This window comes from Dankookia rubra, from assembly GCF_004355005.1.
Classification (GTDB): domain Bacteria; phylum Pseudomonadota; class Alphaproteobacteria; order Acetobacterales; family Acetobacteraceae; genus Paracraurococcus; species Paracraurococcus ruber_A.
This window is the reverse complement of sequence record NZ_SMSJ01000008.1, coordinates 1-54,512: the sequence shown is the minus strand read 5'-3', so window position 1 is coordinate 54,512 and position 54,512 is coordinate 1. Positions and strand designations below refer to the sequence as shown.

Here is a 54,512-nt window from a genome sequence, read left to right as displayed (position 1 = left end):
GACCTCGGGCGCCGTCAGTTCCGCGATGCGATGCGTCGGGGACGCCGACGTCACGCCAGCATGTCCAGCGCGATCCGCGACAGCGCCTGCACGCCGAGACCGATGCAGCGCTCGTCCGGCTGGTAGCGGTCGTTGTGCAGGTGGTCGTGCCGGCCTGGCGCGCCGCTGCCGATCCGCAGCTGGAAGGAGGGCACCCGTTCGGCAAACTCGGCGAAATCCTCGGCGCCCATGCTCGGGCGGCCCTCGGCCACCACGTCGCCCAACTGCCGCGCCACCGCGGCGATCGCCGGGTCGAGCACGCTGTCGGCATTGATCAGCGGCGGCACGCCGCGGCGATAGGTGAGCGTCGAGCTGGTGCGGTGCGTCGCGTCCAGCCCGGCGGCGAAGCGCCGCAGCGCGGCCTCCGCCGCGTCGCGCGACTGCTTGTGCAGGGTGCGCACGGTGCCGCGCAGCTCGACGGTCTCCGGGATGATGTTCGGCGCGCTGCCGCCATGGACCATGCCGATGGTGACGACGGCCGGCAGCAGCGGGTCGATCTCCCGGCTCACCACCGTTTGGGCGCTGGCGATGAAGGCGCCGGCGGCGACGATCGGGTCGACCGCGAGCTCCGGATGCGCCGCGTGGCCGCTTTTCCCGCGGATCAACAGGTCGAAGCGGTCGGCCGCGGCCAGGGTGCTGCCGCGGACATAGCCGAAGCGGCCGACCGGCATGTCCGGCTGGTTGTGGAAGCCGAACGCCATGTCGACGCCGTCGAGCACGCCATCGGCGACCATGGCGGCGGCGCCGCCCAGCGCCTCCTCGGCCGGCTGGAACACAAGCACGACACGTCCGGCAAGTTGCGGCGCCAACCCGCGCAGCACCTCCGCCACGCCGAGCAGCGTCGTCGTGTGGATGTCATGGCCGCAGGCATGCATCTTCCCCGGCACCACGCTGGCGAATTCCTGGCCGGTCTCCTCGTGGATCGGCAGCGCGTCCATGTCGGCGCGGATGGCGATGGTCGGGCCCGGCCGGCCGCCCTCGATGGTGCCGACCACGCCGGTGCGGCCCACGCCGGTGCGGTGCGGGATCCCCATCCGCGCCAGTTCCGCGGCCACGATTCCGCTGGTCCGCACCTCCTCGAAGGCGAGTTCCGGATGCGCGTGGATGTCGCGGCGGATCGCCACCAGGCCCGGCTCGATCGCCGCCACGGCGTCGCGGATGCGCGTCTCCGGGTCATTGGAAAGGCGTTCCGAGCTGTTGATCGACATGCTGGCATCCCGCGCTGAAGCGGCCGTGAGGATCGCGGCAAGCCCCCCAACTGTCCAGCGCCCCGGCGCCGCGTCCGGGGCGGGAATTCCGCGGTGCAACAACGGGGTGGGGCGGCTTGCCCCCTCTCGGCATGCCATGCGATACGCAACCCACCTGTCTGGGGAGGAGAATGTCCGGGATCCTGCCGCGCCGAGCCCTGCTCGTCGGCAGCGCCGCTTTGGCGCTGCCCTTGGCCGCGCCTGCCCAGACCGCACCGGCCTTCCCGGGCCAGCCGATCCGCCTGGTGGTGCCCTTCGCACCCGGCGGCACCACCGACCTCGTCGCCCGGCTGCTGTCGCAAGGCCTGCAGGACCAGCTCGGCCAGCCGGTGATCATCGAGAACCGCGCCGGTGCCGGGGCGACCGTCGGCAGCCTGGCGGTGGCGCAGGCGGCGCCCGACGGCCACACGCTGCTGATGTCGAACATCGCCAGCCAGGGCGTGGCGCCCTCGCTCTACCGCAGCCTGCGCTACGACGCGCTGCGCGACTTCACCCACATCGCGCTGGTGGTGGACAACCCGCTCGCCTTCCTCGCCAACCCGCGTTTCCCGGCGACGACGCTGGCGGACGTGGTGCGATTGTCGAGGGAGGATGCGCGCGGCATCGACATCGCCTCCTCCGGCTCGGGCTCGACCAACCACCTGCTGATCCTACAGTTCGGCCAGGCGACCGGCGCGCACGTGAACCACGTGCCCTATCGCGGCGCCGGCCCGGCGATGACGGACACGATCGCCGGCGTGGTGCCGATGATGTCGGACAGCCTGCCATCGGCCGCGGCGCATATCCGTGCCGGCTCGGTACGCCCCCTTGCGCTTTCGGCCGGGACAAGGCACCCCGCCTTCCCCGCGGTGCCGACCTTCCGGGAACAGGGAGTCGACCTCGTCAGCACGTCATGGTTCGGCCTGTCCGGACCGGCCGGCCTGCCGCCGGCGGTGACGGAGCGCCTCGGTCGCGCGGCCGCCGCGGTCTTGGCGGATCCCGCGCTGCGCGCCCGTTTCGCCGAGATCGGCGGGACGGTCGGGGCGCTGGGGCCGGACGGCTATACGGAATTCGTCCGGGCGGAGATCGCTCGCTGGGCGCCGGTGGTGCAGGCCTCCGGAGCCCAGGTGGACTAGCCGGCGGTCGTCCCGGCCGAGCCCGGGGCGCGGGTCGCCGGCCCGGAAGAAAACGGACCGCTGGGGCGCAGGCCATGCCTGGTCAGGCGGCGGTCCGGCGGGGCCGCAGGGTCCGGCGGGATGTCGTTAAAAGCAAGCCTCGGGGCGAAGTCCCGGGGTGGTGGGAGCCGAGAAAGGTCGCTGCATGAAACTGAACGCGAAGGACGTCACCTCCGGCGTCATCCTCATCCTGTTTGCCGCAGTCGCCTTGTGGCTCAACCAGGATCATGCCCTCGGCTCCGCCCGGCGGATGGGGCCGGGCTACATGCCCATGCTGGTCTTCTGGGTCCTGATGGGTCTCGGCATCATCGTCCTGGGCACGGCCTTCTTCAGCGGCCCCGACCCGCTGGAAAAATGGACGGGCATCGACAGTGCATCGCTCGCGCTCGGCATCGTCGCCGGCTACGGCACCTTCCTGGCGGCGCCGCACATCAGCTCCTTCTTCGAGACCAGCTACGGCAGCCTCGGGCTCGGCATGCTGGTCGGCTTCCTGGTGATCTGCTGGTCCAAACGCTGGCGGCTGATCGGCTATATCTGCGCAAGCCTCTGCATCTTCTGCCTGCTGCTGGAGAAGGGCGGGCTGATGCTCGCCCTGACGGCCACCATCTTCATCGCCTGCCTGGCGGAGCCGGAGCACCGGCAGCGGCCGCTCGGGGTGGTGGGCGTCACGATCTTCCTGCTCGCGCTGTGCTGGTGGGTCTTCATCAAGCAGCTCGACATCCGCGTGGCCGTCTGGCCGCAGTTTTAATCCCAGCGCCAGCAGAGGGACCGACGGATAATGGATATCATAAGCAACCTGGCGTTCGGATTCGGCGTCGCGCTGAGCTTCCAGAACGTCCTCTTCGCGCTGATCGGCGCGCTGATCGGCACCGCGATCGGCGTCCTGCCGGGCATCGGGCCGGTCGCCACCATCTCCCTGCTGCTGCCGATCACCTTCGGCCAGCCGGCGACGACGGCGATCATCATGCTCGCCGGCATCTACTACGGCGCCCAGTATGGCGGCTCGACCACCGCCATCCTGCTGAACCTGCCGGGTGAGATCAGCTCGGTCGTCACCACGCTCGAAGGCTACAAGATGGCCCGCAACGGCCGTGCCGGCGCGGCGCTGGCGACCTCGGCGCTGGGCTCGTTCTTCGCGGGGTCGGTCGCCACCATCTTCGTCGCCGGCTCGGGCCCGCTGCTGACCCAGGTGGCGCTGTCCTTCGGCCCGGCCGACTATTTCTCGCTCATGCTGCTCGGCCTCATCATCTCGGCCGTGCTGGCGCAGGGCTCTGTGGTGAAGGCGATCGCCATGGTGGCGCTCGGCGTCGCGCTCGGCCTGGTCGGCACCGACGTGCAGACGGGACAGCAGCGCTTCACCTTCGGCATCCCGGAACTCTCGGACGGCATCAGCTTCGTGGCGCTGGCCATGGGCATGTTCGGCATCGCCGAGATCATCCTGAACCTCGAGCGGCCGGAATCCCGCTCGGTGCTGAAGACCAAGGTCGGCAGCCTCTGGCTGACCAAGGAGGAATGGAAGCGCGCCACCCCGTCGGTGCTCCGCGGCACGGCGCTCGGCTCCGTCCTCGGCATCCTGCCCGGCGGCGGCGCGGCGCTGTCCTCCTTCGGCTCCTACATGCTGGAGCGAAAGGTCTCGAAGGGCCGGCACCTGTTCGGCAGCGGCGCGATCGAGGGCGTGGCGGGTCCGGAGGCGGCCAACAACGCCGCGGCGCAGACCAGCTTCATCCCGCTGCTGACGCTCGGCATTCCCTCCAACGCGGTGATGGCGCTGATGGTCGGCGCGCTGATCATCCAGGGCATCCAGCCGGGGCCCCGCATGGTGGAGGCGCAGCCGGACCTCTTCTGGGGTCTCATCGCCTCCATGTGGATCGGCAATGTGATGCTGCTGGTCATCAACCTGCCGATGATCGGCATGTGGGTGAAGCTGCTGCAGGTGCCCTACAAGTTCCTCTATCCCGCCATCCTGGTCTTCTGCGCCATCGGTGCCTATTCCGTGAACAACAACGTCTTCGACGTTTATTCGACGGCGATGTTCGCGGTGATCGGCTACCTCTTCAACAAGCTGCGGCTGGAGCCGGCGCCGCTGCTGATCGGCTTCGTGCTCGGCCCGATGATGGAGGAGCACCTGCGGCGCGCCATGCTGCTGTCGCGCGGCGACCCGATGATCTTCGTGCAGCGCCCGATCAGCGCGACGATGCTGGCGATCGGCGCGGTGGCGCTGGCGGCGATGCTGCTGCCGAACCTGCGCAAGGGCAAGGACGCGGCGCTCGCCGGCTGACCGCCGCCGATCGCCCGAAGACAGGGAAGCCGCCCCGGGGAACCGGGGCGGCTTTTCTTTTGGGCATGCGCCGGCTTTCATTTTCCGGAAGCCGGACGCAGGCTGCGCCACGGGACGGAGGGCGTGCGGATGGACCTGCAACTCGCGGGCAAGGTGGCGCTGGTCACCGGCGCCTCGGCCGGCATCGGCCGCACCATCGCGCGGATGCTGGCCGCCGAGGGCTGCCGCCTCGCCATCCTCGCCCGCCGCCGGCCCTTGCTCGAAACCCTGGCAGCCGAGCTGCCGGCCGGGGCCGGGACCCTCGTCCTCGCCGAGGACCTGACCGACCCCGGATCCGCGCCGCGCATCCGCGACGCGGTGCTCGGCCATTTCGGCCGCTGCGACATCCTGATCAACAATGCCGGCGGCAGCCGCGGCCAGCCGCCCGGGGAACTCGGCGCGGAGGCGGTCTGGCAGGAGGCGATGGAACTCAACTTCCACGCCGCCCGCCGGCTGACCCATGCCCTGGTGCCGGCGATGCGGGCCGGGCGCTTCGGCCGGATCGTCAACGTCACCGGCCCGGACGAGCCCTTCAGCATCAACCCCGCGAATGCGCCGAACGGCGCCACGCATATCTGGGCCAAGGCGCTGTCGCGGGAAGTTGGCCGCGACGGCATCACGGTGAACTCCATCCCGCCCGGGCGCATCCGCTCGGAGCAGATCGACGCCCGCGTCATGCCTGACGAGGCGAGCCGCCGCGCCTGGGCGGAGAAGGAAGTCCCGGCCGGCTATATCGGCCAGCCCGAGGATCTGGCCGTGCTGGCGGTGTGGCTCGCCTCGCCGCTGGCGCGCTACATCACCGGCCAGGTGATCCATGTGGACGGCGGCACCCGCCGTTCGAGCAACTGAAAACGTGCCGATGACCCCGGCGCCAGGCGGCGCGGGGGTCTGAACCGGCCCGCCGAAGACAGGGGAGAGTGCCGATGTTCATTGCCATGAACCGCTTCAAGGTCGCGCCGGGCGCCGAGGCGGAGTTCGAGACCATGTGGAAGTCGCGCGACAGCCACCTGCACGAGGTGCCGGGCTTCGTCGAGTTCCACCTGCTGAAGGGGCCGGCGAAGGACGGGCATGTGCTCTATGCCTCGCATACCACCTGGGCCTCGAAAGCGGCCTTCGAGGCCTGGACGAAGTCGGAAGCCTTCCGCATGGCGCATCGCAATGCCGGCACGACGAAGCCGCTCTATCTCGGCCCGCCGGAATTCGAGGGCTTCGTGCCGGTGCAGACCCTGGCGAGGCAGGCGGCGGAATAGCCGGCGCGGCTTGCGCTGCGGCAAGGCGTGCGGCGCCCCGCCCGGGCAGGCTGGGGCCGGCAGGAGGGAGTGCGGCCATGTGGGCAAGGCTGGTGCTGGCGGCGGCCGGTGCGATCACCGCGGTCTTCGTCGCCCGCGACGCGCCGAATTTCGACGTGATCGAGGGCATGGTCGGCATCGCCCTGATCGCCGCGGTGGTGGTGGCCATGGTGCTGCTGGGCTGGCGGCGGAAGGGCTGAGGCCGCCCTACCCCTCCAGCCGCTCCAGCCGCCGCAGTTCCGGGAACAGCCGCATGAACAGCGCGGCGACCAGCAGCGTGCCGATGCCGCCCAGCACGGCGGCCGGCACCGCGCCGAGCAGCGCCGCGACCGACCCCGCACGGAAATCGCCGAGCTGGTTGGAGGCCCCGACGAAAAGCGAGTTCACCGCCGAGACCCGGCCGCGCATCTCGTCCGGCGTGCGCAGCTGCACGAGCGAGGACCGCACCACCACGCTGACCACGTCCGCCGCCCCCACCACTGCCAGGGCCAGGCAGGACAAAGCGAGGTTGCCCGACAGCGCGAAGACCACCGTGGCCAGGCCGAAGGCGCCGAGCGCGGCGAACATCCGCGGCCCGACCGGCGCCCGCAGCGGCCGGTTGGCCAGCCAGACCGAGGTCGCCAGCGCGCCCACGGCCGGCGCCGCCCGCAGCATCCCGAGCCCGGCCGGCCCGGTGCCGAGGATGTCGCGGGCGAAGATCGGCATCAGCGCCACCGCCCCGCCCAGCAGCACGGCAAACAGGTCGAGCGAGATGGCGCCGAGCACCAGGCGGTGCCGCAGCACGAAGCCGAAACCCTCCAGCAACCCGGCGAAGCCCGGACGCTCGGCGCCCGGCGCGCGGCGCGGCGGGCGGATGGCGAAGGCCGCCGCACCGCCGACCAGCAGCAGCATCGCCGCCGTGCCGTAGGCCGCCTGCGGCCCGAGCGCATAGAGCAGCCCGCCGAGCGCCGGGCCGAGGATCTGCGCGGTCTGGGTGGCACTCGCCGACCAGGCCGCGGCGCGGGGGAAGAGCGCGCGCGGCACCAGGCCGGGCAGCAGCGATGCCATGTTCGGCGCCTCCACCGCCCGGGCGCAGCCGATCAGGCCGATCAGCAGGAACATCGCCTCCCGCCCCAGCCATCCCCGCAGCGTGCCGACCGCCAGCAGCGCCGCCAGCACCGCGACGCTGCCCTGGCAGCAGGCGACCACCAGCCGGCGGTCGCCCCGGTCCGCCAGCCAGCCGGCCGGCAGGGTCAGGACAAGGACGGGGATGAACTGCACCAGCCCGACCAGGCCGAGGTCGAGCGCACGCCCGGTCAGCGCATAGAGTTGCCAGCCCACCGCCACGGCCAGCATCTGCATGCAAAGGGTGGAAAGGACGCGGGAGGTCCAGAACAACACGAAGGGGCGGTGCCGCAGGACCTGCGGCGCCTCCCCGGACGTCTCCGACACCAGCGATTCCCCCGGAATAGAGGGCGAGCTTACCGGCGAACCGCGCGGCGCGTCAGCCGCGCTCGGCGGACATTACGGAGGGCCGGCGCGTCAGCCGCGCTCGGCGGGCACCACGGAGAGCCGGCGCGGGTCGCCGCGGCGCAGCAGCAGCACCTCGGCCGCCTCGCCCACCCGTTCCCCGGTCAGCCAGCGCAGCAGGGCATCGACGCCGGTGACCGGCAGGCCGGCGATGGTCAGGATCAGGTCGCCCCGCTCGATCCCGGCCCGCGCCGCCGGGCCGCCGGGCTGGACGGCCGCGACCAGCAGCCCGGTCGCTTGGCTGACGCCGAGCGGGCGGGCGAAGCGGCGCGGCACCGCCTCCCGCTGCCCGGTCAAGCCGAGCGCGGCGCGCCGCACCCGCCCGAAACGCACCAGCTGGCCGAGCACGAGCCGCGCGGTATTGGCGGCGACGGCGAAGCAGAGCCCCTGCGCGCCGGCGATGATGGCGGTGTTGATGCCGATGACGCGGCCGGCGCCGTCGACCAGCGCACCGCCGGAATTGCCCGGGTTCAGCGCCGCGTCCGTTTGCACCAGGTCCTCGATCGGCCGGCCACCGCGGCCGGGCAGGCTGCGGCCGACCGCACTGACCACGCCGGCCGTCACCGTCGAGGAGAAGCCGAGCGGGTTGCCGATGGCGACCGCGAGCTGCCCGACCTTCAGCGCCGCGCTGTCGCCGAGCTCGGCGGCCGGCAGCGCTGCGGCGCTCTCGGCCCGCAGCAGGGCGAGGTCGGTGTCGAGGTCGGCGCCGAGCAGCCGCGCGGCGAAGGGGCGGCCCTCGGCGGCGGTGACCTGCACGGCATCGGCGTCGCCGACCACATGCGCGTTGGTCAGGATCAGCCCGTCCGGCGAGACCACCACGCCCGAGCCCGCGCCCTGGCGGGCCGCGACATGCACCACCGCCGGCCCGACGCGCTCCACCGCCGCGACCACGGCGCGGGAATAGGCATCGAGCAGGACCGTGTCGTCCGGGGCGTAGGGGATATCCAGCATGATGCGCCGGAGATGGGCAGCCGGCCCGGCCGGGACAAACCGGCCGTTCGGGCCATGCGGTTCGCCCAGGTGATGTGCGGGCCGGACCGATCCGCGGTAGGGACGCCGCATGGATCTCGTCGAAGCTCTCCTCGCCCTGGTCGCCGCCTGCATCGGCTTCGCCCTGCTCGCGCGGCGCCTCGCTTTGCCCTATGCGGTCATCCTGGTGCTCGGCGGCATGGCGCTGGCCTTCATCCCCCACCTGCCGGAGATCCAGCTCAACCCGGAACTGGCGCTCGCCTTCTTCCTGCCGCCGCTGCTGCAGTCCAGCGCCTGGCGGACGGACTGGCGGGCCTTCCGGCGCAACCTGCGGCCGATCCTGGCGCTCGCCCTCGGCGCCGTGCTGTTCACCGCCTTCTGCGTCGCCGGGGTCCTCCGGCTGCTGCTGCCGGGGATCCCCTGGTCGGTCGCCATCGCGCTCGGCGCCATTGTCGCGCCGCCGGATGCGGTGGCCGCCGAGGCCGTGCTTTCCCGCCTGCGGCTGCCGAAGCGCATCGTCACCGTCCTGCAGGGCGAGAGCCTGGTGAACGATGCCTCCTCGCTCGTGCTCTACAAGCTGGCGGTCGCCGCCGCGGTGGCCAGCACCAGCGTGATGCCCGCCGAGGGCGCGGTCTCCTTCCTGGCGCTCGCCGCCGGGGGCATCGCCACCGGCTGGGTGGTCGGCAGGCTCACCATCGAGGCCTTCCGCCGGCTGGACGACCCGGTGCTGGAGGTCACCACCAGCTTCCTCGCCGCCTATGCCGCCTACCTCGCGGCGGAGGCGGTCGGCGTGTCCGGCGTGCTGTCGGTGGTGACGGCCGGGTCGCTGATGGGCCGGGCGCAGCACGCGCTGCTCTCCTCCCGCAGCCGGCTCGGCGCCCAGGCGGTCTGGGGTTTCGTCGAGTTCATCCTGAACAGCCTGGTCTTCAGCCTGATCGGCCTGCAGCTCAGCCACGTGCTGGCGCGGATCGCCGGCCGCGGCACCGAGCAGCTGCTGGTTCTCGGCCTGGCGGTATCGGCCACCGTCATCCTTGCCCGCTTCCTTTGGGTCTTCCCCGCGACCTGGCTGCCGCGCCAGGTGCCGCGGATCCGGGCGCGCGACCCGCTGCCGCCCTGGGCGCACTCCGCCATCATCTCCTGGGCCGGGATGCGCGGCGTCGTCAGCCTGGCCGCGGCGCTCGCCCTGCCCTTCGAGGTGCCGGAGCGCGACCTGCTGGTCTTCCTCGCCTTCTGCGCCATCCTGGCGACGCTGGTGCTGCAGGGCACCACGCTGGAATGGCTGATCCGGCGGCTCGGCGTCGAGCTGCCGCCGCATGACGGCGGGATCGACCCGGAGGAGGCCGAGGGCCGCCGCATCATCGCCGGCGCGGCCCTCGAGGAGATCGAGCGCTGGCTGGACGACCCGCTGGAGGGCGCCATCGCCCGCGACATCCTGCCGGAATACCAGGACCGCGCCGGCCACCTGAACCGCATCGCGGCCAACCGCGGCGCCGCGGCGGCCGAGCGCTCGGCCCGGCGGCGGCTGCGGCTGGCGGCGCTCGAGGCCTCGCGCGAGCGGCTGATCGAGCATGCCGAGGCCGGGTACCTGAACGGCGAGGGGTTGCAGAAGCTGGAGCAGGAGCTGGACCTCGAGGAGCTGCGGGTCCGCGTCGTGCTGGGCGACGAGCGCAGCGCGGCGGAGAAGGCGGCGGCCCGGGCCAGGCGGCGGCCCGGCGCGGGCCGGTCTCCCCAGGCTTGAGCGGGCGCAAGGCGCGCGGCGCGCGCCGGGCATAGTCTTCCCGGACCGGCGGGCCTGGCCTGCCACCCAGCAGGAAGGGCAGTGCCATGAAGGTCCGCGACGTCATGACCCGCAAGGTCGTCTCGGTGCCGGCGGATACCCCGGCGATGGCGGTCGCCCGGCTGCTGGCCGAGCGCGGCATCTCCGCGGTGCCGGTGACAGATCGCTGGGGCATGCTGCTCGGCATCGTTTCCGAGGCCGACCTGATCCGCCGGCTGGCCAGCAGCGACCCGCCGGAACCGGGCTTCTTCCGCGCGCTCTTCTACAACCGGGAGCAGGCCGCGGCACGCTACGCCGCGGTGCATGGCGCGACGGCCGAGGACCTCATGACCCGCGCGGTGGTGACGGTGACCGAGGAGGTCACCGTCGAGCACGCCGCCAGCCTGATCGAGTCGCACAAGGTCCGCCGCCTGCCGGTGGTGCAGGACGGGGTGCTGGTCGGCATCCTGTCGCGTGCCGACCTGCTGCGGGCGCTGCTGGTGCCGCCGCCCGAGGCCTCGGACGAGACGATCCGCGCCGCGGTGGCGGCGGAGGTCGCCCGCCTTCCCTGGGCGGATGCCCCCTATGTCTTCTTCGACGTCGAGGATGCGGTGGTCACGCTGTACGGCTTCTGCCACTCCGCCGCGGTGCGGAAGGGGCTGGAGGCGATCGCCGCCGGCGTGCCGGGAGTGAGGCGGGTCGAGGACCGCATCACCGATGCGGCGCTGCGGGCGCGCGCCTGAGGCCGCGGCGCCCGGCACGGCTTGCAGGCCGCAGCGGGTTGCGTTCAGACCTGGACGCGGCATCGCCGCGGCATGGTCTCCTCATGGCAGCGTCAGGCGGCCGGTCGATCGCGCCCGGCCGCGCTCCGCCTCAGACGCCGCGCGCCATGCCCTGGCCGCCGGCGCGGCCCTCGCCGTTCTGCGCCTTCAGCTCGTCGCGGATCTCGGCCAGCAGCTTCTCGGTCGGCGTCGCCACCGGCGCGGCCTTGCCGATCTCGTTCAGCCGCAGCTTCGACAGCGCCTTCACCACCCAGAAGATGGCGAAGGAGACGATCAGGAATTTGATGATCGTGTTGAGGAAGCTGCCGATGGCCAGCACCGCCGCGCCGCCGTCCCGCGTCGCCGCGAGCGAGGCGCGGCGTTCGCCGCTCAGCACCACGAAGATGTTGGAGAAATCGACGCCGCCGATGGCAAGGCCGATCAACGGGTTGATCAGGTCCTCGACGAAGGAGGTGACGATCGTGGTGAAGGCGGCGCCGATGACCAGTCCGACCGCCAGGTCCACCACGCTGCCGCGCATGATGAAGGCCTTGAACTCGCGCAGCCAGGCCGGCTCGCGCAGGGGGATGGGTGGCTGCATGCAGGGGTAACTCCATCGGGTGCGGCCCCAACACGATGCCAGCCGCACCGTTCCGCTGCCAGCATCGTTTGCCGCGCTGCCGCTATGGGCCACCGGGCAACCAAGCCGGGGCAGGCACGTTCCGGGCAGTGCGGGCAGGCGCGGGCGCCACCCTGGCGGCGCCGGCCCTCCAACAGCATGAGGAGCGCGGGATGATTCGCACAGTGGTCGGGGCTGCGGTGCTGGCGGTGACGCTGGCGGCCTGCGGCACCAACAGCACGGACCGGACGACCGGCGGCGCCGCCGCGGGCGCGGCGACGGGGGCCGGCATCGGCGCCTTCGGCGGGCCAGTCGGCGCGCTCGCCGGCGCGGCGATCGGCGGCGGGGCCGGCGCCATCACCGGTGCCACCACCTCGCCGCAGGACGTCAACCTCGGCAAGCCGGTCTGGAGCAATCCCGAGGTGCGCACGCCGCTCGACGAGAACCGCGGCAAGCGCAGCGCCAGCCGCAGCGGCCGCACCCAGACGGCGCAGGGCCGCACCACGCCGCGCGACGAGCGGGACCGCGCCTATATGGGCGGCGGCATGGTGAGCGGCGGCAGCAACTCGGGCGGCGCGGCGACGGGCACGACCGCGACGGGTGCGAACGCCCCGCCGGTCGCGGCGGGCGGCAGCGGCGGCGCGGCCGGGACTGGCGCCAGCGGTGTCGGCAATACCGGCTCGACCGCCGGGATCGGCACGCCCTCGACCAGCGGCGGGCCGGCCACCACCGGGTCCGGCAGCACGACGCCGTCCGGCTCCTCGATGCCCTCCGCGCCGGTGCGCTGAGGGCGGCTCCCCGGCCGGGCGCCCGCGCCCGGCCTTCAACGCGACAGCAGCCAGTCCGGCAGGCCGGTGACCAGCGTCACCGGGAAGACCGTGCAGAGCACGACGGTGAGCACGAGCATCAGGAAGAAGGGCAGCGATGCCTTGGCGACCTCGGTCTGCTCCTTCCCCGTCATGGTCTGCATGACGAAGAGATTGAAGCCGACCGGCGGGGTGATCTCGGCGATCTCGACCAGCAGCACGATGAAGATGCCGAACCAGACCAGGTCGAAGCCGGCCTGCTGCACCAGCGGGATGACAATCGAGGTGGTCAGCACGATCATCGAGACGCCGTCGAGCGCCGTGCCGAGGATGACATAGACCACCGTCAGCACCGCGATCAGCCCGTAGGGGCCGAGATGCAGCGCGGCGACGCCCTCGGCGAGCGCCGCCGGGATGCCGGTCAGCGCCATCGCCTTGGTCAGGAAGGCGGCGCCGGCCAGGATGAACATGATCATGCAGGACAGCCGCGTCGCGCCCTTCAGGCTGTCGAGGAAGTTCTGCCAGGTGAGGATGCGCTCCCCCGCGGCGATGCCGAGCAGGGCGAAGAAGCCGAAGGCCGCGGCCTGGTGCGGCAGGATCAGGCCGGAAACCCAGAGCGCCGCGCCGAGCGCCAGCACGCCGAAGCCGATGCGGCGGCCGAGCGCCATGAGCAGCGACCCCAGCACGCCGAAGGCCGCCGCCTCGGTCGCCGTGGCCCAGCCGGCGAACATGGTGCCGATCACCACGACAATGAGGATGGTGCAGGGAATGAGCTGCGCGCTCTGCCGCAGCTTGGCGGCGAAGGACATGCGGGCGTCGCGCGGCGGCTGCTTGTCCGGGTTCAGCAGCGCCCAGACCACGATGTAGCCGCTGAACAGCAGCATCACGAGCAGGCCGGGGAGGCAGCCGGCGATGAAGACCCGGATGATCGAGACCTCGGCCGCCACCGCATAGACCACCATGATGATCGAGGGCGGGATCAGGATGCCGAGCGTGCCGGAGGTGGCGAGCGAGCCCACCGCCACGTCCTCGTCGTAGCCGCGGCGCTTGAGCTCGGGCAGCGCGATCTTCGAGACCGTCGCGCAGGTCGCGGCGGAGGAGCCCGAGACGCTGCCGAAGATGCCGCAGGCCAGGATGTTGACGTGCAGCAGCCCGCCCGGGATGCGCCGCACCCAGGGGGCGAGGCCATTGAACAATTCCTCGGACAGCTTGGTGCGGAACAGGATCTCGCCCATCCAGACGAACATCGGCAGCGCCGCCAGCGTCCAGGACCCGGTCGATTCCCAGAAGGCCGAGGCGAGGAAGAGCCCCGGGCTCGGATGCACGAAGGTCATCGCCACCCAGCCGACGGCGGCGAGCGACATCGAGATCCACAATCCCGCGCCGAGCAGCATGCAGAGCAGGACGAGGAGCAGCAGGGCGAAGGTGAGCAGGTCCATGGCTCAGACCTCCGCCGAGAAGTCGCCGGCCGCGGCGCGTTCCTCGGCCGCCACCACGTAGCCGGGCTTCGCGCCGCGCAGCACGGTGACGAACTCGTCGAGGATGGCGACCAGCAGCAGCCCCGCGCCGAGCGGCATGGCCAGCTTCGGGACCCACAAGGGGATGGCGACGGTGCCCTGCGCCACCTCCTCGATCTCCCAGGAGAAGAGCATGTCGGCGAAGGTCCAGCGCGTGACGTAGGCCATGACGCAGGCGGCGAGCGCCAGGACCAGCAGCTCGGCGATGCGGCGGCCGCCGGGCGAGAGCCGTTCGATCCCCATGCCGACGCGGATCAGCTCGCCGCGCTTGAAGGTGGCGGCCAAGGCGAAGAAGGTGGTGGCGACGCAGAGATAGGCGCTGATGTCGTCGGCGGCGGGCAGTTGCCGCGAGAGCTCCCGCATTACCACCTGCGCCATCATGATGACGAAGATGCTCAGCAGGGACAGCGCGGCCAGGCCGGCGCCGAGGGCGTAGAGGGCATCGAGAAGGCGGCGCATTCGGTCAGGCGCCCCGGCGGGTCGGTGGCATGCGGGGGATCCCCTTGGCGAGATTGGCTCGCCGGACGATGCGCCGCAGCCTTCCGGGGGCGCAAGGCCCCCACCCCAAGCTTCGGCGCGGATGCGGCGTCGCCTGCCGCGGCATTGGGCAGGCGATGCCGCCGGATCGGGCGACGTGGCCGGCGATCCGTGCCCCGCGCGAAGGCCTGGACGATCGCGGCTGATGCCGGAACTGGCGACCCACGCCCGGGCGCAGGCACCCGGGGCGATCGCGGCGGGAAGCGAAGCCGGCGATCCACGCCCGGGCGCAGGCACCCGGGACGATCGCGGCGGAAAGCGAAGCCGGCGATTCACGCCCCGGGCGCAGGCACCCGGGGCGATCGCGGCGGGAAGCGAAGCCGGCGATCCACGCCCCGGGCGCAGGCACCCGGGACGATCGCAGGCTCATGCGGCCCGCAGCGCGTCCACCAGCTTGCGGCCGTCCTCGCCGACCTTGGCGACCCATTCCTCGGCCATGGTGGCGCCGATCTGCTTCAGTTCCGCCATCACCGCGGGCGGCACGGTGCCGATCGTGATGCCCTTCTCCGCCAGCCGCGCCTGGGTCTGGTCCTGCGCCTCCCGCGCATAGCCCCAGCCGCGATCCTCGGCGCGCTTCGCGACCGCCACGACGGCAGCCTGGACATCCGCGGGCAACCCCTCCATCGCGCGGCGGGAAACCAGGACTGCGTTCTTGGTCATCGAAAAATTCACCGGGGTGAAGACCTTGCAGTAGTCCCAGGCGGAGGTGTCGACGCCGGTCTGCGCGCTGGTCACCATCGCGGTCGCGATGCCGGTGGCGAAGGCCTGGGCCAGTTCGGCCTGCTGCACCAGCACCGGGCTGGCCTGGATCAGCGCGGCGAAGCGGTTGGTCATCGGGCTGAAGGTGCGGAAGCGGCTGCCCTTGAAGACGTCGAGGCCGGTGATCGGCACCTGGGTGTAGAAGCCCGCCGCCGGCCAGCCGACGGTGTAGAGCAGCGAGACGCCCTGCTTCGCGAAGCGCGCCTCGATAAAGGGGCGCTGCAGGCCGGCCAGCTTGCGCGCGCCATCCAGGTCCGCGGCCAGGAAGGGCAGCGAATCGGCCTCGAAGAAGGGGTCTTCGTTCGAATAGGCGGCGAGCAGGATCTCGCCCAGCTGGACCTGGCCGGTCTGCACGCCGCGCTTGATCTGCGGCATCGGCAACAGGGAGGCATTGCTGTGGACGGTCAGCGACAGCCGCCCGCCGGTCGCCTGTTCCAGGTCGGCGGCGAATTCCTTGATGTTGCGGGTGTGGAAGTTCCCGTCCGGGTAGGGCGTGGCCATCTGCCACTTGATCTGCGCGCCCTGGGCGCGGGCGCCGGCGGCCAGCAGGAGCGCGGGCGCCGCGAGCGCGGCGCGGCGGGTGATGGTCATGGTCGGGGTCCCCGGTCGTTATCCGCCACGACAGATGCGCGGCCGGACGCGACCGGGCAAGCCCCGTGCCGCAGGCCCGGGGCGGCCAGCCCCTACAGCGGCCAGTCGCGCGCCGGGTCGATCCCGGCGCCGCTGAGGAATTTCCGCAGCGCGCCCACGTCCTCCTTCGACAGGCTGTGCTGGGTGTCGTGGAAGCCCTGGGTATGGCCGTTCAGCTTCACCAGCACCTGGCCATGGCCGCCATGGCTGACATTGGCGCCCAGTTCCTCGAGCGCCGCGAAGACATGCTTCGGGTCGATGTTGCTGCTGACGGGGTGGGCGAACAGCGCATGCAGGGTCTTGCGGTGATGGTGGTTCATGGGATGGCTCCGTATCGGGGTCGAAGCCATACGACCATGCCGGCCGGGACGCGTCCTTGCGTCAGGTCAACAGTGCGGCCGCCCGGCGCCCTCGGCGCGGTTCGGCCCGTCCCGGCGCCCGGCCGCGCTACCCGGCCGCGGTGACATAGGCCTTCAGCTCCTCGGCCTCCTGCTCCGCCTCCTCGATCCGCGCCTTCACCAGGTCGCCGATCGAGACCAGGCCGGCCAGCCGCTCGCCCTCCAGCACCGGCAGGTGCCGCACCCGCTTCTGGGTCATCAGCCCGAGCGCCTGGATCACCAGCGTCTGCGGCGTCACCGTCACCAGGTCGCGGGTCATGAACTGATCGGCCTTCAGGCCCGTGGTGCCGGGGCCATGCGCCGCCATGCCGCGGACGATGTCGCGTTCCGAGATGATGCCGAGCATCGCGCCCGCCGCGTCGCGCACCAGCGCCGCGCCGATGCGGTGCTCGCCGAGCGTGCGGGCGACGGCCAGGACTGTGTCGTCGGGCCGGACCGAGACGACCTCGGTCCCCTTCCCCTTCAGGATCGAGCCAATGATCATGCGCCATGCTCCCCGGGTCACAGGGGGCTGCCGCCCCCGCGTGACCTAACGAAGGCTGCGCCACGTGGCTGCGCGGTTGCAAGAAAAACACGTCCCGCAACTGCGTCCGCAATGGTCGCGCCCCGCCCGGGGTCGCGGCAGGGCCGGCCGGGTCACGCCTCCGGGCAGCCGCCCGCCGACGGACTGCGCTATTCCGCCGCCTTCACCGCCTGCGCCACCGGCTCGGCGGTGGTCAGCTGGGTCCGCACCAGCTCGGCGAAGCGGCCGCCCAGGCGGACCAGCTCGTCGAAGCTGCCGCGCTCGGCGATCTGGCCGGCCTCGAAGACCATGATCTCGTCGGCATCGCGCACGGTCGAGAGCCGATGGGCGATGATGAAGGTGGTGCGCCCGGCCATCAGCGCCTTCAGCGCCTTCTGCACCCGCGCCTCGGTCGCCGCGTCGAGGGCACTCGTCGCCTCGTCGAGGATGAGGATCGGCGGGTCCTTCAGCAGGGCGCGGGCGATCGCCAGCCGCTGCCGCTGGCCGCCTGACAGGCTGGCGCCGCGCTCCCCCACCATGGTGTCGTAGCCGCGCGGCTGGCGGGTGATGAAGTCGTGCGCCTCGGCCATCCGGCAGGCCCGCTCGATCTCCTCCTGCTTCGCGCCGGGGCGGCCGACCAGCAGGTTGTCCCGGATGGTGCGGTTGAACAGCATGCTTTCCTGGAAGACGACGCCGATGTTCTGCCGCAGGCTGTCGACGGTGATGTCGCGCAGGTCGTGGCCGTCGATCGTCACGCGCCCGCCGATCGGGTCCCATAGCCGCTGCAGCAGCGCCATGGCGGTGGACTTGCCGGCGCCGGTCTGGCCGACCAGCGCCAGGGTCCGGCCGGGTGCCGCGCGGAAGCTGACGTCGGACAGGATGCGCGGCCCGCCGGGATAGGCGAAGGAAACATCCTCGAAGGCGACCTCGCCCTGGACGCGGTCGAGCGGCACCGCGCCCGGCTTCTCCGGCACGCTGGTCTCGGCATCCATCACCTCGAAGAACTGGGCGATGGCGGGGGCCTGGAAGACCAGGCGGGAGACGAAGGCGACGGCCGCCTCCAGCTTGCTGATGACCAGGTTGGCGAAGCCCATGAAGCTGACGATCTCGCCGACCGAGGCCTTGCCCTCCAGGTGCAGGTAGGTGCCGAGCATGAAGATCGAGATGGTGGTGATGGTGCTGGCGGCGCGGGTCAGCACCGAGACCAGCGCCCACCAGTTCAGCACCGGGAACTGGTGGTCCAGCACCTGGCGGACGATGTCGCCGAACATCCGGGCTTCGCTGTTCAGCCGGGTGAAGGCCTGAACCACCACCACGTTCGACAGCGCGTCCTGCGCATTGCCGGCGAGCTGGGTCTGGAAACGTTCCACCTGGCCCTGCGCCGTCTCGGTCTTCTGGATGATGATCGCGGTCAGCACGGAGAAGACCGCGACCAGCACGACCAGCAGCAGGCCGAGCCGCCAGTTCATCGCCAGGGTCAGCGGCATCAGGACCAGCGCGGCGATGAAGGTCGACATGTGGTCGCGGAAGAAGCTGAGCCACATGCTGAACAGGTTGTCGGACCCCGACAGCATGACCTTCATCAGCCGGCCGGACTGCACGTCGCCGTGGAAGGACAGCGGCAGGGACAGCACGTGCTGGAAGAACCGCCCCATGGCCAGCAGCCGGTTGCGGTGCGCCATGCGGTCCGCGAGCAGCGAGACAGCGACGTTGGCGCCGATGCCGGAAAGCCCGACCGCGGCCCAGAGCGCCAGCAGCGTCAGCGCCTCGTTCCAGACCGCCTCGTGCGTCATGTAGACGGCGCGGGTCAGCACATCGACCACCCGGCCGAACAGCACGGGCTCGAGGAAGAGCAGCCCCGCCATGGCGATGTTCGCCACGGTCATGCCCACCGCCACCCAGCGGTCCCGCCGCAGCAGACCGAGGACCCGTCCATACAGTCTGAATAGTTGCATCAGGCGGCGCCCCTGTTCCCCCCGAAGAGTGTCATGCAAACCAGGCACGGCGCATCGGGGGCACGTCGCGCGCTGCGTACAGGCCGCAGGCTCCCTTGGGCAAGTCTTGCCATGCAGGGGGTCGTTGCGGCAGGAACTGCAGGTGATCGGCCGACGGGGACAGGAGTTCCGCGCGGTTGCGGGGGGAAGGCCGGCATGCCGGGATTGTCGCCAGTGGCGAGAACGTGTAGCCGTCGCAGAGTCCTGCACGCGGCCTTGGCCGGCGCCCTGCCAGGGCCCGGCGTGGCCCGGGCACAGGCCCAGTCCTGGCCCAACCGTCCGCTGCGGCTGATCGTCCCCTTCCCGCCCGGCGGCGCGACCGACCTGCTGGCCCGCGTGCTGGCCGAACGGCTGGGCGCCCGGCTCGGCCAGTCGGTGGTGGTCGAGAATCGCGGCGGCGCCGCCGGAGTCATCGCCGCCGAGCTCGCCTCCCGCGCGGAGCCGGACGGCTTTACGCTGTTCTTCGCCTCGATCGGCACCGTCTCGATCAACCCCAGCCTGCACGCGAAGCTGAGCTATCGGCCGGAGGACCTGTTGCCTGTCGCCCTGTTCGCCGACCTGCCGAACGTGATCGTGGTGCGCGGCGACAGCCCCTGGAAGTCGCTGGCCGACATGCTGGCGGAGGCGCGGGCGAGGCCCGGGGCGCTGGCCTATTCCTCCTCGGGCAGCGGCAGCAGCCTGCACCTGTCGGGGGAGATGCTGAAGGCCGATGCCGGGGTCGACATCCTGCACGTCCCCTTCCGCGGCGGCGCCGATACCGCCAACCAGCTGATGGGCGGGCGGATCGACATCGGGGTCAACAACCTGCCATCGGTCATCACCCTGCTGCGCGGCGGGCAGCTGCGGGCGCTGGCGGTGACCAGCCCGGACCGCTCCCCCGCCCTGCCCGACGTGCCGACCGTGGCCGAGAGCGGCATCCCCGCCCTGGCCAACTATGCCGCCACGGCCTGGTTCGGCCTGCAGGTGCCGCGCGGCACGCCGGGGGCGATCATCGAGAGATTGAACACGGAGGTGAACGCCGTTTGCGCCGAGCCGCAGGCGCGCGAGCGGGTGGAGCAGCTCGGCGCCCGGATGCGCGGCGGCAGCGTTGCCGAGTTCAGCGCCTATGCAGTGGCCGAAAGCGAGAAATGGGCGGCGGTGATCCGCCGCTCCGGCGCGAAGGTGGATTGAACCGCCTCGTCTGCCAATATGCCTGACACTGCCCGGGAGAAACACCAGACCATGCTGACCCGCCGCGCCATGCTTGCCGCCACCGCCGGCCTGCTCACACCTGCCGCCCTTGGCCCCGCCGCCGCCCAGACCGCGGCCTGGCCGACGCGCACCATCCGGCTGATCGTCCCCTTCACCCCGGCCGGGACCACCGACATCGTCGCCCGCATCCTGGCCCAGCGGCTGAGCGAGCGGCTCGGCCAGACGATGATCATCGAGAACCGCCCCGGCGCCGGCGGCAATGTCGGGTCCGACTACGTCGTGAAGGTGGACCCGGACGGCTACACCTTCCTGATGTGCACCATCTCCTCCGGCGCCATCAACTACAGCCTCTATGGCGCCAAGATGCCCTACAAGCCGGACGACCTGATCGATGTCGGGCTGATGACCCAGGTGCCCAACCTCATCTTCGTCACCAACGACCTGCCGGTGAAGACGCTGCAGGAGCTGGTGGCCTATGCGAAGAAGAATCCGGGCAAGCTGAACTACGGCAGCTCCGGCATCGGCACCTCGCTGCACATGACCGGCGAGCTGCTGAAGACCGAGGCCGGCATCGACCTGCTGCACGTGCCCTTCCGCGGCGCCGGGCCGATGCTGCAGGAGGTGATCGCCGGCCGGATCGAGGTGGCGGTGGACAACCTGCCCTCCGTCATCGGCCATATCCGCGACGGCCGCCTGCGGCCCCTGGCGATCACCTCCACCACCCGCAGCGCCGCCCTGCCGGAGGTGCCGACCACCGCCGAGGCCGGCTATCCCGGCGTCCAGGCCACCGCCTGGTTCGGCGTCCAGGCGCCGCTGAAGACGCCGCAGCCCATCATCGACCGGCTCGGCGCCGAGATCGACGCTGTCATGCGGGAGCCGGAGACCCGTGCCAGGGTCGCCGACCTGGGCGGCCTGCCGCCCGGCCTGACGCCCGACGGCGGCACCACCCCGGCCGCCTTCCACGCCTTCGTCCGCAGCGAGATCGCCAAGTGGGCGAAGGTGGTGAAGCAGTCCGGGGCGACCGCGGAATGAGGCTGCATCGCCGTGCCCTGCTCGGCGCGCCGCTGCTCGCGGCACCGGGCCTGGCGCGGGCGCAGGAGGCCTGGCCGGCCCGGCCGGTCCGCCTCGTCATCCCCTTCACCCCGGCCGGCACCACCGACCTGACCGGCCGGCTGGCGGCCGAGCGCCTCGGCGCCCGGCTCGGCCAGCCGGTGGTGGTGGAGAACCGGCCCGGCGCCGGCGGCAATGTCGGGGCCGAATTCGTCGCCCGCGCCGAGCCCGACGGCTACACCCTGCTGCTGACCACCATCGGCACCGGCGCCATCAACTTCGCCGTCTATGGCGATCGGATGCCCTACCGTCCCGCCGACCTCGCCGCGGTCGGGCTGCTGACCCGGGTGCCCAACGTGCTGATGGTGCCGCCCGGCTCGGCCGCGCGGACGGTGGCGGAGCTGGTGGCGCTGGCGAAGGCGCGGCCAGGCGGGATCAACTACGGCACCGCCGGCATCGGCTCCTCCCCGCATGTCTGCATGGAGCTGTTCGGGCTGGAGACGAAGGCGCCGCTGACCCATGTGCCCTATCGCGGCAGCGCGCCGATGCTGACCGAGCTGATGGCCGGGCGCGTCGATGTCGGGATGGACAACATCCCCTCCTCGCTCGCCTTCTGCCGCGACGGGCAGCTGCGGGCCCTGGCGACCACCGGCGCGAAACGCAGCGCCGTGCTGCCCGACGTCCCGACCATGCGGGAAGCCGGCATCCCCGGCTTCGAGGCGACGGCCTGGTTCGGCCTGCTCGCCCCGGCGGCGATCCCGAAGCCGGTCCTTGCCCGGCTGGGGCGGGAGGTCGATGCGGTCGCCCGCGACCCGGCCTTCCGCGACCGCATGGCGGAACTGGGCGCCGACCTGCCCGGGCTCACCCCCGACGGCGGCAGCACGCCGGAGGCCTTCGAGGCCTTCCTCGCGGCCGAGCGCGGCCGCTGGGCGGATGTCGTCCGCCGCAGCGGCGCCAAGGTGGAGTAGCCGGATGCGCCGCCGCCACCTGCTCGCCGCGCCCGCCCTGCTGCCCGGCCTGGCCCGCGCCCAGGCGCAATCACCGGCGCCCTGGCCCAGCCGGCCGATCCGCCTGGTCGCCGGCTTCCCGCCCGCCGGCACCACCGACATCGCCGCCAGGCTGATCGCCGAGCGGCTGGCGCCGCGCCTCGGCCAGCCCGTCGCGGTCGAGAACCGCCCTGGCGCCACCGGCAACATCGCCGCCGACCAGGTCGCCCGGGCCGAGCCGGACGGCTACACCCTGCACGCCACCAATGTCGGCACCGGCAGCATCAACTACACGCTGTTCGGCCCGCGCATGCCGGTGAAGCCGGAGGATTTCGTCGAGCTCGGCCTGCTGATGCGGGTGCCGAACGTGCTCTTCGTCCATCCCTCGGTCCCGGCGAGGACGCTGCTCGAGTTCATCGCCCTGGCGAAGGCGAAGCCGGGGATGCTGAACTACGGCTCGGCCGGCAGCGGCGGCAGCCCGCACATGACCATGGAGCTGTTCCGGTTTCGCACCGGCATCGCCGTCTCGCACGTGCCCTTCCGCGGCGCCGGGCCGATGCTGGTGGAAGCCGTCGCCGGCAGGCTGGAAGCGGGCTGCGACAACATCCCCTCCTGCATCGGCCATATCCGCGACGGAAGGCTGCGGGCGCTGGCGGTCACCGGCGCCGAACGATCCCCGGCCCTGCCGGAGGTGCCGACGGTGGCGGAAGGCGCGGTGCCGGGCTTCGAGGCGACTTCCTGGTTCGGTGTCCAGGGCCCGGCCCGGCTGCCGCCGCCGGTCGTCGCCCGGCTGGGCGAGGCGATCGATGCGGGGACGAAGGATCCGGCCTATCGCGCCCGGCTGGCCGAGCTCGGCGCCGATCCGCCCAACCTGACGCCGGACGGCGGCACCAGCCCGGAGGCTTTCGCGGCCTTCGTCCGGGCCGAGATCGCCAAATGGGCCGAGGTCGTGCGGGTTTCGGGGGCGACGGTGGACTGAGCCCCCGGCTTGCGGCGATGGCGGGCGGGGCGTAACCCGCCGCCCCATGAACACCACCCGACGCGCCCTGCTGGCCGCCGCCCCCCTCCTCGCCATCCCGGCCCTGGCCCGGGCGCAGCCGAATGCGCCCTGGCCCAGCCGGCCGATGCGGCTGATCGTCCCCTTCCAGGCCGGCGGCGCGACCGACGTGACTGCGCGGGTGATGGCGGAGCGGCTGGGCGAGCTGCTCGGCCAGCCCATGGTGGTGGACAACCGCGCGGGCGCGGGCGGGAACATCGGCGCCGACTTCGTCGCCAAGGCCGAGCCCGATGGCCATACCCTGCTGATGGCAACCATCGGCACCGCCAGCATCAACCAATACCTTTATGCAAGAATGCCCTTCGATCCGCAGAAGGACCTGGCGCCGGTCGCCCTGGTGAACGAGGTGGCGAACGGCGTCATCGTCGATGCCCGCGTCCCGGCGCAGACCCTCGCCGAGCTGATCGCGCTGGCCAAGGGCGACCCGGGCGGGCTGAACTACGGCACGCCGGGCAACGGCACCTCCGGCCACCTCTGCGGCGAGCTGCTGAAATACCGCGCCGGGATCGACCTGCAGCACGTCCCCTATCGCGGCACCGGCGGCGTCATCCCGGAGATCCTGGCGGGACGGCTGCAGGTCGCCATCGACAACCTGCCGGCCTACCTGCCGCACCTGAAGTCGGGCGCGCTGCGGCTGCTGGCCGTGACCTCGAAGGACCGCTGGTTCACCGCGCCCGAGGTGCCGACCGTCGCCGAGGCCGGCGCCACGCTCGGCCTGAAGGGCTTCGAGGCGGTCGCCTGGTTCGGCCTGCAGGCCCCGGCCAGGACGCCGCAGCCGGCGATCCAGGCCATCGCCCGCGCCACCCTGCAGGCGCTGTCCGAGGCCCCGGTGCAGGCGAAGCTGAAGGAGGTCGGCAGCGCCCCCCGGCCGCTGGGGCCGGAGGAGTTCGGCCGCTTCATCGCCGCCGAGAACGCGAAGTGGTCCGAGGTGGTGAAGCTCTCGGGGGCGAAGCTGGAATAGCCGCCGCCTGGTAGCAGGGGTTGGCCCGCGCGAAATCGCGCAGCCTGGCCGGCAGCGGCGCCACGTCGTCCGCCGCCGCCAGCCGCGCCCGGCCATCTTCCGACCAGCGCGCCGGGCGGATGCTGGGCGAGGCGAAGCTGCCGTAGACCCGCACCGGGATGTCGAGCGCCCAGAAATCCGTGGTGCTGCGGACGCTGCCGGCGACCAGGTCCACCTGGCGGCGGTTCAGGTCGAAGCTGGCGGTGCCGGCGACGGTGCCCTCGGCCGAGCGGATGCGGAGCGGCGCCACCTCCCCCACCCCGGCGCGCATGTCCAGCATCCCCAGCAGGCAGGACACCGGCGTGGTGCCCTGGGCGCTGCGGAACAGCAGGCGCAGGTCGATCGAGGCGGTCTCGATCACCTCCCGCGCGATGCGGCCGCCCTGCATGGCGACGACCGCCGAGACCCGCGCGCCGGAGGCGGCGGCGTTGAGCGTCGCGCCCTCCGCCGCCACCGCCACCCAGCCGTTCAGCCGGCCCGAGAGCGGCAGCTCGCGCAGCCCGAAGGCGCGGCGCATGGTGTCGAGTTCGCCGTCCTGCAGCCGCACCTCGGCCGAGACGGCGCCGCCCGTGCCGCGGCGGTCCACCTGGCCGGAGGCGATCACCCGCGCGCCGCTGGTGGTCAGGCCGAAGCTCTCCACCGCGATCCGGCCCGGCATCAGCGAGCCCTCGAAGGCGACGTCGCGCGCCTGCAGCTTCGAATAGACGAGATCCTCGACGGTGAGCTTCGCCGCCAGCAGCGGGTCGGGCTCGTCGCTGACGGCCAGCGGCAGATCGGCTTCCGCGGTACCGGCACGCCTGCCGGCCGCGAGCCGCCTGTTCAGGTCGAGCCGGCCGAAGCCGAGATCGACGGCGACGGCATCCGGCCTGCCGGTCCCGCCCTCGGTGAACTGCGCCAGGCGCACCGTCACCGCCTCCCCCGCCAGCTGGCCCTTCGCGGCCGACAGGCGCCAAACGTTCCCGCGGTGCTCGAGCCGTCCCTCGAGGTCGAGCGAGGCGTCGAGCTCGGCCTCCGACGCCCCGGCCAGCGCCAGGATCGCCTCGGGCGTCGGCGCGCGCAGCACGGCCCGCCCGTCGGCGCCGTCGACATCGAGCGGGTCCGTCATGGTGCCGTCGAAGCTCAGCGTGGTGGTGCCGGAGGCGAGGTGCAGCCTCGTCCCATAGGGCCGCGCCGCGTCGCGCAGCAGGGCGGTGGGCCCGAGCGTCGCATCGAGCGAGACGGGGACGTCGTTGTAGGTCCCGGCGGCGCGCAGCAGCAGCGGTGCCTGGTCGTCCTCGGTGCGGATCGTCGCGTGATGCAGGCGCGTGCGCAGGACATGCCCGCGGCTGGTGCGGAACAGCAGCTCGCTGTCGCGCAGCGCGGCGTCGAGCAGGGTCGGCAGGCCGGAGCGGTCCCCGGGCCCCTCCCGCGGCGGCTTCGGCGCGCCGAAGCGCCAGTTGCGGGTCCGGTCGGCGGTGCGTTCCAGCAGCACCGTGAGCCCGTCCACCGCGACGGCGCGCAGCACCGGCGGGCCCTGCAGCAGGGAGGCCAGCTCGACCTCGGCGCTGGCGCGGTTCAGTTCCACCATGTCGGACCGGGTGCCGCCCTCGACGTTGCCGATGCGCAGCCCGGTGACCTCGAGCCGCAGCCAGCGCCCGGGCGTCACGTGCAGCGACCCGATCGTCACCCTGCGGCCGAGCGCGGCCTCGGCCCGCGCGGCGGCGAAGCCCGCCAGGTCGACGCGGCCGAGCAGCAGCAGGCCGCCCCCGGCCAGCACGAGCAGCAGCACGACGGCCATGCCGAGCCCCACCGCAACCCGTCGCAGCACCGCAGTCCCCCCGCCGGCCAATCGCCGTCCGGGGTCCCGCCTACCACAACCCCGGCAGCCAGAGCGACAGCCAGGGCAGCAGGGTCAGCGGCGCGACGCGGGGGACGTCCGGGACGACGAAGCCGGCGACGCCGCGACAGGTCTCGCGCATCGGCGCGTGCCTCGCCATGGCGTTGACGACGAAGCGGTTCATGCCGAAGCGCGGCGGGATCATCCCGGCCTCGACGCTGGCCAGCACCGGGATGCCGAACCAGACCAGCACCTGCCGCGGCCCATCCCGAGGTCGGGCGAGGGCATCAGCGGCACGGGGATGGGCAGCGCCAGCAGCACCATCGCCATGCTTTCCATGCAGCGGCCGAGGATGACGGGGGTCGCGGCGGCGCCGACCGCGGCGCCCTTGGGCGCGCTGAACCAGCCGGCATGGATGCCGGTGGCGACGAGCATGAGGACCAGCAGCGCCGGCCAGGCCTCGGCGGCCGCGCGGCAGCGCTCGGCACGGGGCAGCCGCTCGGCCGGCGGCGGTCAGCCGCCGCGCAGCAGCGCCGCCAACGCCGGGTCCACCCCCACCATCTCCCGGCCGCGCGGGGCTGCGTAGCTGCCGGTTGCCGGCTTCGGCGGGTTCAGCGCCACCAGCATCTCCAGCAGCTTCACCCCGCAGGCAATGCCGTCGAGCAGCGGAACCTGCGCGTTCCGCTGCAGCCGCGGCCCCATCCCGGCCAGCGCGGCGCCGCCCAGCACCACCGCATCGGCGCCCTCCGACACCACCTCGGCGATGGCGGCATCCATCTGCAGGGCGACGGCTTCCGGGTCGCGCACCGCGTCCTGCGGGGTCAGGGCGATGCCGCGCAGCCCGGCCAGGCGCGCGGCGAGGCCGTGCTGGGCGATGCGCTCGCGGTAGACATCGACCGAGCCCATGGTCACCAGGCCGAAGCGGCCGCCGAGCAGGCAGGCGGCGAAGCAGGCGGCCTCGGTCATCCCGACCACCGGGCAGGGCAGCAGCTGCCGCGCCGCCTCGAGCGCGGTGTCGTGCGAGACCGCGAGCAGGATCCCGTCGACCTGACCGGCGTGCTCGGCCAGCAGCGACAGCAGCCCATGCGCGGCGATGGCCCCTTCCGCCCGCGTGGCGATCACCGCCGGGCCGAAGCGCGGGGTGGCGGGGACGATCTCGGTGCCCGGGCCGGCCGCCAGCCGCGCCGAGGCGGCGCAGAGTTCGGTGATCGCCTCGGTCGTATTCGCATTCGCCACCAGCAGGCGCATCCGTGTCGTCCCATCCAGGCCCGGCCCGCATGGGCCCGGCACCATGGTTGCTCCGCCGATCCATGCCCCGGGCGAAGCCGCCCGGGACGGTCGCGGGCGTGCATCCGTCGGCAATTCACGCCCCGGGCAACGCCGCCCAGCATGCCAGCAGCCTAGCCCCCGACCAATCCATGGGACGCCGCCACCCCGCCGCGCGGCGCGCCGGCCGCGGTGGTGCCGAAGACCGCGCCGAAGCTTTCCGGCAGCGCGCGCGAGCCCGGCGTCGAGAGCCAGAGCCGCAGCAGCTCGCGGGATGCCTCGTCCGCCGCCGGCGCCTCCCCCGTCACCACCTGCTTCCAGACGAGATGCGGGTTGAGGAGGAGGATGTCGCCCGCATGCAGTGCCAGGGACAGCGCCTGGCCAGGAACGGCGGCGGCCGCGTCGAGCGCCGCCAGCGCCGCCTGCTGCGCCGGCTCCAGCGCCTCCTCCCACATCGCATCGCGGTCGTAGCGGCCGACGAAGCTGCCGCTGCTGGTGCTGAAGACCGGCAGGCGCAGCGCCTCTCCGCCGCCGTTGCGGTGCGGCAGCCCGGCATGCAGCGAGGCCAGCGCGGCGCGGTCGGCCCGCAGCAGGGCATTGTGCAGGGCGGGGGCCGAGACCAGCGTGACCTGACCGCCGACGGCCGGCTGGCGCAGGCAGAGCAGCGCCACGGCATCGGCCGGGTCGGCATGGAAGCGAACCGGCGCATCCACCACCGCGCCCGGCCCGGCCAGCCGGCCGACCAGGGCGCCTTCCCTGTCCTGCGGCAAGGCGGTGCCCAGATGCACGCCGAGCACCAGCAGCGCCGCCTCGGTCTCCGGGCCGCCGATGCGCTCGAGGTCGAGGCCGCGCAGCAGCACGAAGCCGCGGCCATGCTCCAGCCGCTCCGCCGCCTCGCGCAGCACCGGCGCCAGGCGCGGCAGCGCGGCATCGCCTGGCCCCGCCGGGGCACGGCCGGCCAGCGCGATCAGCGCCGCTTCCAACTCCGCCACCGCCTCGGCGCCGATCGGCACCATCCAGTCGGCCGGGTTGAGGGCGGCACCGGTCCAGACCGACGGTCCGGCCTGGGGGACGAGGCGGGGGGATGGGTTCATGTTTGGCATCCTAGCAGTCGGTGGGTGGGCGAAGGGAAGCCGCACCTCTTGCCGCAACGGACGCTACGGGGGAGGCTTGGCCGACCGATCCCGGAGAGCCCCATGGACGCCCCCGCCCTCGACCTGCCCTTCGATGCCGAGGCGATGATCCCCGGCCTGCGCGCCTGGGTGGACTGCGAAAGCCCGACCTTCGATGCGCCGGCCGTCAACCGCATGATGGCGATCGCCGCCCGCGACCTGGCGCTGCTCGGCGCCCGGGTCGAGACCATCCCCGGCCGGATGGGCTTCGGCGACTGCGTGCGTGCGACCTTCCCGCACCCGAAGGCCCAGCTGCCCGGCATCCTGGTGATGGGGCACATGGACACCGTCCACCCGATCGGCACGCTGGAGCCCCTGCCCTTCCGCCGCGAGGGCAACCGGCTCTACGGCCCCGGGGTCTACGACATGAAGGGCGGCAACTACATCGCCATCGAGGCGATCCGCCAGTTGCTCCGCGCGGGCATCGCCACCAGCCGGCCGGTCACGGTGCTGCTGACCAGCGACGAGGAGATCGGCAGCCCCAGCACGCGCGACCTGATCGAGGCCGAGGCGGCGCGCCACGCCGTGGTGCTGGTGCCGGAGCCGGCGCGCCCCGATGGCGGCGTGGTCACCGGCCGCTACGCCATCGCCCGCTTCAACCTGCGCACCACGGGCAAGCCCAGCCATGCCGGCGCCCGCCTGGCCGACGGCCGCAGCGCGATCCGCGAGATGTGCCGTCAGGTGGTGGCGATCGAGGCGCTGACCACCGACGACGTCACCTACTCGATCGGCGTCATCCATGGCGGGCAATGGGTGAACTGCGTGGCGACCTATTGCGATGCCGAGAGCCTGTCGATGGCCAAGCGGCAGGCCGACCTCGACGCCGCGGTCGAGAAGATGCTCTCGCTGCGGCCCACCGGGAACGACGTACAGCTGACCGTGACCCGCGGCGTCACCCGCCCGGTCTGGGAGCCGGACGAGCGCAGCATGGCGCTCTACGGCACCGCGCGGCGCGTCGCGCAGGCGATCGGCTTCGACATCAACCACCAGAGCGCGGGCGGCGGCTCGGACGGCAATTTCACCGGGGCGATGGGCATCCCGACGCTCGACGGGCTCGGCGTGCAGGGCGCCGGCGGGCATACGCTGGAGGAGCACCTGCTGCTCGACAGCCTGGTGCCGCGCGCCAGGCTGATCGCCGGGCTGCTGCAGGTGGCGTGACGGCGTCCCGGCGGCCGCCGGTCACACCATGACCTCGCGCGGGTAGGCCTCGGCGGCGAAGGGGATGCGCTCCACCGCCTCCCACGGCCCGCCGCGGTAGCGCCAGAGCAGCAGCGTCTCGGCCCGCGCTTCCCGCGCCGGCAGCATGGCCGAGAGCGCCAGCAGCAGGGCCCGGGCCTGGTCGGGGGAGACCTTGTTCTGCACCGTCGCATGCGGCCGCCAGCGCTGCCGGTCCTGCGCCGTCAGCCAGGGCCGCCAGCGCTCCGCCAGCCGCTCGCGCAGCGTCGACACCACCGGTGCGCCGATCTCGAGCGCGACGCCGCGGCCAAGCGAGCGGGCCGGCCCGACCCGGACGCGGGAGGGCGGCAGGGCGGCGGCCTCGGCCGCCAGAACCCCCTGGATCTCCTTCGCATGCTCTCCCGGCAGCGCGTGGAACAGCGTGACATGCGCCGGCACGAGGTTGCGCGCGGGGGGGAAATGCGCCCGGCGCATCGATTCCAGCCAGGCCTGCGTCTCGGCATCGAGGCCGAGCGTCAGGATCAGCGGCGCGGTGTCCTCGTCCATGCCTCTCCTTTTGGCGCCGCCCGGCGGCGGCCCCGCCCCGCTATGTGCCCCGGGGCGCGGGCAAGGCAAGTCACCCTTCGGCCAACCGCGTGCAGCTTGCCGCCAGCAGGGGGCTGCCGCAGCCTTGCCCGCATGGAACAGGCAGCGGCGAGTCTGGGGCGGGCGGCGGGCGGTTCAGCCGCCGGCCAGCGCCGCTTCCAGCAAGGCGGGGTCGAAGCCGAAATCGGCATAGCCGCGCCGCAGCCGTTCGACGTATTCGGGCGCCGGCGGGCCGGGGCGGTGGACCAGTTCCAGGTAGATCCAGGCGCGCCGTCCGTCCGGCAGGCCGATCTCGCGCCGCGCATAGGTATGCGGCCCCTCGTGGCGGTCGAGCGATGCGAGGTGGCCTGGCGTCACCCGCCAGAGGCCGACCGGGCAGGCCGCCGCCGGGTCGGGCTCGACAAGCGCGAACTTCCGCACCGCGAGCCGCCAGCCCGGCAGCAGGATCGCCGCCTCCACCGCCGCGCCGGGGCAGCGCAGCTGCATCTGCGCGTGCCAGAGATTGCTGCCATAGGCGGCGTAGAGGTCGGTCATCGCCCCAATTCCCCCGCCGCGCCGGGCGGCGCAAGCCGGTGACGCTGCTGCTCCAGGCGCTGCCGCTGGTCCTGCTGCTCGGCCTGCTCGGCAGCGGCCGGGCCGGGCCGGTCGGCGCCTGCCTGGCGGCGCTGCTGGCCGCCTTGCCGGCGGTGCTGGCCGCCTTGCCGGACGCGGCGGCGCTGCCGGGCTTCCTGGCCGACCAGGCGGAACGCGGCCTCTTCCTCGGCCTGCAGCCGGTCGCCGTCGTCGCCGGCGGGCTGCTGTTCCATGCCGCGGCGACAGGCGAGGCCACCGCGGCACCGCTCGCGCCGAGCCCCGCCCGCGTCTTCGCCGCGACCCTGCCGCTGGGCGTCTTCCTCGAGAGCTGCACCGGCTTCGCGGTGGGCACGGTCTTCGCCCTCTCGGCGCTGCGGCGGATGGGGATCGGCGGCGCGACGGCGGGCGCGCTCGCCTTGCAGGCGCTGGTGATGGTGCCCTGGGGCGGGCTCGGGCCGGGCACCGCGCTGGGGGCGGCGCTGACCGGGCTGCCGGCGCAGGCGCTGTCGATGGCGGCGGCCTGGCTGACCGCGGCCTGGCTGCTGCTGCTGGCGCCGCTGCTCTGGTCGCTGCAGGCCCGCGCCGGCGTGCCGGTGCCGGGGCGGGAGCGGCTGGCGCAGTGGGCCATGCTGGCCACGCTGGCGGCGCTGCTGCTGGCCAGCGCCGCCTGGGCACCCTTCGAGCTGGCCGGGATCCTCGCCTCCGGGCCGGTGATGCTTTGGGCGCTGTGGCGGGCCAACCCGCCGCGCGACCTCCGCGCCGCGCTCGGCCGGGCGGCGCCCTACCTGCTGCTGCTGGCCTGCCTGCTGGCGGCGCGGCTCTGGCCCGGCGCGCCGGCCTGGCACCCCTTCCCCGACTATCCCGGCCTGCCCGTCACCCATGTCGCCGTGGTGCTCTGGCTGGTCTCGGCCGGGCTGCTGCTGGCCCGGCCGGACGGCGCGGCCCGGGCGCGGGCGGCGCTGCTGCGGGCGCGGCGGCCGGCGGTGGCCCTGCTGCTCTACGTCCTGCTCGGCCGGTTGCTGGCCGGCAGCGGTGCCGCGGCCGGGCTGGCCGGGGCGGCCGCCGCCGCGCTCGGGCCGCTGGCGCCGCTGGCCGTGGCGCCGATCGCCCTGCTGTCCGGCGTGGTGACGGGCAGCAATGTCGGGTCCAACGCCGCGCTGATGCCGGTGCAGGCGGCGCTCGGCGCCGCCGCCGGCCTGCCGCCGATCCTCGCCCCGGCGATCCAGAACTTCGCCGGCGCCGCCAGCGTGCAGGCCAGCCTCGGCGTTTCCGCGCTGGTCTGCGGGCTGCTGGCCGACGGCACGCGGCCGGCGCAGCTCTGGCGGCGGCTGTTGCCCTCCATGCTGATCGTGCTTGGCCTCGGCTGGGCGGGGACCTGGCTGTTGCTGCGCTGAGCCGCGCCTGTTACGCCGCAGGCGACCGTCCAGGCAGGAAACATCCCCATGCATACCCGCCGCGCCACGCTCGGCGCCGCCGCCGCGCTGCTCGCCGCCCCTGCCACTGTCCCCGCCTGGGCCCAGGCGCCCTTCCCCGACCGGCCGCTGCGCCTGATCGTCTCCTACCCGCCGGGCGGCGTCACCGACATCGTCGGCCGCATCCTGGCCGAGCCGCTGGGACAGCGGCTCGGCCAGCCGGTGATCGTCGAGAACCGCGCCGGCGCCGGCGGCAATATCGGCGCCCAGGCGGCGAGCGCGGCGGAGCCGGACGGCTATACCCTGCTGGTCGGCACCGCCGCGATGTACGGGGTCAACCCGCTGCTCTATGCGAAATCCGGCGTCGACCTGCAGCGCGACTTCCTGCCGCTCGGCACCATCAACGACATGGCGAACGTGCTGTCGGTGAACCCGAAGCGGCTCGATGTCGGATCGGTGGCGGAGCTCGTGGCGCGGGGCAAGCGGGGCGGGCTGGTCTATGCCTCGGTCGGCAACGGCAGCTCGTCGCATCTCTGCGCCACGCTGCTGCAGCGGATGGCGGGGTTCGAGGCGACGCACGTGCCCTATCGCGGCTCCTCCCCCGCGGTCGCGGCGCTGCTGGCGGCGGAGGTGGATTTCCTCTTCGACACCACCGCGACCTCGACCCAGCAGATCCGCGCCGGGACCTTCCGCGGCCTCGGCGTCAGCACCGCCACGCGCGTCTCGGCACTGCCCGAGGTGCCGACCATCGCCGAGGCCGGCGTCGCCGGCTATGCGGTCTCGGTCTGGAACACGCTGCTGGTGCACCGCCGCGCGCCGGAGCCGGTTGTGGCGCGGCTGCGCCAGGCCTTCGCCGAGGCCATGGACACGGCGACCCAGGCCAAGCTGCGCGCCGCCTATGTCGACCCCCTGCTGGTGCCGCCGGCCGAGCTCGATGCCTGGCTGGAGCGCGAGCAAGCCACCTGGCTGCGAATGTCGCGCGATGCCGGCGTCACGGTGGACTGATGGTCGAGACCGTCGGCACCGGCGCCCCGCCGGCGAAGACCGGCCCCTGGGCCAAGGCGGAACGCCACCTGCGCCGCGACCCGGTGCTGAAGAAGGTCATCCGGCAGATCGGCCCCTGCACGCTGGAAGCGGTGCAGCGCGAGCCCTACGAGGCGCTGGTCCGCGCCATCGCCCACCAGCAGGTGCATGGCCGCGCGGCGGAGGCGATCCTCGGCCGCTTCCTCGCCCATCATCCCGGCCAGGCCTTCCCGCCGCCCGAGGCGGTGCTGGCGATGGAGGTCGAGGCGATGCGGGCCTGCGGCTTCTCCGGCTCCAAGGTCGCCGCCATCCGCGACATCGCCGAGAAGGCCGCGGGCGGGCTGGTGCCGACGCGGGAGGGCTGCGCCCGGCTCGACGACGCGGCGCTGATCGAGCGGCTGGTGGCGATCCGCGGCGTCGGCCGCTGGACGGTGGAGATGCTGCTGATCTTCACCCTAGGCCGGCCCGACATCCTGCCGGTCGACGATTTCGGCGTGCGGGAAGGCTGGAAGGTCGCGGCCGGGCTCGACGAGCAGCCGAAGCCCAGGACGCTGGCGGCGATCGGCGAGCCTTGGGCGCCCTGGCGCAGCATCGCGGCCTGGTACCTGTGGCGGGCGGCGGATGCGGCGAAGCGGAGCGCCTTCAAGCCGCAGTAAGGCTGGGGGAGAAGGTATTCTCCCCCAGGCCCCCTCATCTATTTTTCCGTGTTTGGCAGTCGCCGCGTGGCCAGCGCCCGACCCACACAAGGGAAGGGTTCGGGGAGGGAATACCTGTTTCCCTCCCCGACCTTGCTACGCCGGCAGCACCGCGACCAGTACCCGCGCATAGGTCCCGCCCAGGATCTTCGCCGCATCCTGCGGCGCGAAGCCCTGCGCCAGCAGCGCCTCGGCGCCGCGACAGGCTCCAGCGGCCGCAGCTGGACGCGGGGCAGGATGACCCGGCCGGCATGGCTGTGCAGGTCCATCGGCCTTGCCTCCGCCACCAGGGCACGGGCCGAGGGCGCCGCGGCCTCGGCCGCGGCCGGCGGTGGCGGCGGCGCGGCTGGCCAGGGCCGGGCGTCGCGGATCCGCCAGCGCCAGCCGGCCGCGTCGTCCGCCGGCAAGGGCTGCCAAAGGCCGTCGATGCAATGCGGGTCGGGGCCAGGCGGTGCGGCGCCGGCGAAGATCACCTCGACCGTCGTCGCCGGGTCCGGCCGGCAGCCCGCGCAGCGGGCGGCCTCCGGCAGCAGCAGGGCAGAGCCGGGCGGCGAGGCCTCGGCCTGGAAGGCGGCGCCCTCCAGCTCGACCGCCTCGCCCGAGGCCGGCAGGCCGCAACCCGCGGCCAGCGCGGTTCAGTCGAGCAGCATGCCTCGGCCCGCCCCCGATCGATGCTGCGCCGGGATGGTTCCCAAATCCGGGCCGCTCCCGCATGCTCGGGCGATAACGACAAGCCGCCCCGGAGGACCGTCCATGCCGCCATCCCCCACCCGCCGCGCCCTGGTCGCCGCCGCCGGCCTCGCCGCCCTGCCGGCCGCGCGCGGACGGGCGCAGTCCGGGCCGGTGATCCGGCTCGGCGTGCTGTCCGACTTCTCCGGCCCCTACCGCGACTGGTCGGGCCCGACCACGCTGGCCTGCGTGCAGCAGGCAGTGGCGGAGGCGATGGCGGCCCATCCCGGCCTAAAGGTCGAGATCGTCCAGGCCGACCACCAGAACAAGACCGATGTGGGCGCCAATACCGTCCGCCAGTGGTTCGACCAGCGGGGCGTGGATGCGGTGGTGGATGCCAACAACTCGGCGGTCGGCCTCGCGGTCGCCGGGGTGGCGAAGGAGAAGGACAAGGTCTTCCTCGCCTCCGGCGCCTCGACCGCGGCGCTGACCGGGGCGCAGTGCACGCCGAACACGGTGCACTGGACCTACGACACCTACATGCTGGCCAAGGCGACCAGCCAGGCCATGGTGAAGGGCGGCGGGACCGATTGGTTCTTCATCACCGCCGATTATGCCTTCGGCCACATGATCGAGAGCCAGGCGACGCAGTTCATCGCCCAGGCCGGCGGCCGGGTGCTCGGCGCGGTGCGCTACCCCTTCCCGCAGACCACCGACTTCTCCGCCCAGCTGCTGCAGGCGCAGGCCAGCGGCGCCAAGGTGCTGGGCCTGGCGAATGCCGGGACGGACACGGTGAACTCGGTCAAGCAGGCGCAGGAATTCGGCCTGCCGAAGCGCGGCATGAAGATCGCGCTGATGCTTGCCTACCTCACCGACATCCACACCATGGGCCTGCCCGTGGCGCAGGGCCTGCTGCTGACCGAGAGCTTCTACTGGGACCTGAACGACCGCACCCGCGCCTTCTGGGGCCGCATGAAGGGCAAGACCGGCGCCTTCTGCCCGAACCAGATGAATGCCGGCGGCTATGCCGCGACGCTGCACTACCTGAAGGCCTGCGCCGAGATGGGCGCGGCGCAGGCGAAGCTCAGCGGCCGGGACACCGTGGCGCGGATGAAGGCGATGCCGACCGACGACGACTGCTTCGGCCGCGGCAGCATCCGCGCCGACGGCCGCAAGCTGCACCCGGCCTACCTGTTCGAGGTGAAGCGGCCGGAAGATTCGAAGGGTCCCTTCGACTACTACCGGCTGGTCGCCACCACCCCGCCGGAGGACGCCTTCCGGCCGCTGGCCGAGGGCGGCTGCGTGCTGGCCTGAGGCATGGCGCGCCCCCCCCCGGGCGCCAGCCATGCGGCCCGGGTATCCCAGCCAGACCCCCGGCCGCCGCACCGGTTGCGGCTTTCCGTAGCCCTGCCGCGGCGTCTGTTGTAGAAGGCGACCGGCTCCGGGCACCCCGGACGGCCGGGTCCGATCCATTCGGATTTCGGCAGCAGTTCGCGGTGCAGATGGGGACCCCGGCCCAGGCTGCGGCGGCAAGGCCGCCCGGGGCGGGATTTGGCAGTTCGCCCAACCGCGATGCGTCACCACCCCGGCCAGGGCCGGCGTGGCGCGATGCTTGCCAGCCGGGAAGGCAGGCGGCGCGGCGCGGGCCAGACGGGGTTGGGCATGGACGGTGATGTGGCGGCCTTCGCGCGTGGATTGCACGAGCCTGCGGCGCGGGCCCCGGGCGAGGCGGGCTGGCGGGCACGGCTGAAGCGGCGGACCCTGCTGCGCTCGGCCGGCGGGGCGGGCGCGCTCGGCCTCGGCCTCGGCGGCTATGCCTTCGCCTACGAACCGGGGGTACGGCTGCGCGTGGTGGAGCACCACCTCTCGCCCGCCGGCTGGCCGGCCGACCTGCCGCTGAGCATCGCCCTGGTCGCCGACCCCCATTGCGGCGGCCCGCACACCACCCTGGCGCGGCTCGGCCGCGCCGTCGCCCTGACCAATGCGCTGCGGCCGGACCTCGTGGTGCTGCTCGGCGACTACCTGGCCGACCACCGCTTCACCACCAGCCGGCCGAGCTTCCGCGGCGTGGCCGAGGTGCTGGCGCGGCTGCAGGCGCCGCTCGGCGTGCATGCCATCCTCGGCAACCACGACTGGTGGGAGGATGCGGCGACCCAGCGCGGCGCCGGGGGCCTGCCCGAGGCGGCGGCGGATTTCGCCGCGGCCGGCCTGCCGATCCTGCACAACGAGGCGCGGCGCCTCGTGCACAACGGCCGTCCCGTCTGGCTCGGCGGCCTCGGCAGCCAATGGGCCTACCGGGAGAAGCGCGGCGCCTATCGCGGCGCCGACGACCTGGCGGCGACGCTCGGCGCCTTCACCGACGACGCGCCGGCGATCCTGCTGGCGCATGAGCCGGACATCTTCCCGGCCGTGCCCGGCCGGGTGGCGGTGACGCTCTCGGGCCATACCCATGGCGGGCAGGTGCGGATCGGCGGCTATTCGCCGGTGGTGCCGAGCCGCTTCGGCAATCGCTACGCCTATGGCGCGATCGAGGAAGCAGGGCGGCACCTGGTGGTTTCGGGCGGGATCGGCAATTCGATGCTGCCGGTGCGCTTCGGCATGCCGCCCGAGCTGACCATGGTGCGGCTGGGCGGCGCCGCGGCCTGACCTGACCTGACCTGACCGGCAGCGCGTCGCGCAGTCGTGCCACCGCCGCGGTTGCCCAGGGTCTAGCCTTCCGCCTGCGCGCATGCCGCCGCGGGAGGCAGGCCCCATGCACCATATCCCCGACGGCGGCCCGGGTGCCGATTCGCTGCCCGGGACCCCCGGCCCCGACAGCATCGGCGGCGGCGGTGGCAACGACACGATCGACGGCCTCGGCGATGCCGACCTGCTGCGCGGCGGCACCGGCGACGACCGCATCGCCGGCGAGGACCGCAGCCTGACGGGCGCGGTTGCCGGCGGCAAGGACACCATCCTCGGCGGCCCCGGAGACGACACGCTGCAGGGCGGGCGCAGCGCCTTCGCCGGACCCGCCGGCGATGGCGACAACCTGATCCGGGGTGGCGCCGGCGATGACAGCATCATCGCCGGCTGGGGCCATGACACCGTGCTGGGCGGCGCCGGCGACGACACCATCCGCGGCGACGGCCTGGCCGGCGCCATCAGCTTCCGCGGCGCCGAGCAGGCGCTGCGCAGCGACGGGGCGGACCTGCTGCTGGGCGGGGCGGGCCGGGACTCGATCGATGGCGGCGCGGCGGACGACGCGCTGCTCGGCGGGGCGGGCGCGGATACGCTGTTCGGCAATCTCGGCACCGACCTGCTGGCCGGCGGCGCCGGGGCGGATCATTTCGTCTTCCGGCCGGTGCTGCTGCCCATGGCCAGTTCGCTGCTGGATACCGGGACCGGCGAAGGCGCGCGCGACCTGATCCTCGACTTCCAGCAGGGCCGCGACGTGATCGACCTGACCGGCTACGACGCCGCGGACCGCTTCGTTTTCGCCCGCGAGGGCGGCGGGCCGGTGGACCTGCCGGAGCCGGTCTTCCTGGGCCACGATCCCTTCATCGCCAGCTTCGCCCTGCAGGTGCGGACCGAGATCCTGGCCAATGGCCATGCGCTGGTGCAATTCGCGACGCCCTTCGGGCCGGTGCCGCCGGCGGCGGGTGCCGTGCCGGGCATCCCGGCAGGTCCGACCGGGGAGATCGAGCTGGCCGGCGCCGTCTGCCTGACCGCGCGGGATTTCCTGCTCGATTCCCCGATCTAGCGCGGCGGGTCAGGCGGCCAGGAAGGTCTCCAGCAGCCCGAGGAAGCCCTGCGGGTTCTCCGAGTGGACCCAGTGGCCGGACCCGGCCACCGTGCCGAACCGGGCGCGCGGGAAGAGCGCCAGGATGCGCCCGTGGTGCTCCGGGCGGATGTAGCTTGACCGCTCCCCGTTCAGCACCAGCACCGGGCCGTCGTAGCGTGCGGCGAGATCCGGGAAGGCCTCGATCACCGGCATCGCCGCCTCGATCTCCCCGAGGCCGAGGCGCCAGGCCGGCGCGCCCTCCCCGAAGCGCAGGTTCTGCAGCAGGAAGGCGCGGATGCCGGGCTCCGGGATCGTCGCGGCCAGCGCCGCATCGGCCTCCCGCCGGGTCAGGCCGGGCTGCAGCGGCACCGCCTGCATCGCCGCGACATAGCCGCGGAGCGCCGGAGGGTAGGTGACCGGGGCGATGTCGGCGACCACCAGCCGCTCGACCAGCGCGGGCCGCTCGAGCGCCAGCGCCATCGCCACCTTGCCGCCCATGGAATGGCCGAGCACCGCGGCCGGCGCGGCGTTCAGCGCCGTCAGCGTCTCCGCCACGTCGGCCGCCATCGCCGGGTAGCCCATGGCGGCGTCGCGGCCGGAGGCGCCGTGGTTGCGCAGGTCGAGCGCGATGACCCGGTGGCTCGCCGCGAGCCGCTTCTGGATCGCCCCCCAATTGCCGGCCGCGCCGAACAGCCCGTGCAGCAGCACCAGGGGGGCGCCCTCGCCTGCCTCGACCGCGTTGAGCCGCATCGCCAGACCTCCTAACCCGCGCGCCGCCGGCGCGACACCTACCCGCGCGCCGCCGGCGCGACACCTACCCGCGCGCTGCCAGCACGACACTCGCCCCGATCAGCAGCCCGCCCGCCAGCACGTCCCAGCCCAGCGCCTCGCCGAGCCAGAGGGTCGAGATGGCGACGCCGAGCGCCGGCACCATCAGGAAACCGACCGAGGCGATGATGCCCGGGAGCTTCCGCCCGGCCTCGATCGTCGCCCAGGTGCCGACGGGGGCGGCGACGGCGCCGATGAAGGCGGCATGCGGCCATGACTCGCGGCCGATGCCGCCCGCCGGTTCATGCCACAGCGCCAGCGGCAGCAGCAGCAGCGACCCGAGCGCGAAGCACCAGGGCAGCAGGTCCAGCACCGGCCGCCCCGGCGGGAAGCGGCGGGTCACCAGGATCGCCAGGCTCCAGAACAGGCTGGCCCCCAGCAGCATGGCATAGCCCGGCAGCACCCCCGGCCCCTGGCCGCGGAGGTCCCAGGGCCGCATCAGCGCGACCACGCCGGCAAGGCCGACCGCCACCGCCCACCACTGCAGGCGGGACACGCGCTCCCCCATTACCCAGACCGAGAGCGGGATAAGCCAGAAGATCGTCACGTTGGCGAGGATCGCGGTCCGCCCAGCGGGCACGAATTCCAGCGCCAGGTGCGCCAGGGCGAAGAAGCCGCCGAGCTGCAGCAGGCCGATCCCGAGGATGCAGGGCAGGTCGCGCCGGTCCGGCCAGCGCAGCCGGCCGAGCAGGGCCAGCAGCAGCGCCGCGGCGACCGCCGCCATGGCCGCCCGGTTGAAGGCGAACCAGAGCGGCGTGGCATGCGCCAGCCCCGCCTTGGTCACCGGCCAGACCCCGCCGAAGAGGCAGACGGAGACCGCCAGGTAGGGCAGCCCCGCCGCCAGGCCGCCACGCGGGGCGGCCGCGGCGGTGGTGGCGCCCAAGCTAGTCGGCCACCTTCAGCATGATCTTGCCGATATGCGTGCTGCTCTCCATGAGCGCATGCGCCGCGGCGGCTTCCCTGAACGGGAACACCTTCCAGATCGGCGGCGCCACCTTGCCGGCCTCCAGCAGCGGCCAGGCCTTCTCGCGCAGCGCCTGCGCCAGCGCGCCCTTCTGCGCGGTGGTGCGGGGCCGCATGGTGCTGCCGGTCACCGTCAGGCGGCGGGTCATCACCGGGCGCAGGTCGGCCTTCTCCACCTCGAACCCGCCGAGGAAGGCGATGATCACCAGCCGGCCGTCCATCGCCAGGCACTTCAGGTTCCGGTTGAAGTACTGGGCGCCCACCATGTCGAGCACGACGTCGGCCAGCTTGCCGCCGGTCGCCGCCTTCACCGCCTCGACGAAATCCTGCTCCCGGTAGTTCACCGCCACATCGGCGCCGAGCTTCTGCATCGCCGCGCATTTGTCGGCGCTGCCGGCGGTGGCGATGACGCGGGCGCCGAAGGCCTTGGCGAGCTGGATGGCGGTGACGCCGATGCCGCTGGTGCCGCCATGGATCAGCACCGTCTCGCCGGCCTGCAGCCGGCCATGGCCGAAGAGGTTGGCCCAGACGGTGAAGAAGGTCTCCGGCAGCGCCGCCGCCTGCACAGCGTCATAGCCCTTCGGCCAGGGCAGGCACTGCGCCGCGGGGGCGGTGCAGTACTCGGCATAGGCGCCGCCATTGGTCAGGGCGCAGACCTTGTCGCCGGGCTTCCAGGGGCCGGCCTCGGGCCCGGCCGCCACCACCTCCCCGGCGGTCTCGAGCCCGATCAGCGGGCTCGCGCCCGGAGGTGGCGGGTACTCGCCCTTGCGCTGCGCCACGTCCGGCCGGTTCACGCCCGTCGCCAAGACGCGGATCAGCACCTCGTCCGCCTTCGGCTGCGGCAGCGGCCCGGTCCTCGGCACCAGCACCTCCGGCGCGCCGCCCGTGCCGTGGTCGATATAGGTCATGGTCTGGGGCAGCATGGCGTTCCTCGTTCTGGGCGGCCGCGGAGGTTCCCCGCGGCGGGCTGGCCCGTCAAGCAGGGGGCGGGGTTGCGCGCAAGCCGCAGCGCGGGGAGTATTCAGCGCTTCCACCCCGCCCCGAAGGCATCGGCATGGCCAAGACCGCCCGCCGCCCGTTGCTCGGCGGCCTCGCCGCCATGGCGGCGATGGCCGGCCGGGCCGCCGCGCAGCCGGCCGGCGAGACCACCCGCATCGGCGCCCTGTTCCCCTTCACCGGCCCGCTCGCGCTGCTGGGGGACGAGCATTTCCGCGGCCTGGAGCTGGCGGCCGAGGAGCGCAACGCCGTCGGCGGGCTGCTCGGCAAGCCGATCCGCCTGGTGCGCGGCGATGCGGCCGATGCCGCCCAGGCCCAGGCCGAGGTGAAGCGGCTGATCGGGCCGGAACGGGCGCTGGCGGTCTTCGGCACCTGCGCCTCGCCGCTCTCCTTCGCCGCGACCCAGGCCGCCGAACTGCAGGGCGTGCCCTATGTCGAGCTCGGCGCCGTCGCCGACCCGATCACCGAACGCGGCTTCCGCTTCCTGTTCCGCACCTGTCCCCGCGCCACCGAGGTCGCCCGGCTGGGCGTCGATGCGGTCGCCGACCTGCTCGCCCCGGCCTGGGGCCGGCCGGCCGAGACGCTGCGGATCGCCGTGCTGCACGAGGACAGCCTTTATGGCCAGTCGGTCGCCGCGGCGCAGGAGGCGCAGCTGAAGGCGCGCGGGCTGACGCTGGCGGAGAAGCTCGGCTACCCCGCGCGCGGGACCGAATGGGCGCCGGTGATCCAGCGGATGCGCGGGATCGGCGCCGAGGTGCTGCTGCAGACCGGCTACCAGAACGACATCCTGCTGCTCTACCGCGGGATGCGGGAGGCCGGCTGGCTGCCGCGCATGGTGGTCGGCGCGGGCGCCGGCTACAGCCTGGGCGACACCGCGCATGCGATCGGCCCGGACTTCGAAGGCACGCTGAACGTCGACGTGCCGCAATTCGAGGTCAACGACCGCCTGGCCCCCGGCGTGAAGCCCTTCGTCGAGGCCTATCGCAAGCGCTACGGCAGCGACCCGCGCTCCGGCCACAGCCTGTCCAACGCGGTCGGCGCGCGCGCCGCCTTCGATGCCATCCAGCGCGCGGCGCAGCCGGACCGCGAGCGCATCCGCGCGGCGCTCGCGGCGACCGACGTGGCGGAGGGGACCACGGCGAATGGCTGGGGCATCCGCTTCGACGACAAGGGCCAGAACCAGCGGGCCCGGCTGCTGCTGCTGCAATGGCAGGGCGGCAGGCAGGTGGCGGTCGCGCCGGGCGATGCGGCGGTGGCGCCGCTGCGGGCGCGGATGGGGGTGGTGGGGTAAGGCAGGCGCGACCGGCGCGGCGGCATCCGCTGCCCGCCATGCCGCCGGTCCGGGAAGACTGCCTCCTCCTGCCCCGGCCTGCCGCTACCTCGCCGCCCGCGTCGCCATCGCCGTGGTGCGCTCGTCCATCCGCGCGCCGTAGGTCAGGCCTTTCCGCAGCGCCCAGCTGTTGACCAGCTGGAACAGCGGGATGATGGCGACGTCGTCCATCGCCATCCCCACCGCCTGCTGCAGCAGCGCCTCGCGCGCCTTGTCGTCAATGGTCGCGGCGGCGCGGGCGGTCAGCGCGTCGAGCTCGGGGTTCGAGTAGCGCCCGGCATTGCTGGCGCCGGTGCGCTTCTCCCGGTCGAAGGTGCCGAGGATGTTGACCAGCGCATAGCTCGCCTCCCCCGTCACGCTGCCCCAGCCCGCGAGGCGGATCGCGTAGTCCTGCCGGTTGGAACGTTGGGAGAAGCTGGCCCAGGGCACCGCCTCGACCTCGGTGCGGATGCCGATGCGGCTGAACATCTGCGCCGCCGCCTGCGCCGCCTTGCTGTCGTTGGGATAGCGGTCGTTCGGGCTGTGCAGGGTCATGCGGAAGCCCTGGGGGTAGCCGGCCTCGGCCAGCAGCCGCTTCGCGCCGTCCGGGTCGAAGGCGGGCGGCTTGACCTCGGGGTTGTAGCCGAAGGTGCCGGGGGGCAGCCATTGGCCGGTGGGCTGGGCGGTGCCCTCCATCACCCGCTCGGCCAGCGCGGCGCGGTTGATCGACATCGACAGGGCGCGGCGCACCCGGACGTCGTTGAACGGGTTGGCCGCCAAAGGCTTGCCGTCGTTGTCGCTGGTGAAGGGCACGTCCTTCTGCCGCGAATGGTCGGTGGCCAGGTAGATCAGCCGGAGGCCCTGCACCTCGGACACCGTCAGCTTCGGGTCCCGCTTCAGCCGGTTGAGGTCGGTCGAGGGGACCTGGTCGATCAGGTCCACGTCGCCGGCCAGCAGCGCCGCGGTGCGGGCGCCGTCGTTGCCGATGAAGCGGTAGTTCACCCGCGCCCAGGGCTCGGGGCCGCGGAAATAGGCCTCGTTCCGCGCCAGCTCGCTGCGGTCCCCGGGGCGGTAGGCCGTCAGGCGATAGGGCCCGGTGCCGATCGCGGCCTTGCCCGAATTGTAGTCCTCGGTCGAGGCGCCCTCCCCGGCATGCTTCGAGATGACGGCGACGGAGGCGAGCTCGGTCGGCAGCAGCGGATGCGGCTTCGCGGTGTGGAAGCGGATGGTCAGCGGGTCGACCACCTCGACCCGCTCGATCGCCCGCACGAAGCCGCCGAATCCGCCCGGGCTGCCCGGCACGTTCGGCGTGCGCTGGATGGTGAAGGCGACGTCCTCGGCGGTGAAGTCGCGGCCGTCATGCCACTTGACGCCCGACCGAAGCCTGAACTCCCAGACGGTGTCGGAGACGGTGCGCCAGCTTTCCGCCAGGCCCGGATAGGGCTGCGCCGCGGCGTCGCGCTCGACCAGCCGGTCGAAGATGTGCATCGCCAGGCTGTTGTTGGGCGAGGCGTTGTAGAAATGCGGGTCGACCGAGGTGACGGCGCCGCCGATGCCGATGTTCAGCACCCCCGGCTGCTGGGCGGCGGCGGGCAGGGCGATGCCGGTGGCAAGGCAGGCGAGCAGGAGGCGGCGGTGCATGGATCGGGTTCCGGTCAGAGCTGCGGCATCATCTCGCGCCAGGGCGCGGCACGTTCATAGGCGGCGGCGGCCTGGAAGATCAGCGCCTCGGAGAAGCTCGGCCCGACGATCTGCATGCCGAGCGGCAGGCCGGCCGCGGGGCTGAGCCCGCACATCACCGAAATCGCGGGATGGCCAGTGACGTTGAAGGGCGTGCGGGCCTGGCGCGGATAGGTCCGCTCCACCTCCGGCTCGTCGTCGATCAGGCTGGCCGGGTCCATCGAGCTGGCGCAGAGCAGCAGGTCCACCTCGGCGAAGGCGGCCTGCACCGCATCCGTCAACTGCCGGCGGCGGCGTTGCGCCTGGACATAGTCGGTGCCGCTGATGAAGAGGCCCGGCAGCAGCCGGCGGCGGGTGACGGCGGCATAGTCGCCGGGGCGGTCGCGCAGCCAGGGCTCGTGGATGGCGGTCGCCTCCGGCAGCATGATGGCGCGGTTGACGGCGGCGAATTCGCCGAGCGGCGGCAGCGTGACGTCGACGATCGCCGCGCCCTCGGCCGCCAGCAGCGCGGCGGCGGCGTCCAGCGCCGCGGTGACCTCGGGCGAGGCGGGCACGTCGCGTTCGTGGAAGTGGCGGACGAAGCCGATGCGCAAGCCGCGGACGCCGCGGTGCAGCGCGCGGGCGTAGTCCTCGGGCGCGCGGTCGGCGCTGCCGGGGTCGCCCGGGTCGTGCCCGGCCATGGCGTTCAGCAGGATCGCGTTGTCGCGCACCGTGCGGGTCATCGGGCCCACGTGATCCAGGGTGAAGGAGAGCGGGAAGACCCCGCGGCGCGAGACCAGCCCATAGGTCGGCTTCAGCCCGACCAGCCCGCAATGCGAGGCGGGGTGCCGCACCGACCCGCCGGTATCCGTCCCGAGCGCTGCCGGCAGCATCCGCGCCGCGACCGCGGCGCCGGAGCCGGAGGAGGAGCCACCCGGGTGGTGCGCGGTGTTCCAGGGATTGCGCGCCGGCGGGAAGGGCAGGTCGAAGGCCGGGCCGCCGATGGCGAATTCATGCGTGGCGAGCTTGGCCGGGAAGACCGCCCCGGCCTCGCGCAGCCGCGCCGCCACGGCGGCATCGGCCGCCGCCACGCGGTCGAGCTGCAGCTTCGAATGGCAGGTGGTGGGATGCCCCTCAAGGTCGATGATGTCCTTGAGGCCGACGGGGATGCCGTGCAGCGGCGTGCGCGGGCCGCTGCTGGCGATCTCGGCCTCGGCGGCGCGGGCGGCGGCCATGGCCTCCTCGGCGACCAGGCGGATCACCGTGTTCAGGCGGGGCTCGAGCGTCTCGATCCGCGCCAGGCAATCGGTCAGCAGCTCGACCGGCGAAAGGCGGCGGGCGGCGATCAGCGCCGCGGCCTCGGCCAGCGGCAGGAGGTGCGGTGCGGTCATGCCTTCGGCTCCCCTGCGGGAGCCTGGGGGGGACGGTGCGCCGGCAGCGGCTCGGCGGCCGGGTCGGCCGGGCGGGTGAAGCCGGTGCGGAGCCGGGCGGCGGCGGCGATCGCCTGCTCGACATCGGCGCGGTGGTCCGCCCAGGCGCGCTGCGCGCCGGCGGCCGCGGCCAGCGCGGCATTCATGGTGCTCGGCTCGGGCATGGTCCCGGGCTCCTCCTGGTGTGACGCTACGCGGAGGATGCTGCCGCAGGCGGAGCGGGCGGGAAACCCTGCGCGCGCTGGGCGGTTGCTCCTCCGGCCGGGCGGGGCCGTCACGGCCCGCCTGTCCCGCGCAGCACGCTGCGGCCCGGGCGGCCCCGCCCCACCCCACCACAACACAGGGAAATGCACAGATGCGGTATTCCGGTTTCATCGCGGCGGCAGCCGCGCTCGCGCTCGGTCTCGCCAGCCTGCCGGCGGACGCGGCGTCCGAGCGGCATCATCGCGGCGCCTCGGCGCGCGGCGCGACGGCCAGCGACAACATGGCCGACGACCTGAACAGCCGCAGCTTGGCGCGGGCCCAGGCCGGGCAGGACGCCATGAGCGGTTCCTCCACCGGCAGCATGATGGGCAGCGGCTCGGGCATGTCGGGCGACAGCGGCATGGGCGGCTCCGGCTATGGCAGCGGCGGGATGTCCGGATCCTCGATGGGCTCGTCGATGGGGGGATCCTCCATGGGCGGCTCCTCGATGGGCGCGCCGGGCATGAGCGGCGGCGGCGGCACGGGCAGCAGCGGACCGGTCGGCACCGGCCGCGGGATGCGCTGAGGCCGGCACCGGCCGCTCAACCCGCCCGAGGCCATACCAGGGGGGCCGCCGCGACGCATCGCGGCGGCCCCCGCCGGCCTGCCGCCCTTGCCGCGGAGCGGGTCCCCGGCCGTCACCGGGAGAACCGGCCGCGGCCCTTTCGCCGCCGCAGGGTCCGGGAGCCGGTCTTCGAGGCGGCGCTCGCCAGGATCTTGCCGTCGCTGCCCATATCCGCCGAGACCAGCGGCCGGCCAGCCGAAGCGCGCACCATCCGGCGCATCGACGTTCGGCCATCAACCATATGCCGCAAGATCCGCTGAAACATGAAACTTGCGGCCAGCAGCGCGGCAAGGGGGAGTATCCCTTTGCCCCAAGTGCCGAAGTCCCCGGCCGCGACCCGATCGCCCGACCGGACCTGGCCCGCCTGCGAATCGTCGCCAATCCGGCCCAAATCGACGTGAGGTGCGGTCCTGCGGCCCGGTTTCGGGCCATGCTCGTGCCGTCCAGGCTCTCGCTTGGTGCCTGCACCCACTGCACGGAATAGGGAGCAACGAACATGCGCATCTCCGGCATCGCCATCGCCGCCATGGCCCTGACCTTCACCCTGGCCGCCGGCACGGCCGAGGCGGCCAGCCAGAAGTCCCGCCGCTCGGCCAACCCGCAGGACAACATGGCGGACCAGCTGAACGCCCAGAGCCTGTCGCGCGCCCAGGCCGGCACCGATTCGCCGACCCCGGCGGTGGACAGCACCGGCAACCTGAACCGCATGAGCCAGGGCGACGCGGCCAAGGGCCGCGCCATGCCGCAGCCGGCGATGCCCTTCCGCTGAGGCGCTCGGGCGCGGGCCGCCCCCGCGCCCGGTTCCGGCCCGGGCGGTTCTGGCCTATGTCTTCCGGCCATGTCCGAGAAGAACCCCGCCGCGGAACCGCCGCGCCTCCCCCTGACCGGCCTCCGGGTCGTCGAGCTCGGCCACTACATCGCCGCGCCCTTCGCCACCCGCCTGCTGGCCGATCTCGGCGCCGAGGTCATCAAGGTCGAGCCGCCCGAGGGCGACCCGGTGCGCGGCTGGGGCTCGGCGGTCGACGGCAACGCCGTCTGGTTCAGCGTGCACGGCCGCAACAAGCTCTCGGTCACGCTGAACCTCAAGGATGCCGCCGACAAGGCGAAGCTGAAGCGACTGGTCGGCACCGCCGATGCGCTGGTCGAGAATTTCCGCCCCGGCCAGCTCGAGCGCTACGGCCTCGGCCCGGCCGAGCTGCACGCCGTCAACCCGCGGCTCGTCATCGCCCGGATCAGCGGCTACGGCCAGGACGGGCCCTATCGCGACAAGCCCGCCTTCGGCGCGATCGGCGAGGCGATGGGCGGCCTCCGCCACCTCACCGCCAATCCCGGCCAGTCCGAGCACCCGCCGCCGCGTTGCGGCGTCTCGATCAGCGACGACCTCGCCGGCATGTATGCCGCGATGGGGCTGGTCGCCGCCTGCTGGCAGGTGAAGGGCGACCCCGCCGCCCGCGGCCGCATCATCGACGTCGACCTGGTCAGCAGCGTGTTCAGCCTGATGGAGGGCATGCTGCCGGAATACGGGCTGTTCGGCTGGGTGCGGCAGCCGCAGGGCGCCGCCATCAAGACCGCGGCGCCGACCAACACCTATCCCTGCGCCGACGGCAAGTGGCTCTGCATCGCCGGCAACTCGGACCTGATCTTCCGCCGGATGATGGCGGCGATCGGCCGCCCCGAATTCGCCACGGACCCGCGCTTCGCCAGCAATGCGCTGCGCTGCGAGAACGTCGCCGAGTTGGACGCGGCCATCGCCGCCTGGACCCGGACGCAGACCGGCGCCGAGGCCGAGGCGATCCTTGAGGCCGCCGAGGTGCCGTGCTCGCGCCTCTATGACATGCGCGACTGCGCCGAGGACCCGCATTTCCGCGCCCGGGACCTGGTGATGCAGGTGGAGGACCCCCTGCTCGGGACGGTGCTGCACCCGGCCGCGCCCTTCCGCTTCGACGGCGTGGCCCCGCGCGACATGGTGCGCTGGACGGGCCCTGCCGCCGGCGCCCACAACGACCAGGTATTCCCGAAGGAGGACGCGCCATGACCGAGACGGTCGAGCTTTCCGAGGTCGCGCCGCGCGACGGCCTGCAATCCATCGGCGCCTTCGTGCCGACCGAGACCAAGATCGCGCTGGTGCGCGCGACCTACGAGGCCGGGCTGCGGCGGATGGAGGTGGGCAGCTTCGTCTCGCCCCGCGCGGTGCCGCAGATGGCCGATACGGGCGAGGTGCTGAAGGTCGCCAAGCAGCTGGCCGGGCTCGAATGCACGGTGCTCGTGCCGAACCGGAAGGGCTTCGAGGCCGCGATGAATGCCGGCGCCGACCGGCTCGGCCTCTTCATGTCGGTGACCGAGGCGCACAACAAGGCCAACCTCAACCGCACGCGGGAGGAGAGCTTCGCCGACCTCGCCGCCATCGTGCGGGAAGCGCCGAAGGGCACGCGGATCCGCTTCAACCTGTCCTGCACCTTCCACTGCCCCTTCGAGGGCGTGGTGCCGGAACGCGACGCGCTCGACTTCATCGAGCGCGTCGTGGCGCTCGACCCGGCGATGGAGATCGCGCTGGCCGACACGACGGGCAATGCCAGCCCCGACCAGGTGCGGCGCGTCTTCGAGCAGGCGCACAAGGCCTGGGGGCTGCGCTTCGCCTTCCATGGCCACGACACCTACGGCATGGGCCTGGCCAACGTGGCGGCGGCCTGGGAGGCCGGCTGCCGGATCTTCGACGCGGCCTCGGGCGGCATCGGCGGCTGCCCCTTCGCGCCGGGCGCCACCGGCAACGTGGCGATGGAGGACGTGGTCTGGCTGTTCCGCCGCATGGGTGTCGAGACCGGGGTCGATTGGCAGAAGCTGCTGGTCGCGGCCGACATGGCCGCCGCGGTGCCGGGCGCGACGCCGGGCGGGGCGATGCGGCGGGTGCCGGCGGGACGGCTGGCGGCCTGAGGCAAGGTCGGGGAGGGAAAAAGGCATTCCCTCCCCGACCCCTGCCCTTTCCTTTTCTGGATCGGCCGCCGCCGCGCGGAGGGTGCCAGGCGCGGAAAAGCAGATGAGGGGTCCGGGGAGAATACCTTCTCCCCTGCCTTAGCCGCCCCGCGCCAGCGTATCCGCCGGGAAGCGCAGCTCCACCACCGTGCCCACCCCATCCTCCCCCGCCCGCCGGGCGAAGGAGCCGCGCAGCTGCGCCGCCAGCGCCCGCAGCAGCCGGGTGCCGAGCCCGGAGCCCTGCGCCGGCGGCGCCTCGCCCAGCTCGCCCTCCGGCAACATGCCCGGCCCGTCATCGGCCACCGTCAGCAGGAAGTGCCCGCCCTCCCGCCGGAAGCGGACCTGCACCTGGCCGCCGCGGCCCTCGGGGAAGGCATACTTGAAGGCGTTGGTGATCGCCTCGTTCAGCACCAGGCCGAGCTGCACCGAGCGCTCGGTCGTGAGCCGGTGCGCCTCGGCCTCGGCATGCAGCGCGACCGGCCGCAGCCCGTCCCCGGCGAAGGCCTTCTCAAGGTCGTCGCAGAGGCCGATGACGAACTCCCGCGTATCCACCGTGGTCGCGTCCTCGGCCGCGACGCTGCCCTTGGCGAGGCGGGTATGCACCCGGGCCAGTGCCAGGGCGTGGTCCGCGGCCTCCCGCAGCCCGTCGCGCGCGGCCTCGGAGGTCGCCGCCCGGGCCCGCAGCAGCAGGATCCCGACCAGGGAGCCGAGGTCGTTGCGGGTCCTGTGGCGGAATTCCTCGAGCAGCAGGGCGCGGGCCCGCTGCACCTCCTGCAGGTTGGCCTGCGCGACCTGCAGCGCCTCGATCGCCCGGTGCATGGCCTCGACGATGCTGGCCAGCAGGACGCCGATGACGACGAAGATCAGCAGCGCGGCGAGCTGGGCGCGGTCGCTGATCACCAGGCTGTAGCGCGGCGGCATGTAGGCATAGCTGACCGCCAGGGCCGAGAGGATGGTCGCCAGGATGCCGGAGCCGCGGTCGAACAGCGTCGCCGCCAGCAGTATGGCGGCGAGGAAAAGCAGGAAGCGCTCATGCTCGCCGAGGATGGGATCGGCCATCTGGCGCAGGGCCAGCACGGCGGCCACCAGGGCGCAGGTTGCGGCGTAGCGCAGGACCACCGGCCAGCGCCGGGTGGCGTGGATGGCGCCGTCGATGATGTTTCTGGTGTCCATGCAAGCCGAACATGTCGCGCTGGCGCTTGGCTGCGCCGGATGCCGTGCGAGGAACGCAGATGGCGCGGATGTGTGGTGGCGGGGCAGCAGGGCCGGTTGCGAAAAGGCTGGCCGCGACGACTTGAGTTCTGTAGGATATTTTTCCTTGTTCTTTCACAGCCGCATCCGTCACCCAGCACCGCCCCGCCGGTCGCCGGAGCTTTGTCCGAAACCGCCGGGCGGCATGCGGCCGATTCCCGCATTATTTCCTGAAATCCTAAGCCGCCTCGGCTCGTCGCCGCCCAACCCTTTGGAAATGCTCTGCAAGAGCCGGCCCGGGTCGCCGACGGCCTAAAGCGGATTGAGCCGCTTCAAGTCGCCTCAGCCCCGCTGCCCGCGCGCCACCTTCAGCGGCGCCAGGTCGTAGCCCTGCGCCCGCGCGATGCCGAGCGCCTTGTTGAATTCCGCCTGCGGCAGCCGCGGCTCGCGCGACAGCACTCAGAGCCAGCGCCGCGAGGGCTCCCCCACCACCGCCCAGCGGTAGTCGGGATCGAGCCCGATGACCCAGTAGTCGCCGAAGAAGGGCCAGAAGAAGCTGACCCGCAGCCGGGCATTGTTGCTGCCCGCGACCGCATAGGCCTGGCCCGCCGCCTCGCGCGGCTTGTCGTTGTCGAGCGCGTTGAGGCAGCGGTTCAGCACGCCGATCCGCCCGTCGGGACGCGCGGCATAGGTCGCCACCGTGTCCTCGCAGGAGACGCTGGAGGAATCCTGCGCCCACATCGGCAGCCGTGCCACCTCGTGCCAGGCGCCGAGGTAGCGCGGCACCTCGACTGCGGCGACCGGCTGCGGAGTCGAGGCATCCGGCGCCCCGACGCAGGCCCCGAGCAGCAGCGTGCCGAGCACCAGCCCGCACCTGATCATGGCACCATTCCCTCCGGCAGCGCGGCGACATGGTCGAGGACCGCGCCCGCGGTGGTGATCCAGGCCTCGCCCCGCCGCGCCGCGATCGCCGCCAGGGCGCCGCGCAGCGCGCGCAGCCGGTAGGGCTGGCCGATGATGTAGGGGTGCAGGGCGATCCCCATCACCTGGGGGATGCCGTCGCGGGCGACCTGGTCCAGCCGCTCCTCGAAATCGGCCAGCACCATGGCGGCGAACTGCCCGGCGCCGTCGCGGCGGACGGCGATGGCGGGGATGTCGTTGACCTCCTGCGGATAGGGGATCGCCAGCAGCCTCCCCGCCTCCGTCGCCATCCAGACGGGCTGGTCGTCCATGCACCAGTTGAGCGTATAGGCGTAGCCGGCCGCGGCCAGCAGCTCCGGCGTCGCCCGGCTCTCGGCGATCCAGGGCGAGAGCCAGCCGCGCGGCGAGCGGCCCTCGTGCCGCTCGATCGCCGCCGTGCTCTCGGCAATCAGCCGGCGCTCCTCGGCCTCGGGCAGGACGCTCTGGCGTTCGGAATTGGTCCGGCCGTGGCCGGCGATCTCGTCGCCGCGGGCGCGGTGGGCCGCGACCAGCTGCGGCGCATGGTCGTACATCGCGCTGTTCAGCAGCACGGTGGCGGGCAGGTCGAGCTGGTCCAGCAGTTCCAGCAGCCGCCAGCCGCCGACGCGGTTGCCGTAGTCCCGCCAGGCGTGGTTGAGGACATCCGGCTGCGGCCCGCCCGGCGCAAGCTCGGCGCCGAGCCCCTCGCCGAAGGCGAAGTGCTCGAGGTTCACGCCGAGATAGACCGCCAGCTTCGCCCCGCCCGGCCAGGCGTAGCGCGGGCGTCCGCGCCAGGGGTGGTAGGCGTAGCGGCCATGGTGCGGCAGCATCGGCGGGCATCTCCGGAACCTTCCGTCCGCATGTGAACGCGGTTTCAGCCGCCGGCAAGCGGGGCGGCGTGACGTCCGGCCGTGGGCAGGGTTACAAGGGGGAATGGACTCTCCCTCGGCGACGCGGGACGGCGCCGCGCGGGCGCTGCTGCGCCGCGAATCCCGTGCGCTCCGGCGGCAGGTGCTGCTGCCGATCCTGCTCGGCCTCGGCGCCCTGGTGGTGGCGATCGCCGGCGCCTGGCTGGTGGCGCGGCTGCTCGCCGCGCTGCTCGGGCACGGCGGTGCCGGCTGGCCGGAGCTCGCCGCGGCGGCCGCGCTCGCGCTGCTCGGCGCCGGGCTGGCGCTGGCGCAGGAACGCGCCCAGCTCGCGGCGGGAGAGGCGGCGCGGGCCAGGCTGCGCGACGCCGCCTTCGCCCGGCTGCTCGAGACCGGGCCGGCCGACCAGACCGGCGTCGGCGACCGCGCCTCCCTGGTGGTGGACCGGGTCGAGGCGATGGACGGCTACTTCGCCCGCTGGATCCCGGCGGCCGCGCTGGCAATGGCCGGGCCGGCGCTGGTCGTCGCCGCGGTGACCTGGGCCGATGTCGGCAGCGGCGTGGTGCTGGCGATCGCCGGGGTGCTCTACCCCGTGGCCATGGCGCTGACCGGCATCGGCGCCGCCCAGGCCAGCCGGCGGCAGTTCGAGGCGCTGGGACGGCTCTCCGGCCGCTTCCTCGACCGCATGCGCGGCCTGCCGACCCTCGTGCTGTTCAACCGGCAGGAAGGCGAGGCGGTGGCGCTGGGCGAGGCCGCCACGGAACTACGCCGCCACACCATGAAGGTGCTGCGCGTCGCCTTCCTGTCGGGCACGGCGCTGGAGCTGCTCTCGGCCGGCGTGCTGGCCTGCCTCGCCTGGCGGCACCGGGCGCTGCTGGGCGGCGGGGCCGACCCGACGGCGGCGCTGTTCAGCCTGCTGCTGGTGCCGGCCTTCTTCGCCCCGCTGCGCGGCTTCGCCGCGGCCTACCAGGACCGGCTCTCGGCCGCCGGCGCCGCCGCCGCGCTCGCCCCGCTGCTGGCCGAAGGCCCGGTGCCCGGCCTGCTGCTGGAGGAGATGCCGCCGCGCGTCGTGGTCACCTTCACCGACCTGCGCCTCTCCTACGACCCGGCCCGGCCGCCGGCGCTCGACGGCCTCTCCTTCCGCGCGAGCGCGGGGGAGACGCTGGTGCTGGCGGGGCCTTCCGGCGCGGGGAAGTCCTCGGTGCTGCGGATCCTGATGGGCTTCGCCCGGCCGGATGCCGGCCGCGTCTCGATCAACGGCCAGGACGCCATGGCCCTGCAGCCGGCAGAGCTGCGGCGGCTTTCCGCCTATGTCGGGCAGCACCCGCATCTCTTCCGCGCCACGCTGCGCGAGAACATCCGCTTCGCCCGGCCGGAGGCGACGCCCGAGCAGGTCGAGGCCGCGGCGCGAGCGGCGCATGTGCTCGACTTCGCCGAAGGCCTGCCGCAGGGCCTCGACACGCTGGTGGGCGAAGGCGGCTGGGGTCTCTCGGGCGGCCAGGCGCAGCGGGTGGCGCTGGCCCGCGCCTTCCTGCGCGACGCGCCGCTGGTGCTGCTCGACGAGCCCACCGCGCATCTCGATCCCGGGACCGAGTCCCAGGTGATCGAGAGCCTACAGCGGCTCTGCCTCGGCCGCACCGCGATCATCGCCAGCCACAGCGGGGCGCGCGCGCGGCTCGGCCGGGTGCTGGAGATCGAGGCCGGGCGCGCGCTGGGCACGCCGCGCGCGGCGCAGGGCTGAGCGCGATGCTGCGCGACCTCCGCCGCACCCTCGGCCTTTGGCGGGCGCAGGCCGGCTGGCTGGCCGCCGGGATCGCCGTCTCGGCCGGCTCGGCGCTGCTCGGCGTGGCGTTGCTGGCGCTGGCCGGACAGGGGATCGCCTCCGCGCTGGACGGCGCGGCGCTGGGCGGCGGGATCGCCTTCCTGCTGCTGCGGCCGCTGGTTGCGCTGCGGCCGGCGGCGCGCTGGTCGGAACGCATGGTCACCCATGCCGCGACCTTCCGCGCGCTGGCCGATACGCGCATCTGGTTCTTCCGCCGGCTGGCCGACCGGCTGCCGGGCGGCATCGGCCTCGGGCGCTCGGGCGACCTGCTGGGGCGGCTGGTCTCGGACGTGGATTCGCTCGACGGGCTCTACCTGCGGGCGCTCGTGCCGGTGATCTCGGCGCTCGCCGTGGTGCTCGCGGGCGCGGCGCTGCTGGCCGGCGCCCCGCTGCTGGCGGCGATCGTTGCGCTGCCGCTGGCCCTGGCCCTGCTGCTGCCGCTGCTGCTCGCCCCCGGCGCGGCGCGGGCGGCGGCGCAGGCCGCCGCGGCGCAG

Annotated in this window: 53 protein-coding genes and 1 pseudogene (1 of these 54 running past the window's edge); 28 read left to right on the top strand and 26 right to left on the bottom strand. The window is 73.4% G+C overall.

Annotated elements, in window-relative coordinates:
• Both E2C06_RS09200 and E2C06_RS09195 read right to left on the bottom strand, forming a co-directional pair.
• Positions 1-54, bottom strand: partial view of a creatininase family protein gene (locus E2C06_RS09200; RefSeq protein WP_165982296.1) — the start only. 747 nt of this gene lie to the left of the window's left edge; the window shows 54 of its 801 coding nt (coding positions 1-54); its start codon is at positions 52-54; its stop codon lies off the left edge, out of view.
• A complete protein-coding gene (locus tag E2C06_RS09195) occupies positions 51-1,247 on the bottom strand; it encodes a M20 metallopeptidase family protein (protein ID WP_133288309.1) in 1,197 nt (398 codons plus the stop codon). Before E2C06_RS09195 ends, E2C06_RS09200 begins: the two co-directional genes overlap by 4 nt.
• 170 nt (positions 1,248-1,417) lie before the next feature.
• Here E2C06_RS09195 and E2C06_RS09190 point away from each other — a divergent pair, with 170 nt between their 5' ends.
• The 6 genes from E2C06_RS09190 to E2C06_RS37480 all read left to right on the top strand — a co-directional run bounded on the left by E2C06_RS09190 (position 1,418) and on the right by E2C06_RS37480 (position 6,246).
• Positions 1,418-2,401 carry a Bug family tripartite tricarboxylate transporter substrate binding protein gene (locus E2C06_RS09190; protein WP_165982295.1) on the top strand — a complete coding sequence of 328 codons (984 nt, stop codon included), beginning with the start codon at positions 1,418-1,420 and terminating at the stop codon, positions 2,399-2,401.
• 184 nt (positions 2,402-2,585) lie between these two features.
• Positions 2,586-3,188 carry a tripartite tricarboxylate transporter TctB family protein gene (locus E2C06_RS09185; protein ID WP_133288307.1) on the top strand — a complete coding sequence of 201 codons (603 nt, stop codon included), beginning with the start codon at positions 2,586-2,588 and terminating at the stop codon, positions 3,186-3,188.
• A 30-nt stretch (positions 3,189-3,218) separates the two neighbouring features.
• Positions 3,219-4,718, top strand: a complete 1,500-nt coding sequence (locus tag E2C06_RS09180) for a tripartite tricarboxylate transporter permease (protein ID WP_133288306.1) — start codon at positions 3,219-3,221, stop codon at positions 4,716-4,718.
• A 129-nt stretch (positions 4,719-4,847) separates the two neighbouring features.
• Positions 4,848-5,606, top strand: a complete 759-nt coding sequence (locus tag E2C06_RS09175) for an SDR family NAD(P)-dependent oxidoreductase (protein ID WP_133288305.1) — start codon at positions 4,848-4,850, stop codon at positions 5,604-5,606.
• 74 nt (positions 5,607-5,680) lie between these two features.
• Positions 5,681-6,007 (top strand): antibiotic biosynthesis monooxygenase family protein, encoded by a 327-nt coding sequence (locus E2C06_RS09170; protein WP_133288304.1) that lies wholly within the window; start codon positions 5,681-5,683, stop codon positions 6,005-6,007.
• Positions 6,008-6,084: 77 nt separating this feature from the next.
• Positions 6,085-6,246 carry a hypothetical protein gene (locus E2C06_RS37480; protein WP_165982294.1) on the top strand — a complete coding sequence of 54 codons (162 nt, stop codon included), beginning with the start codon at positions 6,085-6,087 and terminating at the stop codon, positions 6,244-6,246.
• A gap of 7 nt (positions 6,247-6,253) precedes the next feature.
• Here E2C06_RS37480 and E2C06_RS09165 read toward each other — a convergent pair whose 3' ends face one another.
• Positions 6,254-7,477 carry an MFS transporter gene (locus E2C06_RS09165; protein WP_133288303.1) on the bottom strand — a complete coding sequence of 408 codons (1,224 nt, stop codon included), beginning with the start codon at positions 7,475-7,477 and terminating at the stop codon, positions 6,254-6,256.
• 90 nt (positions 7,478-7,567) lie between these two features.
• Positions 7,568-8,506 (bottom strand): S1C family serine protease, encoded by a 939-nt coding sequence (locus E2C06_RS09160; RefSeq protein ID WP_165982293.1) that lies wholly within the window; start codon positions 8,504-8,506, stop codon positions 7,568-7,570.
• A 109-nt stretch (positions 8,507-8,615) separates the two neighbouring features.
• Between E2C06_RS09160 and E2C06_RS09155 the strand changes: the two genes are divergently transcribed.
• Complete coding sequence (locus E2C06_RS09155; protein ID WP_133288301.1) at positions 8,616-10,262, top strand: Na+/H+ antiporter; 1,647 nt, start codon at positions 8,616-8,618, stop codon at positions 10,260-10,262.
• Between the two features lie 86 nt (positions 10,263-10,348).
• A complete protein-coding gene (locus E2C06_RS09150) occupies positions 10,349-11,023 on the top strand; it encodes a CBS domain-containing protein (protein ID WP_133288300.1) in 675 nt (224 codons plus the stop codon).
• A gap of 130 nt (positions 11,024-11,153) precedes the next feature.
• On the opposite strand, the gene mscL is transcribed toward E2C06_RS09150, so the two are convergent.
• Positions 11,154-11,642 (bottom strand): large-conductance mechanosensitive channel protein MscL, encoded by a 489-nt coding sequence (gene mscL, locus E2C06_RS09145; protein WP_133288299.1) that lies wholly within the window; start codon positions 11,640-11,642, stop codon positions 11,154-11,156.
• 191 nt (positions 11,643-11,833) lie between these two features.
• Between mscL and E2C06_RS38475 the strand changes: the two genes are divergently transcribed.
• Entirely contained in the window at positions 11,834-12,448 is a 615-nt protein-coding gene (locus E2C06_RS38475) for a hypothetical protein (protein WP_193560439.1), read from the top strand.
• A gap of 35 nt (positions 12,449-12,483) precedes the next feature.
• On the opposite strand, the gene E2C06_RS09135 is transcribed toward E2C06_RS38475, so the two are convergent.
• The 6 genes from E2C06_RS09135 to E2C06_RS09110 all read right to left on the bottom strand — a co-directional run bounded on the left by E2C06_RS09135 (position 12,484) and on the right by E2C06_RS09110 (position 18,764).
• Positions 12,484-13,905, bottom strand: a complete 1,422-nt coding sequence (locus tag E2C06_RS09135; protein ID WP_133288298.1) for a TRAP transporter large permease — start codon at positions 13,903-13,905, stop codon at positions 12,484-12,486.
• Positions 13,906-13,908: 3 nt separating this feature from the next.
• On the bottom strand, positions 13,909-14,442 hold the full coding sequence (locus tag E2C06_RS09130; RefSeq protein WP_133288297.1) for a TRAP transporter small permease: 534 nt from the start codon (positions 14,440-14,442) through the stop codon (positions 13,909-13,911).
• Positions 14,443-14,886: 444 nt separating this feature from the next.
• A complete protein-coding gene (locus tag E2C06_RS09125) occupies positions 14,887-15,870 on the bottom strand; it encodes a TRAP transporter substrate-binding protein (protein WP_133288296.1) in 984 nt (327 codons plus the stop codon).
• Between the two features lie 92 nt (positions 15,871-15,962).
• Positions 15,963-16,229, bottom strand: a complete 267-nt coding sequence (locus E2C06_RS09120; protein ID WP_133288295.1) for a hypothetical protein — start codon at positions 16,227-16,229, stop codon at positions 15,963-15,965.
• Between the two features lie 127 nt (positions 16,230-16,356).
• On the bottom strand, positions 16,357-16,791 hold the full coding sequence (locus E2C06_RS09115) for a CBS domain-containing protein (RefSeq protein ID WP_133288294.1): 435 nt from the start codon (positions 16,789-16,791) through the stop codon (positions 16,357-16,359).
• Positions 16,792-16,979: 188 nt separating this feature from the next.
• Entirely contained in the window at positions 16,980-18,764 is a 1,785-nt protein-coding gene (locus tag E2C06_RS09110; protein WP_133288293.1) for a glucan ABC transporter ATP-binding protein/ permease, read from the bottom strand.
• A 282-nt stretch (positions 18,765-19,046) separates the two neighbouring features.
• Between E2C06_RS09110 and E2C06_RS09105 the strand changes: the two genes are divergently transcribed.
• Genes E2C06_RS09105 through E2C06_RS09085 form a run of 5 tightly spaced genes read left to right on the top strand, consistent with a single transcriptional unit; the run spans position 19,047 to position 24,048 of the window.
• Positions 19,047-19,973 carry a Bug family tripartite tricarboxylate transporter substrate binding protein gene (locus tag E2C06_RS09105; RefSeq protein WP_241671190.1) on the top strand — a complete coding sequence of 309 codons (927 nt, stop codon included), beginning with the start codon at positions 19,047-19,049 and terminating at the stop codon, positions 19,971-19,973.
• A gap of 51 nt (positions 19,974-20,024) precedes the next feature.
• Positions 20,025-21,026, top strand: coding sequence for a Bug family tripartite tricarboxylate transporter substrate binding protein (locus tag E2C06_RS09100; protein WP_165982292.1), 1,002 nt, complete (start codon positions 20,025-20,027; stop codon positions 21,024-21,026).
• Positions 21,023-22,012 (top strand): Bug family tripartite tricarboxylate transporter substrate binding protein, encoded by a 990-nt coding sequence (locus tag E2C06_RS09095; protein ID WP_133288290.1) that lies wholly within the window; start codon positions 21,023-21,025, stop codon positions 22,010-22,012. The genes E2C06_RS09100 and E2C06_RS09095 overlap by 4 nt, the downstream gene beginning before the upstream one ends.
• Before the next feature lie 4 nt (positions 22,013-22,016).
• The gene (locus E2C06_RS09090; RefSeq protein WP_133288289.1) at positions 22,017-23,009 is read left to right on the top strand and encodes a Bug family tripartite tricarboxylate transporter substrate binding protein; all 993 of its coding nucleotides are present in this window, start codon (positions 22,017-22,019) and stop codon (positions 23,007-23,009) included.
• A 46-nt stretch (positions 23,010-23,055) separates the two neighbouring features.
• A complete protein-coding gene (locus E2C06_RS09085) occupies positions 23,056-24,048 on the top strand; it encodes a Bug family tripartite tricarboxylate transporter substrate binding protein (protein WP_133288288.1) in 993 nt (330 codons plus the stop codon).
• Here the strand turns inward: E2C06_RS09085 and E2C06_RS09080 are convergent.
• From E2C06_RS09080 to E2C06_RS09065, 4 genes are all read right to left on the bottom strand, one after another.
• The gene (locus E2C06_RS09080) at positions 23,984-25,894 is read right to left on the bottom strand and encodes an AsmA family protein (RefSeq protein WP_133288287.1); all 1,911 of its coding nucleotides are present in this window, start codon (positions 25,892-25,894) and stop codon (positions 23,984-23,986) included. The two genes, E2C06_RS09085 and E2C06_RS09080, sit on opposite strands and share 65 nt — an antisense overlap.
• 40 nt (positions 25,895-25,934) lie before the next feature.
• Positions 25,935-26,156 (bottom strand): TRAP transporter large permease subunit, encoded by a 222-nt coding sequence (locus tag E2C06_RS09075; RefSeq protein WP_133288286.1) that lies wholly within the window; start codon positions 26,154-26,156, stop codon positions 25,935-25,937.
• Between the two features lie 260 nt (positions 26,157-26,416).
• The gene (locus tag E2C06_RS09070) at positions 26,417-27,151 is read right to left on the bottom strand and encodes an aspartate/glutamate racemase family protein (RefSeq protein ID WP_133288285.1); all 735 of its coding nucleotides are present in this window, start codon (positions 27,149-27,151) and stop codon (positions 26,417-26,419) included.
• A 152-nt stretch (positions 27,152-27,303) separates the two neighbouring features.
• Positions 27,304-28,263, bottom strand: a complete 960-nt coding sequence (locus tag E2C06_RS09065; RefSeq protein WP_165982291.1) for a TauD/TfdA family dioxygenase — start codon at positions 28,261-28,263, stop codon at positions 27,304-27,306.
• A gap of 102 nt (positions 28,264-28,365) precedes the next feature.
• On the opposite strand from E2C06_RS09065, the gene E2C06_RS09060 reads away from it, so the two are divergent.
• A complete protein-coding gene (locus E2C06_RS09060; protein ID WP_133288283.1) occupies positions 28,366-29,499 on the top strand; it encodes a M20/M25/M40 family metallo-hydrolase in 1,134 nt (377 codons plus the stop codon).
• Positions 29,500-29,520: 21 nt separating this feature from the next.
• Here the strand turns inward: E2C06_RS09060 and E2C06_RS09055 are convergent, their stop codons facing one another.
• Positions 29,521-30,063 (bottom strand): 2'-5' RNA ligase family protein, encoded by a 543-nt coding sequence (locus E2C06_RS09055; protein WP_133288282.1) that lies wholly within the window; start codon positions 30,061-30,063, stop codon positions 29,521-29,523.
• 174 nt (positions 30,064-30,237) lie between these two features.
• Positions 30,238-30,636 (bottom strand): gamma-glutamylcyclotransferase family protein, encoded by a 399-nt coding sequence (locus E2C06_RS09050; protein WP_133288281.1) that lies wholly within the window; start codon positions 30,634-30,636, stop codon positions 30,238-30,240.
• Positions 30,637-30,674: 38 nt separating this feature from the next.
• Here E2C06_RS09050 and E2C06_RS09045 point away from each other — a divergent pair, with 38 nt between their 5' ends.
• From E2C06_RS09045 to E2C06_RS09020, 6 genes are all read left to right on the top strand, one after another.
• Positions 30,675-32,069, top strand: coding sequence for a hypothetical protein (locus tag E2C06_RS09045; RefSeq protein ID WP_133288280.1), 1,395 nt, complete (start codon positions 30,675-30,677; stop codon positions 32,067-32,069).
• Between the two features lie 48 nt (positions 32,070-32,117).
• Positions 32,118-33,092, top strand: a complete 975-nt coding sequence (locus tag E2C06_RS09040) for a Bug family tripartite tricarboxylate transporter substrate binding protein (RefSeq protein ID WP_133288279.1) — start codon at positions 32,118-32,120, stop codon at positions 33,090-33,092.
• Positions 33,092-33,766 carry a DNA-3-methyladenine glycosylase family protein gene (locus E2C06_RS09035; RefSeq protein WP_133288278.1) on the top strand — a complete coding sequence of 225 codons (675 nt, stop codon included), beginning with the start codon at positions 33,092-33,094 and terminating at the stop codon, positions 33,764-33,766. The genes E2C06_RS09040 and E2C06_RS09035 overlap by 1 nt, the downstream gene beginning before the upstream one ends.
• Positions 33,767-34,558: 792 nt before the next feature.
• On the top strand, positions 34,559-35,788 hold the full coding sequence (locus tag E2C06_RS09030) for an ABC transporter substrate-binding protein (protein WP_133288277.1): 1,230 nt from the start codon (positions 34,559-34,561) through the stop codon (positions 35,786-35,788).
• A 348-nt stretch (positions 35,789-36,136) separates the two neighbouring features.
• Positions 36,137-37,120 carry a metallophosphoesterase gene (locus E2C06_RS09025; RefSeq protein WP_133288276.1) on the top strand — a complete coding sequence of 328 codons (984 nt, stop codon included), beginning with the start codon at positions 36,137-36,139 and terminating at the stop codon, positions 37,118-37,120.
• A gap of 106 nt (positions 37,121-37,226) precedes the next feature.
• Entirely contained in the window at positions 37,227-38,216 is a 990-nt protein-coding gene (locus E2C06_RS09020) for a calcium-binding protein (RefSeq protein WP_165982290.1), read from the top strand.
• Between the two features lie 9 nt (positions 38,217-38,225).
• Here E2C06_RS09020 and E2C06_RS09015 read toward each other — a convergent pair whose 3' ends face one another.
• The 3 genes from E2C06_RS09015 to E2C06_RS09005 form a co-directional block, all read right to left on the bottom strand.
• Positions 38,226-38,987: an alpha/beta fold hydrolase gene (locus E2C06_RS09015; RefSeq protein WP_133288274.1), complete on the bottom strand. Its 762-nt coding sequence runs from the start codon at positions 38,985-38,987 to the stop codon at positions 38,226-38,228.
• Positions 38,988-39,051: 64 nt separating this feature from the next.
• Complete coding sequence (locus E2C06_RS09010; RefSeq protein WP_241671189.1) at positions 39,052-39,948, bottom strand: DMT family transporter; 897 nt, start codon at positions 39,946-39,948, stop codon at positions 39,052-39,054.
• 1 nt (position 39,949) lies between these two features.
• Positions 39,950-40,951 (bottom strand): NAD(P)H-quinone oxidoreductase, encoded by a 1,002-nt coding sequence (locus E2C06_RS09005; protein ID WP_206664489.1) that lies wholly within the window; start codon positions 40,949-40,951, stop codon positions 39,950-39,952.
• A 131-nt stretch (positions 40,952-41,082) separates the two neighbouring features.
• Between E2C06_RS09005 and E2C06_RS09000 the strand changes: the two genes are divergently transcribed.
• Positions 41,083-42,315 (top strand): ABC transporter substrate-binding protein, encoded by a 1,233-nt coding sequence (locus E2C06_RS09000; RefSeq protein ID WP_133288273.1) that lies wholly within the window; start codon positions 41,083-41,085, stop codon positions 42,313-42,315.
• Positions 42,316-42,399: 84 nt separating this feature from the next.
• Here E2C06_RS09000 and E2C06_RS08995 read toward each other — a convergent pair whose 3' ends face one another.
• From E2C06_RS08995 to E2C06_RS08985, 3 genes are read right to left on the bottom strand one after another with little or no spacing between them, the layout of a single operon-like run.
• Positions 42,400-43,974, bottom strand: coding sequence for an ABC transporter substrate-binding protein (locus E2C06_RS08995; protein WP_133288272.1), 1,575 nt, complete (start codon positions 43,972-43,974; stop codon positions 42,400-42,402).
• Positions 43,975-43,988: 14 nt separating this feature from the next.
• Positions 43,989-45,383 carry an amidase gene (locus E2C06_RS08990; RefSeq protein WP_133288271.1) on the bottom strand — a complete coding sequence of 465 codons (1,395 nt, stop codon included), beginning with the start codon at positions 45,381-45,383 and terminating at the stop codon, positions 43,989-43,991.
• The gene (locus E2C06_RS08985; RefSeq protein ID WP_133288270.1) at positions 45,380-45,586 is read right to left on the bottom strand and encodes a hypothetical protein; all 207 of its coding nucleotides are present in this window, start codon (positions 45,584-45,586) and stop codon (positions 45,380-45,382) included. The genes E2C06_RS08990 and E2C06_RS08985 overlap by 4 nt, the downstream gene beginning before the upstream one ends.
• Positions 45,587-45,777: 191 nt before the next feature.
• Between E2C06_RS08985 and E2C06_RS08980 the strand changes: the two genes are divergently transcribed.
• The 4 genes from E2C06_RS08980 to E2C06_RS08965 all read left to right on the top strand — a co-directional run bounded on the left by E2C06_RS08980 (position 45,778) and on the right by E2C06_RS08965 (position 49,161).
• Complete coding sequence (locus E2C06_RS08980; RefSeq protein ID WP_133288269.1) at positions 45,778-46,191, top strand: hypothetical protein; 414 nt, start codon at positions 45,778-45,780, stop codon at positions 46,189-46,191.
• Positions 46,192-46,726: 535 nt separating this feature from the next.
• Positions 46,727-46,999, top strand: a complete 273-nt coding sequence (locus E2C06_RS08975) for a hypothetical protein (RefSeq protein ID WP_133288268.1) — start codon at positions 46,727-46,729, stop codon at positions 46,997-46,999.
• Between the two features lie 69 nt (positions 47,000-47,068).
• A complete protein-coding gene (locus E2C06_RS08970) occupies positions 47,069-48,265 on the top strand; it encodes a CaiB/BaiF CoA transferase family protein (RefSeq protein WP_133288267.1) in 1,197 nt (398 codons plus the stop codon).
• Entirely contained in the window at positions 48,262-49,161 is a 900-nt protein-coding gene (locus E2C06_RS08965; protein WP_133288266.1) for a hydroxymethylglutaryl-CoA lyase, read from the top strand. Before E2C06_RS08970 ends, E2C06_RS08965 begins: the two co-directional genes overlap by 4 nt.
• Before the next feature lie 138 nt (positions 49,162-49,299).
• On the opposite strand, the gene E2C06_RS08960 is transcribed toward E2C06_RS08965, so the two are convergent.
• From E2C06_RS08960 to E2C06_RS08950, 3 genes are all read right to left on the bottom strand, one after another.
• Positions 49,300-50,373 carry a sensor histidine kinase gene (locus E2C06_RS08960; protein ID WP_133288265.1) on the bottom strand — a complete coding sequence of 358 codons (1,074 nt, stop codon included), beginning with the start codon at positions 50,371-50,373 and terminating at the stop codon, positions 49,300-49,302.
• A 477-nt stretch (positions 50,374-50,850) separates the two neighbouring features.
• On the bottom strand, positions 50,851-51,273 hold the full coding sequence (locus E2C06_RS39230) for a lipocalin family protein (RefSeq protein ID WP_206664487.1): 423 nt from the start codon (positions 51,271-51,273) through the stop codon (positions 50,851-50,853).
• The gene (locus E2C06_RS08950) at positions 51,270-52,160 is read right to left on the bottom strand and encodes a polysaccharide deacetylase family protein (RefSeq protein ID WP_133288264.1); all 891 of its coding nucleotides are present in this window, start codon (positions 52,158-52,160) and stop codon (positions 51,270-51,272) included. Before E2C06_RS08950 ends, E2C06_RS39230 begins: the two co-directional genes overlap by 4 nt.
• 103 nt (positions 52,161-52,263) lie before the next feature.
• Between E2C06_RS08950 and cydD the strand changes: the two genes are divergently transcribed.
• The gene (cydD, locus tag E2C06_RS08945; RefSeq protein ID WP_133288263.1) at positions 52,264-53,937 is read left to right on the top strand and encodes a thiol reductant ABC exporter subunit CydD; all 1,674 of its coding nucleotides are present in this window, start codon (positions 52,264-52,266) and stop codon (positions 53,935-53,937) included.
• 5 nt (positions 53,938-53,942) lie between these two features.
• Positions 53,943-54,512 (top strand): annotated as a pseudogene (locus tag E2C06_RS08940) (thiol reductant ABC exporter subunit CydC); the annotation flags it as partial.

What these genes read in the sequence shown, in the direction of transcription:
- E2C06_RS09195 (WP_133288309.1), bottom strand. Translation starts at nt 1,247, where the DNA reads ATGTCGATCAACAGCTCGGAACGCCTTTCCAATGACCCGGAGACGCGC.
- E2C06_RS09190 (WP_165982295.1), top strand. Translation starts at nt 1,418, where the DNA reads ATGTCCGGGATCCTGCCGCGCCGAGCCCTGCTCGTCGGCAGCGCCGCT.
- E2C06_RS09185 (WP_133288307.1), top strand. Translation starts at nt 2,586, where the DNA reads ATGAAACTGAACGCGAAGGACGTCACCTCCGGCGTCATCCTCATCCTG.
- E2C06_RS09180 (WP_133288306.1), top strand. Translation starts at nt 3,219, where the DNA reads ATGGATATCATAAGCAACCTGGCGTTCGGATTCGGCGTCGCGCTGAGC.
- E2C06_RS09175 (WP_133288305.1), top strand. Translation starts at nt 4,848, where the DNA reads ATGGACCTGCAACTCGCGGGCAAGGTGGCGCTGGTCACCGGCGCCTCG.
- E2C06_RS09170 (WP_133288304.1), top strand. Translation starts at nt 5,681, where the DNA reads ATGTTCATTGCCATGAACCGCTTCAAGGTCGCGCCGGGCGCCGAGGCG.
- E2C06_RS37480 (WP_165982294.1), top strand. Translation starts at nt 6,085, where the DNA reads ATGTGGGCAAGGCTGGTGCTGGCGGCGGCCGGTGCGATCACCGCGGTC.
- E2C06_RS09160 (WP_165982293.1), bottom strand. Translation starts at nt 8,506, where the DNA reads ATGCTGGATATCCCCTACGCCCCGGACGACACGGTCCTGCTCGATGCC.
- E2C06_RS09155 (WP_133288301.1), top strand. Translation starts at nt 8,616, where the DNA reads ATGGATCTCGTCGAAGCTCTCCTCGCCCTGGTCGCCGCCTGCATCGGC.
- E2C06_RS09150 (WP_133288300.1), top strand. Translation starts at nt 10,349, where the DNA reads ATGAAGGTCCGCGACGTCATGACCCGCAAGGTCGTCTCGGTGCCGGCG.
- mscL (WP_133288299.1), bottom strand. Translation starts at nt 11,642, where the DNA reads ATGCAGCCACCCATCCCCCTGCGCGAGCCGGCCTGGCTGCGCGAGTTC.
- E2C06_RS38475 (WP_193560439.1), top strand. Translation starts at nt 11,834, where the DNA reads ATGATTCGCACAGTGGTCGGGGCTGCGGTGCTGGCGGTGACGCTGGCG.
- E2C06_RS09135 (WP_133288298.1), bottom strand. Translation starts at nt 13,905, where the DNA reads ATGGACCTGCTCACCTTCGCCCTGCTGCTCCTCGTCCTGCTCTGCATG.
- E2C06_RS09130 (WP_133288297.1), bottom strand. Translation starts at nt 14,442, where the DNA reads ATGCGCCGCCTTCTCGATGCCCTCTACGCCCTCGGCGCCGGCCTGGCC.
- E2C06_RS09125 (WP_133288296.1), bottom strand. Translation starts at nt 15,870, where the DNA reads ATGACCATCACCCGCCGCGCCGCGCTCGCGGCGCCCGCGCTCCTGCTG.
- E2C06_RS09120 (WP_133288295.1), bottom strand. Translation starts at nt 16,229, where the DNA reads ATGAACCACCATCACCGCAAGACCCTGCATGCGCTGTTCGCCCACCCC.
- E2C06_RS09115 (WP_133288294.1), bottom strand. Translation starts at nt 16,791, where the DNA reads ATGATCATTGGCTCGATCCTGAAGGGGAAGGGGACCGAGGTCGTCTCG.
- E2C06_RS09110 (WP_133288293.1), bottom strand. Translation starts at nt 18,764, where the DNA reads ATGCAACTATTCAGACTGTATGGACGGGTCCTCGGTCTGCTGCGGCGG.
- E2C06_RS09100 (WP_165982292.1), top strand. Translation starts at nt 20,025, where the DNA reads ATGCTGACCCGCCGCGCCATGCTTGCCGCCACCGCCGGCCTGCTCACA.
- E2C06_RS09095 (WP_133288290.1), top strand. Translation starts at nt 21,023, where the DNA reads ATGAGGCTGCATCGCCGTGCCCTGCTCGGCGCGCCGCTGCTCGCGGCA.
- E2C06_RS09090 (WP_133288289.1), top strand. Translation starts at nt 22,017, where the DNA reads ATGCGCCGCCGCCACCTGCTCGCCGCGCCCGCCCTGCTGCCCGGCCTG.
- E2C06_RS09085 (WP_133288288.1), top strand. Translation starts at nt 23,056, where the DNA reads ATGAACACCACCCGACGCGCCCTGCTGGCCGCCGCCCCCCTCCTCGCC.
- E2C06_RS09070 (WP_133288285.1), bottom strand. Translation starts at nt 27,151, where the DNA reads ATGCGCCTGCTGGTGGCGAATGCGAATACGACCGAGGCGATCACCGAA.
- E2C06_RS09065 (WP_165982291.1), bottom strand. Translation starts at nt 28,263, where the DNA reads ATGAACCCATCCCCCCGCCTCGTCCCCCAGGCCGGACCGTCGGTCTGG.
- E2C06_RS09060 (WP_133288283.1), top strand. Translation starts at nt 28,366, where the DNA reads ATGGACGCCCCCGCCCTCGACCTGCCCTTCGATGCCGAGGCGATGATC.
- E2C06_RS09055 (WP_133288282.1), bottom strand. Translation starts at nt 30,063, where the DNA reads ATGGACGAGGACACCGCGCCGCTGATCCTGACGCTCGGCCTCGATGCC.
- E2C06_RS09050 (WP_133288281.1), bottom strand. Translation starts at nt 30,636, where the DNA reads ATGACCGACCTCTACGCCGCCTATGGCAGCAATCTCTGGCACGCGCAG.
- E2C06_RS09040 (WP_133288279.1), top strand. Translation starts at nt 32,118, where the DNA reads ATGCATACCCGCCGCGCCACGCTCGGCGCCGCCGCCGCGCTGCTCGCC.
- E2C06_RS09035 (WP_133288278.1), top strand. Translation starts at nt 33,092, where the DNA reads ATGGTCGAGACCGTCGGCACCGGCGCCCCGCCGGCGAAGACCGGCCCC.
- E2C06_RS09030 (WP_133288277.1), top strand. Translation starts at nt 34,559, where the DNA reads ATGCCGCCATCCCCCACCCGCCGCGCCCTGGTCGCCGCCGCCGGCCTC.
- E2C06_RS09025 (WP_133288276.1), top strand. Translation starts at nt 36,137, where the DNA reads ATGGACGGTGATGTGGCGGCCTTCGCGCGTGGATTGCACGAGCCTGCG.
- E2C06_RS09020 (WP_165982290.1), top strand. Translation starts at nt 37,227, where the DNA reads ATGCACCATATCCCCGACGGCGGCCCGGGTGCCGATTCGCTGCCCGGG.
- E2C06_RS09015 (WP_133288274.1), bottom strand. Translation starts at nt 38,987, where the DNA reads ATGCGGCTCAACGCGGTCGAGGCAGGCGAGGGCGCCCCCCTGGTGCTG.
- E2C06_RS09005 (WP_206664489.1), bottom strand. Translation starts at nt 40,951, where the DNA reads ATGCTGCCCCAGACCATGACCTATATCGACCACGGCACGGGCGGCGCG.
- E2C06_RS09000 (WP_133288273.1), top strand. Translation starts at nt 41,083, where the DNA reads ATGGCCAAGACCGCCCGCCGCCCGTTGCTCGGCGGCCTCGCCGCCATG.
- E2C06_RS08995 (WP_133288272.1), bottom strand. Translation starts at nt 43,974, where the DNA reads ATGCACCGCCGCCTCCTGCTCGCCTGCCTTGCCACCGGCATCGCCCTG.
- E2C06_RS08990 (WP_133288271.1), bottom strand. Translation starts at nt 45,383, where the DNA reads ATGACCGCACCGCACCTCCTGCCGCTGGCCGAGGCCGCGGCGCTGATC.
- E2C06_RS08985 (WP_133288270.1), bottom strand. Translation starts at nt 45,586, where the DNA reads ATGCCCGAGCCGAGCACCATGAATGCCGCGCTGGCCGCGGCCGCCGGC.
- E2C06_RS08980 (WP_133288269.1), top strand. Translation starts at nt 45,778, where the DNA reads ATGCGGTATTCCGGTTTCATCGCGGCGGCAGCCGCGCTCGCGCTCGGT.
- E2C06_RS08975 (WP_133288268.1), top strand. Translation starts at nt 46,727, where the DNA reads ATGCGCATCTCCGGCATCGCCATCGCCGCCATGGCCCTGACCTTCACC.
- E2C06_RS08970 (WP_133288267.1), top strand. Translation starts at nt 47,069, where the DNA reads ATGTCCGAGAAGAACCCCGCCGCGGAACCGCCGCGCCTCCCCCTGACC.
- E2C06_RS08965 (WP_133288266.1), top strand. Translation starts at nt 48,262, where the DNA reads ATGACCGAGACGGTCGAGCTTTCCGAGGTCGCGCCGCGCGACGGCCTG.
- E2C06_RS08960 (WP_133288265.1), bottom strand. Translation starts at nt 50,373, where the DNA reads ATGGACACCAGAAACATCATCGACGGCGCCATCCACGCCACCCGGCGC.
- E2C06_RS39230 (WP_206664487.1), bottom strand. Translation starts at nt 51,273, where the DNA reads ATGATCAGGTGCGGGCTGGTGCTCGGCACGCTGCTGCTCGGGGCCTGC.
- E2C06_RS08950 (WP_133288264.1), bottom strand. Translation starts at nt 52,160, where the DNA reads ATGCTGCCGCACCATGGCCGCTACGCCTACCACCCCTGGCGCGGACGC.
- cydD (WP_133288263.1), top strand. Translation starts at nt 52,264, where the DNA reads ATGGACTCTCCCTCGGCGACGCGGGACGGCGCCGCGCGGGCGCTGCTG.